Source organism: Streptomyces sp. NPDC001717, assembly GCF_042892775.1.
GTDB lineage: Bacteria > Actinomycetota > Actinomycetes > Streptomycetales > Streptomycetaceae > Streptomyces.
The window spans coordinates 1-55,047 of sequence record NZ_JBIAUK010000020.1 but is presented as its reverse complement, the minus strand read 5'-3'; the positions used below and the strand labels follow the sequence as shown (position 1 = coordinate 55,047).

The 55,047-nt window shown below is 72.8% G+C and carries 54 protein-coding genes and 1 pseudogene (1 of these 55 only partly in view); 25 read left to right on the top strand and 30 right to left on the bottom strand.

What is annotated here, in order from left to right:
• From ACFYZL_RS27065 to ACFYZL_RS27030, 8 genes are all read right to left on the bottom strand, one after another.
• Positions 1-559, bottom strand: partial view of a GMC oxidoreductase gene (locus ACFYZL_RS27065; RefSeq protein WP_388682510.1) — the 5' portion only. Its footprint begins 1,022 nt before the window's first position; only the first 559 of its 1,581 coding nucleotides appear in the window; its start codon is at positions 557-559; its stop codon lies beyond the left edge, outside the window.
• Positions 560-706: 147 nt separating this feature from the next.
• Positions 707-1,630: a cyclase family protein gene (locus ACFYZL_RS27060; RefSeq protein WP_388682580.1), complete on the bottom strand. Its 924-nt coding sequence runs from the start codon at positions 1,628-1,630 to the stop codon at positions 707-709.
• Positions 1,631-1,662: 32 nt separating this feature from the next.
• A complete protein-coding gene (locus tag ACFYZL_RS27055; protein ID WP_388682508.1) occupies positions 1,663-2,589 on the bottom strand; it encodes an aldose 1-epimerase family protein in 927 nt (308 codons plus the stop codon).
• A gap of 51 nt (positions 2,590-2,640) precedes the next feature.
• Positions 2,641-4,050 (bottom strand): chloride channel protein, encoded by a 1,410-nt coding sequence (locus ACFYZL_RS27050; protein ID WP_388682506.1) that lies wholly within the window; start codon positions 4,048-4,050, stop codon positions 2,641-2,643.
• Positions 4,051-4,168: 118 nt separating this feature from the next.
• Entirely contained in the window at positions 4,169-4,522 is a 354-nt protein-coding gene (locus ACFYZL_RS27045; RefSeq protein ID WP_384752045.1) for a VOC family protein, read from the bottom strand.
• A gap of 123 nt (positions 4,523-4,645) precedes the next feature.
• Positions 4,646-5,515: a xanthine dehydrogenase accessory protein XdhC gene (xdhC, locus tag ACFYZL_RS27040; RefSeq protein ID WP_388682502.1), complete on the bottom strand. Its 870-nt coding sequence runs from the start codon at positions 5,513-5,515 to the stop codon at positions 4,646-4,648.
• Between the two features lies 1 nt (position 5,516).
• On the bottom strand, positions 5,517-7,907 hold the full coding sequence (gene xdhB, locus ACFYZL_RS27035) for a xanthine dehydrogenase molybdopterin binding subunit (RefSeq protein ID WP_384749319.1): 2,391 nt from the start codon (positions 7,905-7,907) through the stop codon (positions 5,517-5,519).
• A complete protein-coding gene (locus ACFYZL_RS27030; RefSeq protein ID WP_384749322.1) occupies positions 7,904-9,382 on the bottom strand; it encodes a xanthine dehydrogenase small subunit in 1,479 nt (492 codons plus the stop codon). Before ACFYZL_RS27030 ends, xdhB begins: the two co-directional genes overlap by 4 nt.
• 839 nt (positions 9,383-10,221) lie before the next feature.
• Here ACFYZL_RS27030 and ACFYZL_RS27025 point away from each other — a divergent pair.
• The 4 genes from ACFYZL_RS27025 (at position 10,222) to ACFYZL_RS27010 (ending at position 15,206) form a co-directional block, all read left to right on the top strand.
• Positions 10,222-11,406 (top strand): PP2C family protein-serine/threonine phosphatase, encoded by a 1,185-nt coding sequence (locus ACFYZL_RS27025; RefSeq protein ID WP_384749326.1) that lies wholly within the window; start codon positions 10,222-10,224, stop codon positions 11,404-11,406.
• Between the two features lie 233 nt (positions 11,407-11,639).
• The gene (locus ACFYZL_RS27020) at positions 11,640-13,022 is read left to right on the top strand and encodes a uracil-xanthine permease family protein (RefSeq protein WP_384749329.1); all 1,383 of its coding nucleotides are present in this window, start codon (positions 11,640-11,642) and stop codon (positions 13,020-13,022) included.
• A 19-nt stretch (positions 13,023-13,041) separates the two neighbouring features.
• Entirely contained in the window at positions 13,042-14,499 is a 1,458-nt protein-coding gene (locus ACFYZL_RS27015) for an amidohydrolase family protein (protein WP_388682499.1), read from the top strand.
• The gene (locus ACFYZL_RS27010; RefSeq protein WP_384749336.1) at positions 14,496-15,206 is read left to right on the top strand and encodes a sulfite exporter TauE/SafE family protein; all 711 of its coding nucleotides are present in this window, start codon (positions 14,496-14,498) and stop codon (positions 15,204-15,206) included. Before ACFYZL_RS27015 ends, ACFYZL_RS27010 begins: the two co-directional genes overlap by 4 nt.
• On the opposite strand, the gene ACFYZL_RS27005 is transcribed toward ACFYZL_RS27010, so the two are convergent.
• The 3 genes from ACFYZL_RS27005 to ACFYZL_RS26995 all read right to left on the bottom strand — a co-directional run bounded on the left by ACFYZL_RS27005 (position 15,190) and on the right by ACFYZL_RS26995 (position 17,845).
• Positions 15,190-16,278: a LacI family DNA-binding transcriptional regulator gene (locus ACFYZL_RS27005; RefSeq protein WP_384749339.1), complete on the bottom strand. Its 1,089-nt coding sequence runs from the start codon at positions 16,276-16,278 to the stop codon at positions 15,190-15,192. The genes ACFYZL_RS27010 and ACFYZL_RS27005 overlap by 17 nt on opposite strands.
• Before the next feature lie 228 nt (positions 16,279-16,506).
• Positions 16,507-16,905 (bottom strand): hypothetical protein, encoded by a 399-nt coding sequence (locus ACFYZL_RS27000; RefSeq protein WP_388682495.1) that lies wholly within the window; start codon positions 16,903-16,905, stop codon positions 16,507-16,509.
• Positions 16,906-16,912: 7 nt separating this feature from the next.
• Positions 16,913-17,845, bottom strand: a complete 933-nt coding sequence (locus ACFYZL_RS26995; RefSeq protein WP_384749345.1) for a nucleoside hydrolase — start codon at positions 17,843-17,845, stop codon at positions 16,913-16,915.
• A gap of 108 nt (positions 17,846-17,953) precedes the next feature.
• On the opposite strand from ACFYZL_RS26995, the gene ACFYZL_RS26990 reads away from it, so the two are divergent.
• Positions 17,954-18,250, top strand: a complete 297-nt coding sequence (locus ACFYZL_RS26990) for an acylphosphatase (RefSeq protein WP_384749347.1) — start codon at positions 17,954-17,956, stop codon at positions 18,248-18,250.
• Positions 18,251-18,339: 89 nt separating this feature from the next.
• Positions 18,340-19,623 (top strand): cytochrome P450, encoded by a 1,284-nt coding sequence (locus ACFYZL_RS26985; RefSeq protein ID WP_388682492.1) that lies wholly within the window; start codon positions 18,340-18,342, stop codon positions 19,621-19,623.
• Positions 19,624-19,629: 6 nt separating this feature from the next.
• Here the strand turns inward: ACFYZL_RS26985 and ACFYZL_RS26980 are convergent, their stop codons facing one another.
• Both ACFYZL_RS26980 and ACFYZL_RS26975 read right to left on the bottom strand, forming a co-directional pair.
• Positions 19,630-20,475: a VOC family protein gene (locus ACFYZL_RS26980; RefSeq protein ID WP_384749361.1), complete on the bottom strand. Its 846-nt coding sequence runs from the start codon at positions 20,473-20,475 to the stop codon at positions 19,630-19,632.
• Between the two features lie 118 nt (positions 20,476-20,593).
• On the bottom strand, positions 20,594-25,417 hold the full coding sequence (locus ACFYZL_RS26975; RefSeq protein WP_388682488.1) for a hypothetical protein: 4,824 nt from the start codon (positions 25,415-25,417) through the stop codon (positions 20,594-20,596).
• Between the two features lie 65 nt (positions 25,418-25,482).
• Between ACFYZL_RS26975 and ACFYZL_RS26970 the strand changes: the two genes are divergently transcribed.
• The 5 genes and pseudogenes from ACFYZL_RS26970 (at position 25,483) to ACFYZL_RS26950 (ending at position 30,644) form a co-directional block, all read left to right on the top strand.
• Positions 25,483-26,112: a nucleoside/nucleotide kinase family protein gene (locus ACFYZL_RS26970; protein WP_388682486.1), complete on the top strand. Its 630-nt coding sequence runs from the start codon at positions 25,483-25,485 to the stop codon at positions 26,110-26,112.
• Positions 26,113-26,486: 374 nt separating this feature from the next.
• On the top strand, positions 26,487-27,899 hold the full coding sequence (locus tag ACFYZL_RS26965) for a family 2B encapsulin nanocompartment shell protein (RefSeq protein WP_388682483.1): 1,413 nt from the start codon (positions 26,487-26,489) through the stop codon (positions 27,897-27,899).
• 269 nt (positions 27,900-28,168) lie between these two features.
• Positions 28,169-29,371 (top strand): annotated as a pseudogene (locus tag ACFYZL_RS26960) (family 2 encapsulin nanocompartment cargo protein terpene cyclase); the annotation flags it as partial.
• 15 nt (positions 29,372-29,386) lie between these two features.
• A complete protein-coding gene (locus ACFYZL_RS26955; RefSeq protein WP_384749372.1) occupies positions 29,387-30,253 on the top strand; it encodes a geranyl diphosphate 2-C-methyltransferase in 867 nt (288 codons plus the stop codon).
• Positions 30,254-30,341: 88 nt separating this feature from the next.
• Positions 30,342-30,644 carry a putative quinol monooxygenase gene (locus tag ACFYZL_RS26950; RefSeq protein ID WP_388682480.1) on the top strand — a complete coding sequence of 101 codons (303 nt, stop codon included), beginning with the start codon at positions 30,342-30,344 and terminating at the stop codon, positions 30,642-30,644.
• A 6-nt stretch (positions 30,645-30,650) separates the two neighbouring features.
• Here ACFYZL_RS26950 and ACFYZL_RS26945 read toward each other — a convergent pair whose 3' ends face one another.
• The 7 genes from ACFYZL_RS26945 to ACFYZL_RS26915 all read right to left on the bottom strand — a co-directional run bounded on the left by ACFYZL_RS26945 (position 30,651) and on the right by ACFYZL_RS26915 (position 36,490).
• Positions 30,651-30,986 (bottom strand): DUF3040 domain-containing protein, encoded by a 336-nt coding sequence (locus ACFYZL_RS26945; RefSeq protein WP_384749377.1) that lies wholly within the window; start codon positions 30,984-30,986, stop codon positions 30,651-30,653.
• A 122-nt stretch (positions 30,987-31,108) separates the two neighbouring features.
• Positions 31,109-32,299, bottom strand: coding sequence for an MFS transporter (locus tag ACFYZL_RS26940; protein WP_384749379.1), 1,191 nt, complete (start codon positions 32,297-32,299; stop codon positions 31,109-31,111).
• Between the two features lie 220 nt (positions 32,300-32,519).
• The gene (locus tag ACFYZL_RS26935) at positions 32,520-33,830 is read right to left on the bottom strand and encodes an MFS transporter (protein WP_388682477.1); all 1,311 of its coding nucleotides are present in this window, start codon (positions 33,828-33,830) and stop codon (positions 32,520-32,522) included.
• Positions 33,830-34,948, bottom strand: coding sequence for a PLP-dependent cysteine synthase family protein (locus ACFYZL_RS26930; RefSeq protein ID WP_388682475.1), 1,119 nt, complete (start codon positions 34,946-34,948; stop codon positions 33,830-33,832). Before ACFYZL_RS26930 ends, ACFYZL_RS26935 begins: the two co-directional genes overlap by 1 nt.
• Positions 34,949-34,999: 51 nt before the next feature.
• Entirely contained in the window at positions 35,000-35,380 is a 381-nt protein-coding gene (locus tag ACFYZL_RS26925) for a hypothetical protein (RefSeq protein ID WP_388682472.1), read from the bottom strand.
• Positions 35,381-35,433: 53 nt separating this feature from the next.
• On the bottom strand, positions 35,434-35,634 hold the full coding sequence (locus tag ACFYZL_RS26920) for a DUF5988 family protein (protein WP_384749389.1): 201 nt from the start codon (positions 35,632-35,634) through the stop codon (positions 35,434-35,436).
• 13 nt (positions 35,635-35,647) lie between these two features.
• Positions 35,648-36,490 carry a DUF2182 domain-containing protein gene (locus ACFYZL_RS26915; protein ID WP_388682470.1) on the bottom strand — a complete coding sequence of 281 codons (843 nt, stop codon included), beginning with the start codon at positions 36,488-36,490 and terminating at the stop codon, positions 35,648-35,650.
• A 128-nt stretch (positions 36,491-36,618) separates the two neighbouring features.
• Between ACFYZL_RS26915 and ACFYZL_RS26910 the strand changes: the two genes are divergently transcribed.
• Positions 36,619-37,278, top strand: coding sequence for a DUF1326 domain-containing protein (locus ACFYZL_RS26910; protein WP_384749395.1), 660 nt, complete (start codon positions 36,619-36,621; stop codon positions 37,276-37,278).
• On the opposite strand, the gene ACFYZL_RS26905 is transcribed toward ACFYZL_RS26910, so the two are convergent.
• On the bottom strand, positions 37,275-38,711 hold the full coding sequence (locus ACFYZL_RS26905; protein ID WP_388682467.1) for an MFS transporter: 1,437 nt from the start codon (positions 38,709-38,711) through the stop codon (positions 37,275-37,277). The two genes, ACFYZL_RS26910 and ACFYZL_RS26905, sit on opposite strands and share 4 nt — an antisense overlap.
• Positions 38,712-38,829: 118 nt before the next feature.
• A complete protein-coding gene (locus ACFYZL_RS26900; RefSeq protein WP_376658645.1) occupies positions 38,830-39,180 on the bottom strand; it encodes an ArsR/SmtB family transcription factor in 351 nt (116 codons plus the stop codon).
• Between the two features lie 199 nt (positions 39,181-39,379).
• Between ACFYZL_RS26900 and ACFYZL_RS26895 the strand changes: the two genes are divergently transcribed.
• Positions 39,380-39,619, top strand: coding sequence for a chaplin (locus ACFYZL_RS26895; RefSeq protein ID WP_388682465.1), 240 nt, complete (start codon positions 39,380-39,382; stop codon positions 39,617-39,619).
• A gap of 67 nt (positions 39,620-39,686) precedes the next feature.
• On the opposite strand, the gene ACFYZL_RS26890 is transcribed toward ACFYZL_RS26895, so the two are convergent.
• Together ACFYZL_RS26890 and ACFYZL_RS26885 are read right to left on the bottom strand one after the other, a co-directional pair.
• Positions 39,687-40,475 carry a carbonic anhydrase gene (locus ACFYZL_RS26890; RefSeq protein ID WP_388682462.1) on the bottom strand — a complete coding sequence of 263 codons (789 nt, stop codon included), beginning with the start codon at positions 40,473-40,475 and terminating at the stop codon, positions 39,687-39,689.
• Between the two features lie 134 nt (positions 40,476-40,609).
• The gene (locus ACFYZL_RS26885) at positions 40,610-41,023 is read right to left on the bottom strand and encodes an ATP-binding protein (protein ID WP_384753925.1); all 414 of its coding nucleotides are present in this window, start codon (positions 41,021-41,023) and stop codon (positions 40,610-40,612) included.
• Between the two features lie 178 nt (positions 41,024-41,201).
• Here ACFYZL_RS26885 and ACFYZL_RS26880 point away from each other — a divergent pair, with 178 nt between their 5' ends.
• Positions 41,202-41,873, top strand: coding sequence for an HAD family hydrolase (locus tag ACFYZL_RS26880; RefSeq protein WP_384753928.1), 672 nt, complete (start codon positions 41,202-41,204; stop codon positions 41,871-41,873).
• 42 nt (positions 41,874-41,915) lie between these two features.
• A complete protein-coding gene (locus tag ACFYZL_RS26875) occupies positions 41,916-42,050 on the top strand; it encodes a hypothetical protein (protein WP_388682459.1) in 135 nt (44 codons plus the stop codon).
• 218 nt (positions 42,051-42,268) lie between these two features.
• Here ACFYZL_RS26875 and ACFYZL_RS26870 read toward each other — a convergent pair whose 3' ends face one another.
• Entirely contained in the window at positions 42,269-43,756 is a 1,488-nt protein-coding gene (locus ACFYZL_RS26870) for a cellulose binding domain-containing protein (protein WP_388682457.1), read from the bottom strand.
• 227 nt (positions 43,757-43,983) lie between these two features.
• On the opposite strand from ACFYZL_RS26870, the gene ACFYZL_RS26865 reads away from it, so the two are divergent.
• Positions 43,984-44,616: a hypothetical protein gene (locus tag ACFYZL_RS26865; protein WP_388682455.1), complete on the top strand. Its 633-nt coding sequence runs from the start codon at positions 43,984-43,986 to the stop codon at positions 44,614-44,616.
• Between the two features lie 85 nt (positions 44,617-44,701).
• Positions 44,702-44,890, top strand: coding sequence for a hypothetical protein (locus ACFYZL_RS26860; protein WP_388682453.1), 189 nt, complete (start codon positions 44,702-44,704; stop codon positions 44,888-44,890).
• On the opposite strand, the gene ACFYZL_RS26855 is transcribed toward ACFYZL_RS26860, so the two are convergent.
• From ACFYZL_RS26855 to ACFYZL_RS26845, 3 genes are all read right to left on the bottom strand, one after another.
• On the bottom strand, positions 44,881-45,252 hold the full coding sequence (locus ACFYZL_RS26855; RefSeq protein WP_384753937.1) for a VOC family protein: 372 nt from the start codon (positions 45,250-45,252) through the stop codon (positions 44,881-44,883). The two genes, ACFYZL_RS26860 and ACFYZL_RS26855, sit on opposite strands and share 10 nt — an antisense overlap.
• 19 nt (positions 45,253-45,271) lie before the next feature.
• A complete protein-coding gene (locus tag ACFYZL_RS26850; protein ID WP_388682451.1) occupies positions 45,272-46,429 on the bottom strand; it encodes a PP2C family protein-serine/threonine phosphatase in 1,158 nt (385 codons plus the stop codon).
• Positions 46,430-46,534: 105 nt separating this feature from the next.
• Entirely contained in the window at positions 46,535-47,332 is a 798-nt protein-coding gene (locus tag ACFYZL_RS26845; RefSeq protein ID WP_388682449.1) for a LysR family substrate-binding domain-containing protein, read from the bottom strand.
• Positions 47,333-47,370: 38 nt separating this feature from the next.
• On the opposite strand from ACFYZL_RS26845, the gene ACFYZL_RS26840 reads away from it, so the two are divergent.
• Positions 47,371-47,817, top strand: coding sequence for a DUF5997 family protein (locus tag ACFYZL_RS26840; RefSeq protein ID WP_384753945.1), 447 nt, complete (start codon positions 47,371-47,373; stop codon positions 47,815-47,817).
• A 134-nt stretch (positions 47,818-47,951) separates the two neighbouring features.
• Here ACFYZL_RS26840 and ACFYZL_RS26835 read toward each other — a convergent pair whose 3' ends face one another.
• Complete coding sequence (locus ACFYZL_RS26835) at positions 47,952-48,530, bottom strand: YdeI family protein (RefSeq protein WP_384753948.1); 579 nt, start codon at positions 48,528-48,530, stop codon at positions 47,952-47,954.
• A gap of 358 nt (positions 48,531-48,888) precedes the next feature.
• Between ACFYZL_RS26835 and ACFYZL_RS26830 the strand changes: the two genes are divergently transcribed.
• Genes ACFYZL_RS26830 through ACFYZL_RS26805 form a run of 6 tightly spaced genes read left to right on the top strand, consistent with a single transcriptional unit; the run spans position 48,889 to position 53,645 of the window.
• Positions 48,889-49,845 carry a hypothetical protein gene (locus ACFYZL_RS26830; protein ID WP_384753950.1) on the top strand — a complete coding sequence of 319 codons (957 nt, stop codon included), beginning with the start codon at positions 48,889-48,891 and terminating at the stop codon, positions 49,843-49,845.
• A gap of 9 nt (positions 49,846-49,854) precedes the next feature.
• A complete protein-coding gene (locus ACFYZL_RS26825; protein WP_384753953.1) occupies positions 49,855-50,289 on the top strand; it encodes a VOC family protein in 435 nt (144 codons plus the stop codon).
• Positions 50,290-50,309: 20 nt separating this feature from the next.
• Positions 50,310-50,996 carry an epimerase gene (locus tag ACFYZL_RS26820; RefSeq protein WP_384753956.1) on the top strand — a complete coding sequence of 229 codons (687 nt, stop codon included), beginning with the start codon at positions 50,310-50,312 and terminating at the stop codon, positions 50,994-50,996.
• A gap of 57 nt (positions 50,997-51,053) precedes the next feature.
• Entirely contained in the window at positions 51,054-52,262 is a 1,209-nt protein-coding gene (locus tag ACFYZL_RS26815; RefSeq protein ID WP_388682445.1) for an RNA ligase, read from the top strand.
• 3 nt (positions 52,263-52,265) lie between these two features.
• On the top strand, positions 52,266-53,267 hold the full coding sequence (locus ACFYZL_RS26810) for an AAA family ATPase (protein WP_384753961.1): 1,002 nt from the start codon (positions 52,266-52,268) through the stop codon (positions 53,265-53,267).
• 24 nt (positions 53,268-53,291) lie between these two features.
• The gene (locus tag ACFYZL_RS26805) at positions 53,292-53,645 is read left to right on the top strand and encodes an NTP pyrophosphohydrolase (protein ID WP_384753964.1); all 354 of its coding nucleotides are present in this window, start codon (positions 53,292-53,294) and stop codon (positions 53,643-53,645) included.
• Between the two features lie 15 nt (positions 53,646-53,660).
• On the opposite strand, the gene ACFYZL_RS26800 is transcribed toward ACFYZL_RS26805, so the two are convergent.
• A complete protein-coding gene (locus ACFYZL_RS26800; protein WP_384753967.1) occupies positions 53,661-54,176 on the bottom strand; it encodes a hypothetical protein in 516 nt (171 codons plus the stop codon).
• Positions 54,177-54,481: 305 nt separating this feature from the next.
• Between ACFYZL_RS26800 and ACFYZL_RS26795 the strand changes: the two genes are divergently transcribed.
• The gene (locus ACFYZL_RS26795; protein ID WP_384581506.1) at positions 54,482-54,856 is read left to right on the top strand and encodes a YbjQ family protein; all 375 of its coding nucleotides are present in this window, start codon (positions 54,482-54,484) and stop codon (positions 54,854-54,856) included.
• The last annotated feature ends 191 nt before the right edge of the window (positions 54,857-55,047 follow it).

Genomic DNA, 55,047 nt, shown 5'->3' with positions numbered 1-55,047 from the left:
CCTGCACCAGGTTCACGCCGATGGGCAGGTGGAAGGGGTGCAGCCCGCGCTTCTCCAGGTCATCGCTCAACTGCTGGATGCGCGGCTCGTGTTCGACCGGGGGATGGGCGTACTGGGCGCTGCACGGCCCCTCCCACGGGTCCTCCCCGTGACGGCCGTGGACCAGGTAGAGGTGCTCCGCCTGCGTGTAGTACGGCTCCAGGTCCTCGTACCGGATCGGCCAGGCGGGGGAGACCCCGTCGTGGTGGCGGAGCTCCCCGAAGTCCTCGGGCCGCAGCCGGAAGAGGGCGGCGCCGTAGAACTTCGTGTTCCCGCCGACGTAGTAGTTGACCTCGGGCGGGAACTCGTCGCCGTGCTTGTCCAACCAGAACTCCGGGGCACGGTACTTGCCCTTCACGAACACGGCGGTGGAATCCCAGTTGTCCCGCTCGCGCGGGAGGTAGTCGCCGCGTTCGAGGATGAGCACCCGTTTCCCGGACGGGGCGAGCCGGTGGGCGAGCGTACCGCCCCCGGCGCCCGAACCGATGACGACGACGTCGTAGTGCGGGGAGTCGCCCACGGCGACCACCGTCCTTGCGCTCGTGGGCCCGCCCTGTCACCGGCCCTCTCGCTGCGCGCTGCCGGGACACGGCAGCCACCCCCACCTCTTCGAACCTAACCCCCCACCGGGGGAACGGCGACCGGACGCGGAACCGGCGCCCCGCCGTCAGAGGACCGCGATCGGATTCACGGGCGAACCGGTGCCCGACGGCAGCCTGAGCGGCGCCACCACGGACAGGAAGGACCACCGGCCCGCTTCCGCGCAGGCCGGCGCCAGCTCCTCGAACTGCAGGTAGTCCATCAGGTGCACCCCCATGGCGTGCACCGCCAGCACGTGCACCGGAAAATCCACCCCGACCACCGCACTGGGGGCGGTGTCGTTGTTGCCGTCCGAACCCAGTGCGGAGATCTGCCGCTCGGCCAGGAACCGTACGGCCGTGGGATGGAGACCGGCCCGGGCCCGCGCGGCGTCCCACGGCCCGAGCTCCCGGCGCCGCGGCCGATGTCCCACCCGTACGAACAGCACGTCACCCGGCCCGGCCCGCACCCCCTGGGCCGCCTCGGCCGCGGTCAGGTCGGCGGCGGTCACGTGCTCCCCGGGCTCCAGCCACGGAACGCCCCGCAGCCGCGGCACGTCCAGGAGCACACCGCGGCCGACGATGCCGTCCCGGACGACCTCGACGGAGAGCGCGCCGGCGCCCTCGGAGGTGACGCTGTCGGCCGGCACGCCGTTGTAGAGCGTCCCGTCGAACAGCACGTGGCACAGCGCGTCGAGATGACTGTCCGCGTCCCCGTGCACGTTCATCGCGAACCGGTCGAGCGCGAAGTGCAGCCCGTCGCCGCCCGCCGCACCGGTCCGGCCCTCGGCGGGCTCGATCATCCGGTGCCGCGCGGGGTCGGGATCGTCGGGGCCGGCCTCGGTCTCGATGGGCGCGGCGAGGGACACCGTACGTCCGGAACGGACCTCGGCGGCGGCGGCCACGACCCGCTCGGGCGTCAGGTGCCGCAGCGCACCTCGCCGGTCGTCGGGTGCGCGCCGGTCGAACCCGCGCACCTCCTCGTACAGCGCGCGGAACGCCCCACCGGTCATCCGCCCCGGCGCCGACGGCCCGGACTGCGCCGTCACCAGGACCCCCACGGGGACAGACCCCACCGCAGGACGTGGCTCTCGCCCGGCCGCAGGACCGCGAGCGCCGTGCCGCTGCGGAAGGCGTCCGCCGGGCAGGACATCGGCTCGACCGCGACACCGCGCCGGCGCCGCCCGGGCTCCGACAGCGTGTCCCCGGTGTACACCTGCACGTACTCGACGCCCTGAAGGAGCCGTACGTCGACGCCGCGGTCCCCCGAAGGGTGCGCCAGCCGCACCGCGCAGTCGCCGGCGGAGTCCCGGTCGAGCCCCGTGAACGCGGTGTCCAGGTGCTGCCCGCCGATGGGCCGGGCCGTCCGGAAGTCGTACGCCGAGCCCTCGACCGGCTCCTCGCCGACCGGCACGCCGTGCTCGTCGGCGTCGAGCCGGAGCAGGGCCGGGACGGTCAGCAGCGCGTCGTCCACCAGGTCCGTGCCCACGGTGAGGTACGGGTGCTGTCCCACCCCGTAGGGCGCGGCGGTGTCCCCCGGGTTGGTGGCGGTGACGGTGGTCTCCAGCCCGTCCGGGCCCAGCCGGTACTCGGCGGTGACCTGCAGCCGGAACGGGTAGCCGGGCTGCGGGAAAAGGGTGGTGCCCACCGTGACCGCGTCCTGCTCGCGCGCCAGCAGCCGCCACGGGACCCACCTCAGCAGGCCGTGGATCGCATTGCCGTTCTCCGGCTCGGTCAGCGGCAACCGCAGCTCCCCGCCGCCGAACCGGTAGCGGCCGCCGGCCACCCGGTTCGGCCACGGTACGAGGAGCTGCCCGCGGCCACCGGTGATCGGCTCGTCGGCGGCGAATCCGTCCAGGACCGGCCGCCCGCCCACCGCGTACTCGCGCAGGGCGCCGCCCAGCTCGACGACCACCGCGGCCTGCTCGCCGCGGCGCAGCGGCCATTGTTCTCCCGATGCCGTGGGGGGCATGCGCGGCTCCTCGGTGTGCGACGGAGGTACGGCGGAGGGCCCAGGGAGGGCTCAGGCGGGACCGGCCGCGCCCGCCGCGCCGGGGCCGGGGGGCGGGGGAGGGCCGGCCTGCGGCTGCGCGGGGGCTCCGGGGGTCCGCTGCGCGGAGCGGCGCATCAGCAGCTGGCTGGTCACGAAGGACACGACGGCCGCCAGGACGATCACCGGGGTCATGGCGGCGCTGTCGAGCACCAGGACGACGAGCACGATGCTGCTGACGGGCAGCCGCAGGGCGCTGACGGTCGCGGCCGCCATCCCCGCGGCCATGGCCGGTACGACCCCCAGACCCGGCAGCGGCGAGAGCAGCACGCCCGCCGCGCCGCCCAGGAACAGCGAGGGGAACACGGGGCCGCCGCGCAGGCTGCCGAGGCACAGGGCGTAGGCGGCGCCGGCGCACAGCAGCACGGCGATCAGGTCCCCGACGCTCCAGCTGTGCGGATCGGCGGCCAGCCGGCCCAGCGTGGCCTGGCCGGAGGAGGCCACGTCGGCGGGCGTCCGGCCGGTGGCGAGCGCGTACACGGCACCGCAGACACCCGCCGCCAGGGCGCACGACGTGGTGTGGAGGACGGTGCGCTTCGCGACGAACCGCGCGGTCAGCTGCCCGCCCCGCATGATCAGATGGATGGCGGCGCCGATGGCCACGGCCATCAGGACCGCCCAGATCACGTCCCCGGCGTCGAGGCGTGCGGCGGGCACGCCGACCTTCATGGAAAGGCTGGGCGCGTCGAGACCGGTCCAGCGGCCGAAGCCGGTGAAGACGAGTGCGCCCACGCCGCTCGACAGCAGCGCGGGCAGCATGACCGCGAACAGTTGGGGCCCGCCGACCCCGGCCACTTCGATGAGCAGCACCGCGGCGACCAACGGACTCCCGAAGATCACCGCGATCGCCGAAGCCGCTCCCGCCGCGCCCAGCAGGGCCGCGCTCTGGGGGTTCGCGGGGATCCGCGCCAGATCCCTGAACAGGAGGGCCAGGCCGCCACCGAGGGCGATCAACGGGGCCTCGGGGCCGAGGGTGGCACCGAGGGGGAGGCTGAGCACGGCGGCGAGCACCACGCCGGGCAGGGCTCTGGGGGAGGCGCCGCCGGTGTGCAGTCCCCCGGCGGGGATGTGGCCGCCCCCGCCGGGCATTCGGGTGACCACGAGCCCGACGGTCACACCGGCAACGAGCAGCAGTGGCAACGGCCACCACCACGGTGGGACGTTCCAGCCCAGGGACTCCGGCAAGCCGGCCCACATCAGCTTCTCCAGCTCGTGGAGCCCGACCAGGAACCAGAACGCCACCAGGGACACCGGGATGCCGATGAGGGCGCAGAACACGAGGGTCTTCAAATAGCCCGGACTGCGCAGCAGTTCACCCAGCAGGTTCGCCTCTTCGGGCTGTTTCGCTTCGGAAGGCCCAGTCTTGGTTCCGGACAACCGCAACCACTCCTCACGAGCAACGGCACACGGCGGGGGGCAGCCCGCCAGGCCATTCCAACATCAGGTCGTGGAGTTCGCATGTCAGGAGGTGTCAGGAGGTGTCGGGACGTGGCGGAACAGGTCAGGCGGGCTGCCACAGCTCGACGCGGTTGCCCTCGGGATCGGTGACCCATCCGAACCGGCCGACGCCCTCCATGTCCTGGGTCTCCGCGTCCACGTCCGCGCCCTTGGCACGCAGCTGCGCGAGCATCGCGTCCAGGTCGCGGACCCGGAAGGCGAGCATGGTCCGCTGGGAGCGGGCCCCGAAGTAGTCGGTTCCGGACTCGAACGTCGCGAACACCGTCGGCCCGGCTTCCTGACGCCACAGGCCGTGCTCGTCGGCGTCCAGGCCCAGGCAGTCCCGGTACCAGGCGGCCAGGGTCGCCGGGTCGCCCGCCCGCATGAAGTACCCGCCGATTCCCAGAACGCGTTCCATGGCCGCCATCCTGCCAGGAACGCGCGACGGCCCGCCCGCGCGAGATCGCGCGGGCGGGCCGTCGTCACCCAGGGGGTGGAGGAGGCGTGCCGGGCCGGACGACCGTGCCCGGCCCGTGTCACCTCACACGCTGTTGGCGACCGGAGTCTGCGGCACCACGGAGGGAACCGCGTTCGAAACCGCCCACTGCCGGTCCTGTTCGAAGGTCCGGAGCAGGTCCGCCGCGACGCTGACCGCGATCACGGCGGGTTCCTTGCCGGTGATCTCGGTGAGACCGATCGGGGTCTTGATCCGATCGATGGTGGCCGCGTCGTGGCCGCCCTCGTTGGCCAGGCGCTGCCGGAACCGCGCCCATTTGGCCGAGGATCCGATCAGGCCGACCGAGCCGAGACCGTCGGTCCGCAGAGCGGCGTCGCACAGCGCGGCGTCCTCCGCGTGATCATGCGTCATGATCAGGACGTGCGTGCCGGGCGGCAGCTCCGAGAGCACCTCCTCGGGAAGCAGCAGCGTGTGGTGCACGTTGACTTCCGCCACCGCGTCCGACAGCACGCCGAGCCGTTCGTCGGAGAGCATCTCGGGACGGGTGTCGATCAAGTGCAGATCGAGGTTGTGGCGGGCCAGGATACGGGCCAGCTCCAACCCCACATGCCCCACGCCGAAGATCGCCACCGCTTCGACCACCGGGAGCGGCTCCACGAGCACGCTCACGGCTCCACCGCAGCACTGGACGCCGTGCCGGCTGGTGACCTTGTCGTTGAGGGCGAACTCCATGAGTTCCGCTTCCGGATCGGGGGTGCCGATCAGTTCGCGGGCCCGGTCGATGGCAACGGCCTCGATGTTGCCGCCGCCGATCGAACCCCAGGTCTCGGTCCGGCCCACGACGAGCTTGGCACCGGCCTTGCGGGGCGCGTGGCCGCGCACGGTCGCGACGGTCACGAGCGCACCGGGTTCCCGGTTCGCCCGCAACCGCGCGACCGCGGCTACCCACGTCATGTCAGGCATTGCTCAAGGCGGCCGTGTCAGCGGAGACCTCGCTGACGTCCAGCTTCGCGTCGGCCGCGCGCGCGTTCTGGATCGCCCAGAACACCGCCTCGGGCGTCGCGGGGGCACCGAGCTCCAGGCTGAGACCGCTCGGCCCGAACGCCGCGGCGGCCTGCCGCAGTGCCTCGCGGACCGAGAACGCCAGCATCAGCGGGGGCTCGCCGACCGCCTTGGAGCCGTAGACCGCACCCTCTTCGGAGGCGTTCTGCAGCAGCGAGACGTTGAACTCCTCGGGCATCTCCGAGAAGCTCGGCAGCTTGTACGTGCTCGCCGCCTGCGTCAGCAGACGACCGCGGTTCGGACCCTCGGTGGTGTCCCACCGCATGTCCTCCAGCGTCAGCCAGCCCGCGCCCTGGACGAAGCCGCCCTCGACCTGACCGATGTCGATCAGCGGGGAGAGGCTGTCGCCCACGTCGTGGATGATGTCCACGCGACGGAGCTTGTACTTGCCGGTGAAGCCGTCCACCTCGACCTCGGCCGCCGCGGCGCCGTAGGAGAAGTACTTGAACGGGGAGCCCCGGAACGTCTGCGCGTTCCAGTGCAGACCCTCGGTGCGGTAGAAACCGGCCGCCGAGAGCTGGACCCGCTGGAAGTACGCGGTGTGGACCAGGTCGTCCCAGGCCAGTTCCTTGTCGCTGCCGAGGACGCGGGCGACACCGTCGACGATGCGCACGTCCGAGGCGTTCCCGCCCAGCTGGCCCGCGGCCACCTGCTGCAGCCGCGCGCGCAGCTGCTCACAGGCGTTCTTGATCGCCCCACCGTTGAGGTCCGCGCCGGAGCTGGCCGCGGTGGCGGAGGTGTTGGGCACCTTGTCGGTACGCGTCGGGGCGAGGCGCACCTTGTGCAGCGGGATGCCCAGCGAGGTCGCGGCCACCTGCATCATCTTGGTGTGCAGGCCCTGGCCCATCTCGGTGCCGCCGTGCGTGATCAGGACGGAACCGTCCTTGTAGATCAGCACGAGAGCGCCGCCCTGGTTGAAGGCGGTGAGGTTGAACGAGATGCCGAACTTGATGTTCGTGATCGCGAGCGCCCGCTTGGTGTGCGGGTGCGCGGCATTGAACGCCGCGATCTCGCGCTTGCGGTCGGCGATGCCGGCGTTCTGCTGGATCTGGTCCCAGATGAGGGAGATCCGCTCGGCCTGCGTGACCGGCTGGCCGTACGGCGTCGTCTGACCCAGGTTCGGCTGGTAGAAGTTGCGCTCGCGCAGCTCCATGGGGTCCAGGCCGAGCTGGGGCGCGACGCGGCCGAGGATGTCCTCCATCACCAGCATGCCCTGGGGGCCGCCGAAGCCGCGGAAGGCGGTGTTGGAGACCTTGTTGGTCTTGGCGATGCGACCGGCGACACGCGCGTTGGGGATCCAGTACGTGTTGTCGATGTGGCACAGCGCGCGAGCCGTGACGGGCTCGGACAGGTCCAGGCTCCAGCCGCCGTCGGAGGTCAGCGTGGCGTCCAGGGCCTGGATGCGGCCCTGGGCGTCGAAGCCGATCTTCCACTTGGCGTGGAAGCCGTGGCGCTTGCCGGACATGGTCAGGTCCTGGGTGCGGTTGAGCCGCAGGCGGACCGGACGGCCGGTGAGCTTGGCGCCGAGCGCGGCGATGGCCGCGAACCCGTGCGGCTGCATCTCCTTGCCACCGAAGCCGCCACCCATGCGCAGGCACTGCACAGTCACTTCGTGGCTGTGGATGCCGAGCACGTGCGCGACGATTTCCTGCGTCTCCGAGGGGTGCTGCGTGCTGCTCTGGATGAACAGCTGCCCGTTCTCGTCGATCAGGGCGAGCGCCGCGTGCGTCTCGAGGTAGAAGTGCTCCTGGTCCTGGAACTGGAACTCGCCCTCGAAGACGTGGGCGGACTCCTCGAAGCCGGCGTCGATGTCGCCGGTGACCATCAGGGGACGGGCGCCGTGGAAGGCCTCCGCCGCGATGGCCTCCTTGACCGTCATGATCGACGGCAGCTCTTCGAGCTCCACCTCGACGGCGGCGGCACCGAGGCGCGCGGCCTCCAGGGTCTCGCCGAGCACCCAGGCCACCGAGTGGCCGTAGTACTGGACCTCGTCCGGGAAGAGCGGCTCGTCGTGCTTCATGCCGGCGTCGTTGACACCGGGCACGTCGGCGATGGTGAGCACGCGGACCACACCGGGCACCGCGAGGGCGGCCTCGGTGCGCAGCGCCGTGACCTTGGCGCGGGCCTTCATGACCTGGACCGGGTAGGCGTGCAGGACGTCCTTGGTGCGGTACACGAGGTCGTCCGTGTAGAGCGCGGCACCGGTGACGTGCAGGGTCGCGCTCTCGTGCGGCATGGATACGCCGACTACGGGCTTCTCGGGGATCTCGGACAGATGGCTCATGACGACACCGCCTCAGGGGTCTCTGCGAACAGCTTCAACAGGCTCTGGCCGAGCATCGCGGAGCGGTATTCGGCGCTGGCGCGGTGGTCGTTCATCGGGGTGCCTTCGGCCTGCAGCAGCTGGGCCGCGGCCTCCACGGTCTCGGACGTCCACGGCTTGCCCTCGAGGGCGGCCTCGGTGGTGAGAGCGCGGATCGGGGTGGCCGCCACGCCGCCGAGGCCGATGCGGGCCTTGGTGACGATGCCGTCCTGGATCTCGAGCGCGAAACCGACGGCCACGCTGGAGATGTCGTCGAAGCGGCGCTTGGCGATCTTGTGGAAGGCCGTGACGGGCGACAGCGGGAGCGGGATGCGCACCGCGCGGATCAGCTCGTCGGGACGGCGCACGGTCTGGCGGTAACCGGTGAAGTACTCGGCCAGCGGGACCACGCGCTCGCCGTCGGCGTCGGCGAGGACCAGCGACGCCTCCAGGGCGAGGAGGACCGGCGGGCTGTCACCGATCGGGGAGCCGGTACCGAGGTTGCCGCCGAGGGTGCCGCTGTTGCGGATGAGGCGGGAAGCGAACTGCGGGAACAGCTCGGCCAGCAGCGGGACGCTGCCGTCGAGGCGGCGCTCGATCTCGGTGAGCGTGACCGCCGCGCCGATCTCGAGGTAGTCGTCCTCGAACTTCAGCTCGCGCAGCTCGGGCAGGCGGTCGATCGCGACCACGAGGTCGTCCCGGCGGGAGCGGATGTTGATCTCGACGCCGTAGTCGGTGCTGCCGGCGACGAGGACCGCCTTCGGCTGCTCGCGGAGCAGCTGCGTCACCTCGGCCAGGGAGGCAGGGCGCACGAAGGTGCGGCCGTCCTGGGTGTACTCGGTGACGGCGGGCGCGGGAGCGGGCTGCTCGCGGCGCTGGGCCAGCGGGTCGTCCTCGGTGGGCTCACCGACGGCGTACGCGGCGTCGCGGATCGGGCGGTAACCCGTACAGCGACACAGGTTTCCGCTCAGCGAGTGCAGGTCGAAGCCGTTCGGGCCGTGCTCGGCGTCGCCCTCGGCGTGCGAGTCCTCGCCCGGAGCGCACGTCTGGGCGCAGCGGCCCGGACGGTAGTACTCGGAGGCCATGCTGCAGATGAAGCCCGGGGTGCAGTAACCGCACTGCGAGCCACCGCGGACGGCCATCTCCTGCTGCACCGGGTGCAGCGTGGGGGCCTCGCCGGCCTCGCCGGGGGTGGCGAGACCCTCGGAGGTGATGACCTCCTGGCCGTCGAGTGCCGCAGCCGGGACCAGGCACGCGTTGACCGCGACCCAGTCGGTGGGCTTGTCCACTCCGGGACGGGCGACCAGGATGGAACAGGCGCCGCATTCACCCTCGGCGCATCCCTCCTTGGTACCGGTCAGGCCGCGCTCGCGCAGGAAATCGAGCACCGTGGTGTGGGGTGCGGAAGGGGAAAGGGGTGTTTCTTTCCCGTTTACCGTGATGCGCGCCTCTACCATGGCACGTCCTCATTTCGGGGCGCGGTCGATCGGACTACCCTAGTCGCCATTTTAGGAGCTTTCTTTTTCGTTGGCGCAGCTCTGGAACCGGGAGAGCGCCAAATCGGCGCGCAGCACGCGCCGCAGGTGGTGACAGAGATGGAAAACGTCCCGGGGCCCTGGAACGGGCACGCCGGACAGCGGCTGCTAAGCGCCGTGTGCTACTCGACCCGGAGCCCAGGCGATCTGGTGAGCGAGACGAAGAAGTTCGGAGATGGTCGACATCCGGCTTCGCCTCCTTCCAGCAGCTCACGAGTAGGTACGTCACGAGTAGGTACGGTCGAAAGTACGTGCAGGCGGGTCCATCGGTCAAGCCGCTGTCGGTTGATTCCCTGAAGACAAACGGCCCTGTGCCGTGCGTTTTTGTACGACCGACCAACCCGATTAGTCGCGTTCCGTCGATTCGCTGACTTGCGTCTGGCGACGGATACCGGATTCTCCGGTTCCGCGTCCTCGCCCCCGGGCCTCGCCGAAGGTTCCCTGGTGCCTGCTCGACCCGCTTGACCAGGTGTTTTGTCGCGCTGGGGGGAGGCGGGGGCCACCGGTGACCGCCGTGTCGACGCCGCGGGGCTTGCGCGGTGGGCGAGCGCGGCGCAAGAGGCGGATTCAGGCCACCCGAGAGCGCCCTCTGTAAGAAGTGGAGCAATGGACATCCCCGGGACACCTCCCGGTGGCCCCGCGGGTCCCGTGACGTGCCGGCCGCCGCACCCGCCCGGGCGGGGGAGGGGCGCTCTCCTCCTCCCTTCGGGGCGGTGGGCGAGGAGTGGCGGCGGCAGGGCCGGGCGGGGCAGGCTGTAGGCATGAGAGCGCCCCCGCGCTCGCCCCCGGAACCGGGAGCCGGCGGCCACCAGATCCTCTTCGCCTTCGCGGAGTGCGTGCCCTTCGCGATCGCGTTGGTGGTGCTCGTCATCGAGCTCACGCCCCTCCACTTCGTCTACACGGGCCCCCTGCTCGTCGCGACGCCCGCGCTGGCCGCCGTGACGATGGGCCCGATGGGCACCCTCGCGGCGGCCGGGGTGGCGCTGGTGGTCAGCATCATCACCGTCACCCACAACCAGGCCTGGGGCGGCCAGCAGGTCTACACGAACCTGGTCGCGCTGTCCCTGGTGACGGTGGCGAGCTTCATGACGAGCAGTGCCGTGCGCACGCGTCGGGAGAACGAGCTCAACCAGGTCCGCCGGATCGCGGAGGCCGCACAGGAGGTCCTGCTCAGACCCGTACCGGACAGGCTGGGGCCCGTACGGGCGGCCAGCATGTACCTGGCGGCCGAGACGGGCGCCCAGATCGGCGGCGACCTCTACGACGCGGTGCAGACCCGGTACGGGGTCCGGCTGATCGTCGGGGACGTACGGGGCAAGGGGCTGCCCGCCGTACGGGCCGCCGCCGTCGTGCTCGGCGCGTTCCGGGAGTCCGTGCACTACGAGGACGACCTGGTCGAGGTCGTCGACCACTGCGGCGCGGCCCTGCGGCGGGACGCCGCCCTGGCGGGAGCGGGCGTCGGTGCGGCGGTGGCGGACGACGAGGAAGCGCTTCTGGAGGGGTTCGTCACCGCGATCGTGGCCCAGATCCCGGACGGGCCCGTCATCGAGGTGGTCAACCGGGGCCATCCGGCCCCGCTGCTGCTGAGCGACGGCAAGGTCCGGCCCCTGGTGCCCACGACCTCCCTGCCGCCGCTCGGCCTGGAGGAGTTCATCACCGGCCCGCCCGGACGGACGGAGGGCTATCCGTTCGAGCCGGGGGACCGGTTGTTGCTGCACACCGACGGTGTCCTCGAAGCCCGTGACGGCTCCGACAAGTTCTTCGACCTGCCCGTGGCCCTGGCCTCGATGCGCGACCACACCAGGCCCGAGTTCCTGGAGGGCCTGCGCCAGGCGCTGATCAGGCACACGCAGGGCGCTCTGGCGGACGACGTGGCGGTCGTGGTCGTCGACAGGATCGACCCCGATCGGCTCCGGGACGACACGGCCCCGCAGTCCCGGTGGTGACCGGGCCGGGTCGCCCCTTTTGAGCCCAAACGCGGCCGGTTTTCATGGTGTTGTCGGCGGCCGACCGGTCGGGATCCCGTCGGGAACTCGGTGGAAGCAGTGCGTCCGCAACCCTTGACGGGTCTCCGGAGCCCTCACATACTGGCGGCCAAATCGATTTGGCCAAATCGATTTGGCCCCTGCCGGGAGCCGGATCGTGGCCGAAACCGGAGCGAGCCGAACGGAGCTCGAACGTGTCCAGTCCCAGCACTCTCCCCCACCCCGTGGACCAGTCCCGACCGCTGAGCAGGATCATCCTGTTCGGCATCCAGCACGTCCTCGTCATGGCGGCGACCCCCGTCTCGGCGATCTTCCTGATGAGCGCCACCCTCCATCTCGACCCCGGCCTCACCGTGAACCTGCTCTCGGCGGCCTTCGTGCTCTCCGGGGTCGGCTCCCTGATCCAGTCCCTGGGACCCTGGAAGTTCGGGCCCCGGCTGCCGTTCGTCATGCTGCCCGGCGGAGCACCGCTGATCCTGTTCCTGGCCATCGCCGAACAGCACGGCGTACGCACCGCCACCGGCGCGGTGATCATCAGCGCCGCCTTCTACTTCGTCGTACTGCCCGTCTTCTCACGCCTGTTGAAGTTCTTCCCCACCCTCGTCATCGGCACGATGATCGTGATCGTCGGGGTCAACCTGGTGAAGGTCGGCGCGCTGCTCGTCACCGGACGCCCGGGCACCCCCGGCTTCGCGAACACCACGAACCTCGCACTCGGCATGGCCACGATCGGCTTCACCGTCGCCCTGTACTGGCTGTTCGACGGCATCGTGCGGCAACTCGCCGTGATGCTCGGCTTGATCGCCGGGGCCGCACTGGCCTTCGCACTCGGCCGGTTCGACTTCGGTGGAGTCGCCGACGGCGGGATCCTGAGCGCACCGCATCTCATGCCCTTCGGCTCGCCCGAGTTCAACCTCGTCGCCGCGCTGCCGCTGATGCTGTACGGCCTGGCCTCCATGGCGGAGGCCACCGGTCAGACCGTGATCAACGCCGAGACGGTCGGCAAGGAGATCGACACGCGGACGGTCGTCCCCCGGACCATCCGGGGCGACGCGCTCGTCTCCCTCTTCGGCGGATTCCTGGGACTCCCGCTGATGGTGACCAGCGGCGAGAACATCGGAATCGTCCGCGTCACGGGCGTGCGCAGCCGGTTCGTGACCGCGGCCGCGGGCGTCGTGCTCATCGCCATCGGCTTCCTCGCCCCCGTCATCCGCGCCATCAGCGTCATCCCCTCCGCCGTCGTCGGCGGCACCGCGATGGTGGTGTTCGCGGTGATCACGGTGCTCGGCGTCCAGATGCTGGGGAAGGCGGACCTGGAACGGCACTCCAACGGGTTCATCTGCGCCGTCGCCCTCGCACTGGGCCTGCTGCCCATCCTCGTCCCCGGCGTCTACGCGGGCCTGCCGTCCGGTGCGCGGATCCTCCTCGAAAGCGGCGTCGCCGTCGGCGCCTTCACCGCCGCCATCCTCAACGTCCTCTTCAACCACGTACGGCCCCGGCTCGTCCGTGGGCGAGCCGGCGACCCCCTCACCGCCCTCGTCGACGCGGGCGAGACCCGCGCCGTACCCCACGCGTGACCCGTACCGAAAGAGCGAGATGACCGACCTGACGCAGTACGACGCGCACCCGGACGCGGGCCCGGGCCCGGAGGGCCTGCGCCCCGACCACCTCACCGGCGAGGACCGACTCCTGCTCCCCGCCGTCGTGATGACCCCCGACGGACCGAAGGAGCAGTACGCGGTCGTCGTGGCCGACGGCTCCTTCCTCGCGGTCGGACCGGCACCGCGGCTGGAACGCGACCACCCCCACCTCACCCCCCTCAGACTGCCCGGACACGTGCTCATGCCGGGATTCGTCGACGCGCACCACCACCTGACGCAGAGCTTCGGCTCCGCACTCGCCTTCGGCGAGCCCTCCGAGATCTTCCGCCGGGTGTGGGTCCCGCTGGAGGGCGCCCTGGACGAGGAATCCGCCTACGTGGCCGCCAAACTGGCGGCGCTCGAATCGCTGCGGGGAGGGTTCACCACCGTCGCGGACGCCGGCACCCGGGCCTGCGTGGACGTCGACGTGGTGGCCTCGGCCACCCGCGACGCCGGAATCCGCTGCGTGCTGGGACTCGTCTGCCACGACACCGAGGACGCCGGCGATCCCTCGGGCCCCACCCGTACGGCCGATGTCCTGACCCGCGCCGAGAAGCACCTCGCCCGCTACGAGGGGGAGGAACTGGTCCACCCGTCGCTCGCGGTCGCCGTCCCGGAGGCCGCGACGGCGCACACGCTGCGGGCCACCGCCCGGCTCGCCGCCGAAGCGGGCGCCGTCGTCCAGATCCACGTCAACGAGCACCTCGCCGGCGTGGAGCGCTCCCTCGTCCGGCACGGCCTGCGGCCCCTGGAGTACCTGAGGGAAGTCGGCGCCCTGGGACCGCAGTTGCTGGCGGCGCACGCCACCCTGGTCACCCCCGCCGAGCTGACCCTGCTCGCCGACACGGGCGCCGCGGTGAGCTACAACCCCGTCGCCAGTGCCTGGAAGGGCAACGCCGTGGCGCCCGCGACCACCATGGCCGAACGCGGGATCCGCTTCGGACTGGGCACGGACGGCACCCGGGGCGACGGTTTCCGCCTGGTGGAGGCCGCGGAGTTCGCCCAGCGCCTCACCTACGGCCTGGCCACCGGGGACTCCTCCTGCGGCGCCGGCTGGACCTGGCTCGAACACGCCGGTCCGGGCGGAGCGGACGCGGTGGGCCTCGGAGCGCTCACCGGCCGGATCGCGGTGGGGGCGGCGGCGGACTTCCTGCTCGTCGACGCGAGCGGCCCGGAGATGCGCCCCTCCTGGGACCTGCCCTGGGAACTGGTGCGGCGCGGCAACCGCGACCAGATCACCGCCGTGGTCGTCGCCGGACGGCTGCGCATGTTCCGGGGCCGCCCCGTCGACTGGGACGGCGCGGCACTGGTACGGCGGGCCGCCGAGCTGGCCGGGGAGGTGGTCGGACGGGCCGGGGTCGAACGCGTGCACCGCACGTCCACGGACGCACGGGAGAGGAGCGCCGCGCGGTGAGCGCCACGACCCTGGCGGTCCTCGCCCTGGTGGTGGCCGCCGCCGCGTTCGTCCAGGGGACCAGCGGCCTCGGCTTCGCGCTGGTCGTGGCCCCGGTCGCCGGACTGCTCGCACCCGCCCTGCTCCCGGTGTTCGTCCTCGCGTCGATGATCCCGCTGAACGTGTACGTGGCCTGGCGCGAGCGGCACTCCCTGGACCTGAGGGGTGCAGGCTGGATCACGGCGGCCCGGCTCGCGGCGACCCCGGGCGGACTCGTACTGCTCTGGGCGGTGCCGGAGCAGCGCCTCGGCCTGGTCGTCGGCGTGGCGACCGTGCTGGCGGCGGTGGTGAGCCTGGCCGCACCCGCCTTCGTGCCCGGCCGCGCCGCCTACCTCGGCGCGGGGCTCGTCACGGGGCTCACCGAGACCGCGACCGGGGTGGGCGGCCCGCCGCTGGCGCTCGTCTACCAGCACCGGCCGCCGGCGGAGCTGCGGTCCACGGTCGCGGTGTGCTTCCTCGTCGGCGAGGTCGTCTCCCTCGCCCTGCTGCTCGCGACGGGTCAGGGCAGCCCGGCGCAACTGGGCTGGGCCGCGCTGCTGCTGCCCGCCCTGGCCGTCGGGGCGTGGCTGAGCAGGCTGGCGCACCACCGTGTCGACGCCGCGAAGATGCGACCGCTCGTCCTCGCCTTCGCCCTCGTCTCCGGGGCGGTGCTCATTCTGGCGCCGTGACCCGCAGGGACGAGGCCCGCGCGATGACGCGGGGCTCGGGCGCCGACACCGCCGCCGCGGGAGCCGCCCCGGCGGCGGTGGCCTCCGTACCGGCGCCGGCCTCGTCCCGCAGGCGGGCGAGGAGCAGTTCCACCGCCTCGGAGGCCGCCCGGTCCAGTTGGAGGTCGACCGCGGTGAGCGGCGGCTCGCAGGTGCGGGCCCGCGGGCCGTCGTACCGGGTGACCACCATGACGTCCTCGGGGACCCGCCGGCCGCTGTCCCGGATCGCGCGGACGGCGCCGACCGCGAAGGCGTCCACGAGTGCGCAGACGGCGTCGGTCTCGGGATGCTCGGCCAGCAGGGCCGCGCAGCGCTCGTACCCGGCTTCCTCCCCGCCCTCCTCCGGAGCGGTGGCCACGACCGGGGTCCAACCCTGCTCGGCGGCGGCCCGTTCGTACGCGGCGCGGGCATCGACGGCGGAGTGGCGGGTGCCGGCGCCGATGATCAGGGCCGGGTGGCGGGCGCCCTGGGCGCGCAGGTGCTCCAGGAGCAGCTCCGCGACCAGGCCGCCGCGCAGGTCCACGTACGGGGCGTCCGTGATCGAGGGCATCTCGCGGCCCAGAGCCACGTACGGCAGGCCCCGCTCGCGCAACTGCGCCACGGCCGCGTCGTCCTCACCGGGCTCGACGACGATCGCGCCGTCGATGTCGAGGGAGTGCAGCGCCGATCCGGACTGGACGGGAGGCACCAGGACGAGCGCGTACCCGTGGAGCAGGGCGCGCTCGGCCGCCGCCGCGGCGACTTCCATGTAGAAGCCGAGCCGGGAGGGGCCGCCGGCCACCGCGAAGGGCATCGAGGAGGCCAGCGCGATGGCCTTGGCCTGCCCCTGGCGAAGCCGCTGCGCGCGCAGGTTCGGCCGGTACCCGAGCTCGGCGGCCACCTGCTTGATGCGTTCGCGGGTCCGGGGGTCGACCTTGCCCAGCCCGTTGAGGGCGTGGGACACGGTCGTCCGCGACACCGAGGCGGCCAGGGCGACATCGGCGATCGTCGGCGGCCGCCTGCGGGAACCGGATCCGGATCCGGGGCTGGACATCGGCAGGACGCTCCTCGATCGGTCGACGGCTCTTGCGCCGATTGGCGGTTGACGGGTGACGGTGGCGGTTGACGGGTGTCGGGTGACGCTGCCATCTTCGCCGACTCGGCCCCCGTCCGCCGGCCCCGTCCGCCTCACCCGCCCCCGGGGCCCGTGCTCGGAGGAACCGGCGGCGCGCAGCGGTACGACGGCGTTCCCCACTCGCTCCGCACGAAGACCGGTTCGTCGTCACGCACGGGCGAAGAGGTCCTGCCGTGCCTCGTCCAGGACGAAGCCGTTGTCGAGCCGCACCCGTACCGTCACACCGAGTCCCCGCGCCTGGTGTGCGGTCCACTCGGCCTCCAACGAGGCCAGGTTCTCCTCGAGTTGCCGCTTGCTCGCCGGGGGCATCTGGTGGCCGAAGTCGTCCATGAGCGACTTGAGGCGCACGTACTCGCGGACCTCGGGGCCCTGCTGCTCCGGCCGGTCGCCGTAGACCCGCTCGACGGTTCCGCCGGTGCCCGCGGCGAGGGACAGGGAGCCGGCGACGGGACCCGTCCGCGTCGGGTCGTCCCCGGCCGCCGTGACCGATCCGGTCAGCACGACCTCCGCCGCCAGCTCCACCCGCTGGCCTTCCTTGAGTGTCATCGCCCCATTATCCGAGGGCCGCGACGGCGGCGACCATCCGGTCCCAGAAGCCGTCGACGTCCAGGCGCACGGCGACGCGGGCGTTGACGGGACGGTCCACGTAACGGTGGGGGTCCACCACGGTGGCACCACGCGTGTACCGGCCGTGCAACTCCACGACCACATTGGCGTCCACGACGTCCACGAGGGCGGGATCGATGACGCGGGCCACCGCGACCGGGTCGTGCAGCGGCGGGTGCGGGAACCCCCACAGCGTGCGGTACGTGGACCCGAAGAAGGTCAGCAGCTCGGCGCAGACGTGCCCGAGGGGAGTGCCGAGCCCTTCGAAGCGGGCCACCACCTCGGGCGTGGCCAGCGCCTGGTGCGTCACGTTCAGACCGCACATCGTGACGGGCACGCCGCTGCGGAAGACGATGTCCGCGGCCTCCGGATCCGTGAGGACGTTGAACTCGGCCGCGGGCGTGCGGTTGCCGCGCTCCGTCGAGCCGCCCATCAGGACGATCTCGCGGATGAGGGCGGCGTCCTGCGGATAGCGGGTGAGCAGGAGCGCGATATTGGTCAGCGGGGCGGTGGGGACGAGGGTGACGGGCTCGGGATGTCCGTTCAACGTCCGGTGGATGAGCTCCACGGCGTGCTCCGGGACGACGTCCACGGTGGGTTCCGGGAACCTCGGCCCGTCCAGGCCGGACGCCCCGTGCACGTCGGCGGCGACGCCGAGGGGCTGGACGAGCGGACGGTCGCAGCCGGCGGCGATGGGGACCCCGGTGATCCCGGCGACCGTGAAGACGCGCCGCGCGTTGAGGGTGGTCTTCTCCAGCGTCTGATTGCCCGCGACCGTGGTGACGGCCAGCAGGTCGACCCCCGGGTCGCCGGCCGCCAGCATGATCGCGAGGGCGTCGTCGTGTCCGGGATCGCAGTCGATGATGATCGGAACGGGCACGCTGCTGCTCCATCCGTTCGGCTCGTGGCCCCTCCAGTCTGCCGCCGCGCCGGTCCGGTGAACCGCAGGCGCCCGGAGAACGGCTCGATCCGGTCGTATGGTCGGAAGATGGTACGCAAACGCGTGATCGTGTCGGGGACCGTGCAGGGAGTGTTCTTCCGGGACACCTGTCGCAGCCAGGCGCTGGCCCACGGGGTGTCCGGGTGGGTGCGGAACCTGCCCGACGGGGACGTGGAGGCGCTGTTCGAGGGGGACGAGGCGACGGTCGCGGCCATGGTGCAATGGGCACGCACGGGGCCGCCGGCGGCGGTGGTCCGCGCGGTCGAGGTCCACGAGGCCCCGCCGACCCCTCCCGGACCCACGGGCTTCGAGGTACGCCCCACACCACGTACCGGCACGGCCTGACCCGGCCGTAGACGTCCCCCCTCCTCCCCCTCGGCGGCGCGCGGACCGACAGGGGGAATGCATGGCCGCCGACCGGGTAGGCGCGGGGTATGTCCGGTCACGGCCACCTCATCGACAGCACGCTCTCCCTGCTCGCCCACGGCTACGCGTGGGCGCCGGACCTGCGCCGGGCCCACGGCGGGGCGCCGCTGGTGCACACCCGGCTGATGGGGCGGCACGCAGTGCTCCTGCACGGCCCCGATGCCGTCGACCTCTTCTACGACAAGAGCCGGATCCGGCGGCACGACGCCCTGCCCGCGCAAGTGGTGGACACCCTCTTCGGCAGGGGAGCGGTGCACACCCTGGACGGAGCCCGGCATCGGGAGCGCAAGGAGATGCTGGTCTCGCTGCTCATGGCACCGGAGGGAATCGCCGGCCTCACCGCCCGGGTCGAGCGCGGCTGGCACGAGGCCCTCGCGGGCTGGGAGGACCGCAGCGTGGTGCTCTTCGACGAGGTGGCCGCCCTGCTCGCGGGGGCGACGTGCGACTGGGCGGGCCTGCCGGTCCCGGACGACGCGGCCCGAGAGATCGCCGAGGACTGCGTGGCCATGGTGGACGGCTTCGCCACAGCGGGCCCCCGCCACGCCCGGGCCCGCCGCGCCCGGCAGCGCCAGGAACAGGGGCTGATGGCCGCCGTCGACCGCATGCGCGCGGAGAAGGAGAACCGCCACCCGGAGACGGTGGCGGAGACCGTCGCCCTGCACCGGGAGTCGGACGGCACCCTGCTCGATCCCCGCACGGCGGCCGTGGAGCTCCTCAACATCATCCGCCCGACCGTCGCCGTGACCTGGTACGTCACCTTCGCCGCACACGCGCTCCACCGCCACCCCGGCCGCCGTGACCACCTGCGCACGGACGGCCCCGGCTACGCGCTCGCCTTCGCGCAGGAGGTACGCCGCTTCTACCCCTTCGTGCCCTTCATCGGCGGTGTGGCCGCCGAGGACCTCTCCTACGCCGGTGAGCAGATCCCGGCCGGCACCCTCGTCCTCCTCGACGTGTACGGACAGCACCACGACCCCGAGCTGTGGGAACGGCCGTACCACTTCGACCCCGCGCGGTTCCTGGGCCACGAACCCCGCCGCGGCGAACTCGTCCCACAGGGCGGTGGTGACGCCCGGACCGGCCATCGGTGCCCCGGTGAGGACATCACCCTCGCCCTGCTCGGCACGCTCGCGCCGGCGCTGGCCCGCCTGGACCTCGCCGTACCGCAGCAGGACCTGTCCATTCCGCTGAGCCGGATCCCCACCCGGCCCCGCAGCGGATTCGTCATGGGCGTGGAATCCCGGTCGGACCGTCACCGGGGGCGGCAGATGGTCGGCGGCGGTCGCCGCTGACCGAGGTCAGCCCGATGTGGAGCGGGAGCCCGCGGCGGCGGGCGACTCGTCGAGCGTGAAGAGGCCGCCGTCCGGATCGCACACCGTCACGCGCTCACCCCCGGCCCACCCGGCGGCGTCCGGGACGATGGTGCCGCCGTTCTCGACGACCGCCCGCTGCGCCTCCTTCAGGTCCGGGACCTTGAAGTGGACCAGCCAGCGGGGCCGCAGCAGCGGCTTGTCGGCGGACGCCTCGACCGGGCCGCTGTTCAGACGGGTGACCACCTGGCCCGAGCGCCGCAGGACCACTTGGTCCTCCTCGTACGAGACCTCGCAGCAGTCGGCGTGCTCGTTCTCCTCGTCGCCCTCGTCCCCTTCCTCGTGCGCGACCCACTCCAGGATCTCGCCGTAGAAGACGGCCGCGTCGAACGCGTTGCGGGTGTGCAGCTCCACCCATGCGGGTGCCCCGCCCTCACCCACGCGCCACTCGGACAGCGCCTCGCCCTCCCAGACCCCGAAGGCCGCGCCCTCGGGGTCGGTGGCGAGGGCCGCCCTGCCGCGCGGCGGATAGGACACGGGCCCCACCCCGACCGTGCCCCCGCGTTCGCGGATCCCGGCCACGGCCGCGTCGGCGTCGTTGACCGCGAAGTACACCGTCCAGGCCACGGGCGCGGCCAGCTCCCCGGCCATCGCCCCGATGCCCGCCACGGCCACACCGTCCCGCTCTGCCACCGAGGACGCCCGCCCGAAGACACCTCGGCGGAAGGTCCAGCCCAGGACGGCGCCGTAGAAGCGCTCCGCAGCCTGAAGGTCGCGTGCCATCAGGCTCAGCCAGCACGGCGCACCCGGCACATCCGCTGCCACCAGCACCATGGCAGCCTCCTCTCGTCCCGCTCGTACCGCGCTTCCGGAATTGCTCTTGGTCGTATTGTGACCGTACATGCGGTTCGGTGGGTTACGAGTGGATTGTCCGGGGCGTGCCCGGGGGACGTCACCCCCCGCAGCCGCCGGTCCTCCGGGCCCAGGCCTCCGCGAACATCTCGTGCAGCGGCGCGGTCGGCAGCACGCGGTCGAACGGGGCCTCGATCGGGTCCCGCGACGTCCGGCCCACCAGGTGGCTCTCCAGCTTCACCGTCTCCAACGGCAGGTGCGGCGCCTTCAGCTCGGTCCACTCGCCGGGCAGGAACAGGCTCCGGCCCGCCCGTGCCCGCTTGGCCTCCAGCACCGCGCCGGTGGCCAGCAGCTCCGCCCGGACCTCGGCGTGCCGCTTGGCCGACCAGCCGTTCCAGCGGCGTACGTTCCGGTCGGTCGGTGCCGCCAGGGTCGCCAGCTGGAGGTACAGCGCCGCCGCGTCCGTCCCCGTGCCGAGACCTGCCGCCACCCGGGCGACCAGCTCCGGGCAGGACTGCCGCGGATCCGCCTCGTACGCGCCGGCCGGCACCGCCCCCGAAGCGGCCCGGAGCATCATCCGCTCCAGTGCGCCGCCGGGCAGCAGCGGCGCCACCCGGTCCAGGGCCCGCGCGAGGCCGGTGATCCCGCGCAGCCGCCGCCACTCCTCGGGCCCGGCGACCGCCGAGGGCCGCAGGACGGCGACACCTCCCGGCGCGCACACCACCAGCGGGCCGGAGTCGTACGCCGTCATCGGAGTCGGATCGTCCTCCTTGCGGCGGTCCATGGCCACGGGCAGGCGCTCGGGCCCGAACTGTTCGGAGATCGGTGTGGAGGAGTCGGCGACCAGCCCGCCGGGCAGGTCCAGGAGCAGTTCCGGACGCGCCAGCTCGGCCCGGAGCCGCTCGTACAGCGCCGGCGCGCCGGCCACCGCGGGATCTCCGACGGGCCGGTCCGTCCACGCCCACACGAGCGCACTCGCGATCCGCCCGAGCTGTACCCCCACCGGAGTGCCGTACCGCGGCACGGGTCCGGCCGGGGGTACGGCCCTGACCTCCACCCCGGTGCCGTACCAGGTCGCCGCCAGCTCCCAGCCCACCGCCGGCACCGTCGCGTCCTCGGCCGCGTCGTAGCCGCCCGCCAGCCGCCGCGCCCACACCTCCGACAGGCCCAGAGCGGTCTCCAGGGCGTCGGCCGCCTCGTCGTGCACGCCCGGGAGAGTCCCCAGCAGGTCCCGCCACACCCCGGCCATGCGTTCCGCGGCCGCCGTGACACCGCCCGGCCGCCACAGCTCCGTCGGGTCCTCGGGCAGGGCCGCGGCCAGCAGGGCGCGCCGGCCGGCGGCTCCGAGTCGGGCGCGCAGCTTCTCGTACGACTCCGCCGTCATCGGGGTCGCCTTGTACGGGGCCTTGCACGCCAGGGAGCGGGCCTCGTCCCGACCGGGCCGCCCGATCAGACCGGCCACCACGAGCCGCGCCACGGCCCTTCGTACGCCGGTCAGTTCGGCGAAGCGCTCGGCCGCGGACTCCGGCACCGGCACCGGCCCGTGCTCCTCGACCGCCGCGACCAGGGCCAGGAGCCGGGCGCTGTCGTCCCGTTCCACGCGCACCAGCCGGGCCTGCAGGGCAGCGGCCGGCACCGGATCGCCGTCGCGGTCCTCGGCGGCGGGGGCCACGAACCACTCCCGCGAACCCCCCTCCCGTACCGCGGCGGACGCCACGGCGGTCCCGCCGGCCCGCAGCGCGTCCAGGACCGCGGAGTCGTCGGTGAGCCCCACCCACCAGGCGCTGCCCGCACGGGCGAACGGCTGGTCGGCCCAGGTGGTCAGGAGCGCCAGCAGCGCCGCCCGTTCGGCATCCGGGGTCGGTGCCACGGCCGCCCGCCAGGCCGCGGCGTCGATCGAGCCGAGCAGCTGCGACCAGTCCTGCGGCGGCGCGGGCGGCGAGAGCCGCCGCACCTCCTCCGGCACGGCACCCGCCAGAGCCGCGCCGTCGACGGCCAGCGCGACCAGCGTCGCGGGCAGGGGCACCTCAAGGGCCCGCCGCCACGGATCGCGCTCCCCGTCCGGGAGCAGCCCGAACAGCGCGGGGATCAGCTCGGTGTCCGGAGCCGACCGGCGCGGCAGGGCGGGCGGGGCCTCGGACAGCAGCTCGACGCGCCGGTGCAGGGCCCGCCGACGCTCCTCCACCCGAGCGGCCCGCTCGGCCACCGCCACCACGGCCTCGACCAGGACCGGGTCGGTGACCTGCGGCAACTCCCGTGCCACGGTGGCGCGAAGGGCCGCCGTGCCGCCGGAGGCCGCCGCGTCGTCGAGGGCGGCCGTCAGCAAGACGTCCGCGGTCTCCCGCCGCACGGTCCGCAGCGCCCGCGATCCGGCCGTGTCCCGCGTCCGCAGCAGGTACCAGAAGGCCGGCGGCAGGGCCACGCCGCCCGAGGCGGTGACCCGTCGGACCGGCCTCACCCGCGGGTGGCGGGGCGAGTGGTGACCGTCCAGTTCCCACAGCAGGACGCCGTCGGCGGTGTAGGCGCGCACGCCGGTACGGGTCTGCGCCTCGGCGAGGACCACGTCCTCCACGGCGCCCTCCGGCGGGGACCACAGCCCCCAGGGCTCCTGTCCCGGCCGGTCGATGTCGAAGCGGGCGGTGCGCCCGTCGACGCTCTCCACCAGGTAGTGGTTGGGTGCCGGGTCGCGGTGCCCGGTGCGGAACAGCACCCGGGTCCCGACCAGGCCGTCCCGGCTGCCCAGCGGGGAGCCGTCCAGCCCGGCGGGCAGCGGAGCCAGTTGCAGGGCGTCCCTGGCCAGGGCCATGCCGGCCTCGGACGGTTCCGCGGCCGGATCGGCGTTCGCGGCGCGGCCGGGGAAGTCCGGCAGCGGCGTCGGGCCCCGCCGCTCGCCGGTGACCCGGTCCACCTGCTCCCACGGCCCGCCGAAGACCTGGCCGGTCCAGATCCGCGCGCCGTCGCCGAGCTGCAGCTCTCGACCGTCGATGCCCTGGGTGCCGCCCGGCCTCAACACCCGCCCGCCGTCGTGCCGACCGCCACCGTCGGCGGACTCGAACTGGAAGCCGTACGCCCCGTCCAGGCTGCCGCCGAACGGCACCAGACCGCTCTGCTCGTCCGGGGTGAAGGGCTCGTCCGGACGGTCGGCCCAGACGGCGGTGTCGCAGGACCAGGGGCTCGCCCCGAGGCTCCAACTCACCAGGAAGGAGCCACCGACGTAGTGGACGGCGTACATGGTCGCCCCCTCGGGCACCGTGAACCGGCAGGAGCCGCGGACCCCGTCGGGGGCGACGGCGACCGCCCGGTCCCGCCCGAACACCGTCAGCACGGGCCAGGTGGAGGTCACCCCGGCCACGCCCGGAAGACCCCGGTCCGCCTTCCCGAGCCCGGTGTCGACGTCGGTGCCGGTGCCGTCGGTGCCGGCACCTGCGTCCGAGTCCGAGTCCGCGTCCGCCGCGAACTCCGCGTACACCGACTCCATTGCGGGCCAAGCCAGTTCCTCCGGCAGACCCGCCGCGAGCGAGCGCCGCAGCGCGCCCGCCGCGCAGGCTTCGGCGAGGGCGTCGGTGATCCCGCCGAGCGCCGACACCGTCGGCCGGTCCAGCAGGGTCTCCAGTTCGGCCACGGCCTCCTCGGCCCCGGCCATGCCGCCACCCGCGACGGTGTCGACGAGCCTGCCGACCCGCCCGGCCACCTCGTTCGCGACGCCCTCGTTGCCCGGCAGCAGCGTCACCGCCGAACCGGCCCGTCGCCCGAAGGCGGCGGGCCGGTTCGGGAGCAGACCCGCGTGCACGGTTCCTTCCAGCCGGGGGCCGAACACCGGGTCGGCGGCCAGCGCGGCCAGGTCCCGCCGGGAGCGTTCCTCCCAGAAACGCATGCCGACCTCGGGGCCCGGGTCGACGACCGGGACCCCGGCCGCCAGACAGGCGTCCAGGACGTCCGCGTCGAAGCCCTGCCAGTGGTGGCGTGTGACGTGCACCGTCACCGGGGCGCCCGCCGCCTTCAGCCGGGGTCCCAACCGGCCGATGAGGTCGAGGAATTCCTCCGGCAGCGGCCGGCGCGCGACCCCACCGCCGGGCTGGACCGCGTACTGGTACATCCGCACGAACTCCCCGACCCACTGGTGCAGCCCGCCCTCCGGCACCACCCGGCCCGACTCCATGGCCCGCGTCGCGCCGCAGCCGATGAGCATGCGCAGCCACGCCCCGCCGTCGACCGCCCCGTCCGGGAAGACCTCCACCAGCCCGGCCGCCACCGCCTCCGCGGGCGGATGGGCCGTCAGGACCGGTCCCGCCGCGATCAACAGCGCGTCCGGCACCGACTTCTTCCGGGTGACCGACAGGATCGTGCCCACCAGCCGGGCGACTTCCTCGTCCCCGTGCCCGGCCGCCTTGGCGGAGGCCCGCACCCGGCGCACCAGGTCCGCCGGCAGATCCGCGGACGAGCCCGCCCACGCGGTCAGGAACGCGTCCAGCGCCGTGTGCGCCGCGGCCGGTTCCAACGTCTCGCCGAGGAACCGCTGATGGGCCCCGAACTCCTTGGCCGGCATCGCCCCGCCCTTGGCGAACAGCAGCCCGTTGGCCTGCCGGTAGCCGGGATCCACGGGAAGCCCGTGTTCGGCCTCCGCCGCCCGGGCCGCCGCGTAGGCGCGCCCGCCCGGCCGGCTCCCGTAACCGATCAGCCGGTGGCCCACGGTGTCCCAGAACCACGGCAGATGGGCCGGCGGAAGCCGCCTGGCCCGCACGGCCATCGCGTCCACGAACCCGCCGGGCTTGGTCCACAGCCGCCCCAGTTCGGCGTGCATGTCGTCGACCAGCTCGCGTGCGACCCGCTCGGCGCCCGGATCGTGCGCGGCGACCCAATCGGCGTACGTCGTCGAGGTGTGCGGACCGGCGGTGGGCAACAGGGCGGCGAGTGGAGCGATCATGCTGTGGATCGTCGCACGCCCCTCCGACAGTGCCCCGCCCGGTCCGGGTGCGGCAGGATGTGCGGGTGGGGACGACGAGCGAACTGGTGGCCCGGGCGGCCGCCCTGGCCGCCAGGGGTGGCCGGGGCAGCCGGTGCGTCCTCGGCATCGCCGGGCCGCCGGGCGCCGGGAAGTCGACGCTGGCCGCCCGGCTCGCCGAGGCACTCGGACCGGACACGGCCGTGGTGGTCCCGATGGACGGGTTCCACCTCGCCCAGGCCGAACTGGCCCGGCTCGGACGGGCGGACCGCAAGGGCGCACCGGACACCTTCGATGCCGCCGGATACGTGGCCCTGCTGCGCCGGCTGCGCGGATCGGACGGGGCCACGGTCTACGCGCCCGCCTTCGACCGCTCCATCGAGGAGCCGATCGCGGGCAGCGTCCCCGTCGGTCCGGACGTACCGCTGGTGATCACCGAGGGCAACTACCTGCTGCACGACGCGGGGGAGTGGGCCGAGGTCCGGCCGCTGCTCGACGAGGCCTGGTACCTCGAACCGCAGGAGGACCTGCGCGTCCGGCGCCTGGTCGACCGGCACGTGCGCCACGGCAAGGACCCGGAGTACGCGCGCGCCTGGGTGGCCCGCTCGGACGAGCCGAACGCCCGGCTCGTCGCCCGGGGCCGCCACCGCGCCGACCTCGTCGTCGACCACGGCTGATCCACCGACCTTCACCACCCCTTCACCGAAACCCACTTGGCGGGATCCGGCTCCCGGCGGGCCGGGACGGTCACCGGCGCGATCGCCCGAACCCACTGGTCGGCACCGGCATCCGCGTGCCCGCCCGCCGGGACGGGCTCGGGCGGTCCCTCAAAGCCTGTCCGAAAACGTTTGAAACACGTACCAAACCTCGCGCCGGACAAGATCACCGCTTTGAGGTAATGCAGACGGCTCTTCAAGGTCATCCGGCCGTGCCTCCCGCTAATGTTCCCAGCGGATCTGGACGGATTCCCAGATATTCACCCCCATTTTTCCTCTTTAACCGGTGATGTGCCATGTGCCGATCGCCGCCCTTGAGAAGGAGAGCTCGTCCGATGACCGTTGACGCCAGCCCGGAAGCGCAGCTGGACCAACCCCCGCAGTCCAGCCTGAGCACGGCTGCCGCCCGCAACCTTGCCACCACGACCAAGTCCGCCCCGCAGATGCAGGAGATCACCTCCCGCTGGCTGCTGAAGATGCTCCCGTGGGTGGAAACCAAGGGCGGCGCCTACCGGGTCAACCGCCGGCTCAGCTACACCGTCGGCGATGGGCGCATCGACTTCGTCCAGGACGGCGCGAACGTCCGCGTGATCCCCCGGGAACTCGGCGAACTCGCCCTGCTGCGCGGCTTCGACGACGTGGACGTGCTGACCGAGCTCGCCGGCCGGTGCGTCCAGCGCGAGTTCCGGGCCGGTGAGGTGCTCGTCCAACGCGGCGCCCCCGCCGAGCACATCCACCTGATCGCCCACGGCCGGATCAGCCAGACCACCATCGGCAAGTACGGCGACGAGGTGTCCGTCGCCGTCCTCGCCGACGGCGACCGGTTCGGTGAGAACGCCCTGCTGGACGGCGACGCCGGCTGGGACTACACGGCCACCGCCGAGACCCCCGGCACCCTGCTCACGCTCTCCCGCGCCGACTTCGCCTCCGTGCTGTCCGCGGCGCCGAGCCTCCGGAGCCACATCCACCAGTTCAGCTCGCTGCCCCAGCAGCGGCAGAACAAGCACGGCGAGGCCGAGATCGCCATGTCGGCCGGCCACACGGGCGAGGCCGAACTGCCCGGCGCCTTCGTCGACTACGAGCTGAAGCCCCGCGAGTACGAGCTCTCCATCGCGCAGACCGTCCTGCGGGTCCACACCAGGGTCGCCGACCTCTACAACGGCCCGATGAACCAGACCGAGGAGCAGCTCCGGCTGACCATCGAGGCCCTGCGGGAGCGGCAGGAGCACGAACTCGTCAACAACAGGGAGTTCGGCCTGCTCCACAACGCCGACTTCAAGCAGCGGATCCAGACCCACTCCGGCCCGCCCACCCCCGACGACCTCGACGAGCTGCTCTGCCGCCGCCGCGGCACCAAGCTCTTCCTGGCCCACCCCAAGACGATCGCGGCGATCGGGCGCGAGCTCAACGCCCGCGGTCTCTACCCGGACCACGTCGACGTCGGCGGCCAGTCGGTACCGGCCTGGCGCGGGGTCCCGATCCTGCCCTGCAACAAGATCCCGATCAGCAGGGAGAACACCAGCTCGATCATCGCCATGCGAACCGGCGAGGACAACCAGGGCGTCATCGGTCTGCGCCAGACCGGTCTGCCGGAGGAGTACGAGCCGGGTCTGTCGGTGCGGTTCATGGGCATCAACGAGCAGGCGATCATCTCGTACCTGGTCACCACCTACTACTCCGCCGCGATCCTGGTGCCCGACGCGCTCGGCGTGCTGGAGAACGTACAGATCGCCCGCAGGCGCGACTGACTCCGAAACGGTCCGACGGTCCCGACGGCCGTCGACACGGCCACGGCGGCCCGGGACCTCCCGGGCCCGCCGCCGAGCACGCCCGGGATCCGGGACAGCCCTTTCACTTCACCGAGGAGCCACGGATGCCCGATCCCGGGCCTTCCCCCCTGCAGTCGAGCCTGCCCGCCGCCGCGGCCCGCTTCGGGGCCCACGTCCTGGCCGAGGCCCTGGCCCACGGCCGGGGCGAGGCGGAGACCGCAGGCGCCCACGCCCCTGCCTCCGCAGCCCTGCCGTCCCCGCCGACCCTGCCCTTCGGCCGAGCCCCCGGCGCGGAGGCGGTACCCGGCGACGCCCCCGTCCCCGACGGGGGGCCGACCCCGGCCATGGAACGCATCCTGCGCGGCCCCAGTGGCCTCGGAACGGCGGCGCTGAGCCTGGCCCGGCGCGCGGAGTCGGCGGCGCCGCAAGCCCTCGACGCACCGGAGCCGCACCAGCCGCCGGAGCCGGCGGTCGGCCGGCCCATCCCGGGCCTCTACCACCACCCGGTGCCCGAGCCCGACCCGCTCCGGGTGGAGGAGGTCAGCCGCAGGATCAAGGCCTGGGCGCTGGACGAGGTCGAGCTGTACCCCGAGGACTGGGAGGACCAGTTCGACGGCTTCTCGGTCGGGCGCTACATGGTCGCCTGCCACCCGGACGCCCCGAGCATCGAGCACCTGATGATCGCCACCCGGCTGATGGTCGCCGAGAACGCGGTCGACGACTGCTACTGCGAGGACCACGGGGGCTCGCCCATCGGCCTCGGCGGACGCCTCCTGCTGGCCCACACCGCCCTCGACCACCTGCACACGACGAAGGAGTACCACCCGCAGTGGGAGGAGTCGCTCCACGCGGACGCCCCGCGGCGCGCCTACCGCTCGGCCATGGAGTACTTCGTCCGGCAGTCCACCCCGTCGCAGGCCGACCGGTACCGGCACGACATGGCCCGACTGCACATGGGGTACCTCGCCGAGGCCGCCTGGGCCCAGACGGACCACGTGCCCGAGGTGTGGGAGTACCTGGCGATGCGCCAGTTCAACAACTTCCGCCCCTGCCCCACCATCACGGACACCGTCGGCGGCTACGAACTGCCGGCGGACCTGCACGCCCAGCCCGCCATGCAGCGGGTCCTGGCGCTCGCCGGGAACGCCACGACGATCGTGAACGACCTGTACTCCTACACCAAGGAACTCGCCTCTCCCGGCAAGCACTTGAACCTGCCGGTGGTGATCGCCGAGCGTGAGGACCTCTCCGACCGGGAGGCCTACCTGAAGGCGGTCGAGGTCCACAACGACCTCATGCACGACTTCGAATCCGAAGCTGCCGCCCTGGCCGCCGCCTGCCCCGCCCCCAGCGTGCTGCGCTTCCTGCGGGGAGTGGCCGTGTGGGTCGACGGCAACCACTACTGGCACCAGACGAACACCTACCGATACAGCCTGCCCGACTTCTGGTAAGGATGGGACCTTTTCATGACCAGCACTGATCTCTCCGCCTTCATCCCCGCCCCGGCGACGGCCTACCAGGGGGACATCGCCCGTTATTGGAACAACGAGGCCCGACCCGTCAATCTGCGCCTGGGCGACGTGGACGGCCTTTACCACCACCACTACGGAATCGGTGACGTCGACCACGCCGCCCTCGGTGACACGGCGGACAGCGAATACGAGAAGAAGCTGATCGCCGAGCTGCACCGGCTGGAGTCGGCCCAGGCCGAAGTGCTCTTGGACCACCTCGGCCCCATCGGCCGTGACGACACCCTCGTGGACGCCGGCTGCGGCCGCGGCGGTTCGATGGTCATGGCCCACCAGCGCTTCGGATGCAAGGTCGAGGGCGTCACCCTGTCGGCGAAGCAGGCGGACTTCGCCAACAACCGCGCCCGTGAACTCGGCATCGAGGACTCCGTCCGCGCCCGCGTCTGCAACATGCTGAACACGCCCTTCGAGACCGGCCAGGCCGCGGGCTCGTGGAACAACGAGTCGAGCATGTACGTCGACCTCCACGACCTCTTCGCCGAGCACTCCCGGGTCCTCGCGGTCGGCGGCCGCTACGTGACCATCACCGGCTGCTGGAACCCGCGCTACGGCCAGCCCTCGAAGTGGGTCTCCCAGATCAACGCGCACTTCGAGTGCAACATCCACTCCCGCCGCGAGTACCTGCGGGCCATGGCCGACAACCGCCTCGTACCGCAGGCCGTCATCGACCTCACCCCGGAAACCCTGCCCTACTGGGAGCTCCGGGCCACGTCCTCCCTGGTCACCGGCATCGAGGAGGCCTTCATCAACTCCTACAAGGACGGCTCCTTCCAGTACGTCCTGATCGCGGCCGACCGGGTCTGATCCCGGGCACCGTCGGGGGCCGGGCCCGTCAGCGGACGGACCCGGCCCCCTTGATCATGTGCGGAGGGCGCCGGCTAGGATGCGGATCATGTCGCAGCCGGTGAAACTCGTCATCCTCATCACGACCCTTCCGGGTCGGGGCCCCGAACAGATCGCCGCGTTCGAGCGCCTCGCCCCACTCGTGCGGGCCGAAGAGGGATGCCTGCAGTACGACATGCACCAGGTCGCCGGCGAGCCCGAGCGCTTCGTGCTCATCGAGCGCTGGGCCTCGCAGGAGGCGCTGGCCGCGCACGACGTCACCCCGCACATGATCGAAGCCGACGCCGCGAGCCCGGCGTTCCGCGCGGGCCCCGCCGAGGTCATCGCGTTGGCCGCGGCCCCGCTGGCCTGAGATCCGCTAGCCCTTCCTGCGGCCGGTCCGTTTCGCCAGGGTGGTGCGGCTCCAGCGGCACAGCAGTCCGAGCAGGCAGGCCGCGGTGGGCACCCACAGGACGGCGAAGGTCACGATCCCGGCCGGCGAGGTAGAGGTCGCGGCCCTGAGGAACGCCGCCACGGAGGCCATCGAGAGCAGGCACGCGCACAGCACGAGCCCGTCGCTCAGCGAACCCGTCCATGGCCTGATGCCGCGGCGCAGCGTGCGGAGTCTGCGGTCGAGGACCGGATCGGTTCGAAGCCGGGCCTCCATGTCTTCGAGGATCATCCGCTCCTGCCGGGAGAGCTCGGGGCCGTCCATGGCCACCTCCCGAGACTCGGTGCCTGCCTGCTCTGCGAGTACCCCATTGTGAACCGCTTACACGTGTCATCGGCAACCCGGGCGCGAGGGCCGGGCAAACGCGCCGATCGGGGCGTCGGGCATCACGTGCCCACCTTGACCGGATGCCGCAGCAGGTAGCCGAAGGCGGTGGTCACCAGGGCCGCCATACAGGCGATGAACACCAGGCCCGCGCCTTCCAGCCCGATCGGCCCGACCAGCAGCCCCACACCGATCACCGGTACGGAGATGCCCGCGTACGCCACCACGAACAGGGTGGAGATCACGGCGGCGCGCCGGTCCGCCGGCGAGGCCGCGGCCACCGCGGCGAGGGCCCCGCGGAACGCCAGGCCCTGTCCGACCCCACCCACCACCGCGCTCAGCACCACCAGCGCGAGCAGGTCCCACCGCAGGGCGCCCGCCAACAGCGCCAGCCCGGTGAAGAGTCCGACGCAGCCCAGGGGCAGGGACCGCCCCACCCCCACCGGGCCGACGGCGAGTTGCCCGGCGGTGGAGGAGAAGAAGGCGAGCGCGACGACCAGTCCGGTCACGGCGCGGTTGTGCACGTCCAGGGACTCCGAGAGGAACGCGGGGCTGACCGAGGTGAACACCCCGAACAGTGCGAATCCGGCGAACGAGGCGATCGCGGCGGGCGCGAACACCACCCGCACCTGCGGGGGCAGGCCGGGCCGCTGCGGGCGTACGGCGCTCCACGGCCGCCGGTCCCGGACCGTCTCCGGGAGCAGCAGCAGGACGGCCGTGGAGCAGGCCACCAGTGCGAGGTGCACGACGAACGGCAGGTAGAGCGGCCACGGCGCGTACTGGGAGAGCACCCCCGCGAGCAGCGGGCCGCACCCCAGCCCGCCCATGTTGGCGGCCGTCGCCACGAACGTGGCCCGGGAGCCGCCGTGTTCCGGGGCCAGCTCCATCACGTACGCGGTCGCGGCGCCGGTGAACAGGCCGGCGGACAGTCCCGAGAGCAGCCGGCCCGTGTACAGCCACCCGAGCCCGGTGGCGCAGAGGAAGCAGACCGCGCTCGCCGCCGCGAAGCCCAGGCCCGCCAGCAGCACCGGACGCCGGCCCACGGTGTCCGAGGCGTTGCCCGCCAGCAGCAGTGCGCCGATGACCCCGAAGGCGTACACGGCGTACACCACGGTCACCGTCAGCTCGGAGAACCCGAACTTCTCCTGGTAGAGGCCGTACAGAGGGGTCGGCAGCGTGGTGCCGGCCATGCACACGGCGAACACCGCCCCCATGAGCACGCACGGGCGCCACCCTCGGCGATCAGCTTCCATGGCGCAGACGGTATCCCCGCGAACCGCCCGGTTCCGGACGGAAAGACTCCGGCGCGCCGCCGGCTTCCCGTCCGCCGAATCCGCCGACGGGGGTGACGGACGCTTCCGGCCGGGCGGCGGGTTCGGCGATACGGCGCCGCCCCACCGCCCCGGCGATCCGGGCCCAGCCCGCACCGGGCCGGCCCCCGCGCCGGGGCGGCAGGGGTGAGGCGCGCTCAGGTCAGACGGTCACCCCCCGCGCCCTCGCGCCGACGACGGGCGCCGCGAGCCGACCCGTCCGCTGCAACCCGTACAGGGCGGCGGCGCACCCCAGGCCCAGGGCGGACAGCGCGAGCCACGGCAGTGCGGACACGCCGGCGGCCCGGGCCGCGTCCAGCGCCGCGCCCGTGAGCAGATTGCCGACCGCGATGCCGGCCCCGCAGACGGTGTTGTAGAGGCCGTAGTGCGTCGCCACCAGACGGTCGCCCGAGAGCCGGACGATGGTGTCCATCTCGAAGGGGTACGCGATCATCGTGCCCAGCGCGAGCAGCAGGGCGGCCAGCGCCGGTGGCACCGCGGCGAGCAGCCACCGCCCCACCCCGCCGCCCGGCACCGGCAGCGCCGTCGCGGCGAGCAGCGGCAGGAAGGCGACCGCCATGGCCAGCAGCCCCAGGACCAGCGCCCGGCCCGGCTCCATCCGGGCCTTGCACCAGGCGGTCACCCGGGTCTGGAACAGGATCGTGCTCAGCCCGGACACGGCGAACAGCACGGCCACCGCCGCGGTGCCGCCCGTGCCCCCGCCGCCCAGGCGCCGGACCTCCAGCGGCAGCGCCAGGTAGACCTGGAAGGTCAGGACGTACGAGCCGATCATGGCCAGGGAGAAGAGCACGAACGGACGGTTGGCGAGGATGCCGCGCCACTGCCCGAGCACGCTCTCGCGCCGGGCGCCGCCCGGCGCCGCGGTCGCGGCGCCGTCCCCCCTGCGCGCGGGCAGGGCCCTGATCTGCACGAGGCCCAGCACGGCGAAGATCCCGGCGGCGACCAGGCAGGTGACGCGGAAGTCGACCCCCGTCAGCACCATGCCCACCAGCGGTCCCAGCAGGATGCCCGCCTGGTAGAAGACGTTGAACAGGGCGAAGGCCTCCACCCGACGCTCGCCCGCCTCCAGGGCCAGGTACGCGCGGGTGGCCGGGTTGAACAGTGCCCCGGCCAGCCCCGTCGCGGCGGAGGCGCCGATCAGGGCGGGAACGGAGTCGACCAGCCCGAGGGTCGCGAAGCCGGCGGTGCGCAGCACCAACCCGGCGATGATCATCGGCTTGTAGCCGAACCGGTCGGCGAGGGTCCCGCCGATCAGGAACATGCCCTGCTGGCTGAAGTTGCGTACGCCGAGGATCAGTCCGACGGTCCAGCCCGCGAGCCCCAGCGGGCCCGCGAGGTGGGCTGCCAGGTAGGGCATGAGCATGTAGAACCCGAGGTTGATGGTGAACTGGTTGACCATCAGCAGTCGGACGCTGCGCCCGTGGGAACGGACCTGTGCGATCGTGCCCGCCATCAGGCCCGCGCCTCCGCGCCGTCGGTGCCGAGCGTGAGCGGGTCGACCACGGCGCCGCAGCGGGTCCAGCGCGTGACCTCCTTCTCGTCCAGCCGCCCGATCGTGTCCGGTTCGGCGGCCGGGGGGCCGTCGAGCAGCCCGTGGGCCGCGCAGTAGTCGTCGTCGTACACGGTGCTCAGGTAGCGCTGCGGTCCGTCGGGGAAGACCGCGGCGATCCGGGTGTCCGCGGGCAGGGTGCGGGCCAGCCAGCCGGCCACGAGCGCGACCGCGCCGACGCTCCAGCCGCCCGTGGCGTAGTGCGAGGCCGCGAGCCGGCGGCAGGCCCACACGGCTTCCGCCGGGGCCACCCAGTGCACCTCGGAGAACTGCTCGTAGGCGACGTTGCGGGGGTGGATGCTCGACCCGAGGCCGCGCATCAGCCGGGTCCGGGCGGGTTGACCGAAGATCGTGGACCCCACGGTGTCCACGCCCACCAGCGTCAGGCCGGGGTAGAGCCGGCGCAGGATCCGGGAGACGCCCGCCGAGTGCCCGCCGGTGCCGACACTGCACACCAGCACGTCGATGTGGCCCATCCCGGTGGCCAGTTCCAGGGCCAGCGGGGTGTACGCGGTGGTGTTGTCGGGGTTGTTGTACTGGTCCGGGCACCACGACCCGGGATTCCGCTCCAGCAGCCGGGCGACGCGGTCGCGGCGCGCCTGCTGCCAGCCGCCGGTGGGGTGCGGTTCGGACACGACGTTGACCTGGGTCCCGTACGCGGTCAGCAGTCGGGTCATCGACGACTCCAGCCCCGGGTCGGTGACCAGGGTGACCGGATGGCCGTAGACCATGCCCGCCAGGGCGAGGCCCAGGCCGAGGGTGCCGCTCGTGGACTCGATGATCCGGGCCCCCGGCTCCAGATCCCCTCGGGCGCGGGCGCGTTCGACCATGTGCAGGCCGGGACGGTCCTTGATGCCGCCGGGGTTGAACCCCTCCAGCTTCGCCCAGAAGCCGCGCCCCGCCGGGGCGAGGGGCTCCGAGACGTGGAGCAGGGGGGTGTTGCCGACGAGCCCGGACAGCGCCGTGCGGGCAGGGGGCGTCACGGGGGTCACGGTGGACGGGTCGGTGATCGATGTATGCATTTTTCCGCTCTCAATCGAAGATGCGTCAGGTGCTCGCTCGTCGGGAGCGGCCTATACGCGCCATCGACACGCGGCGGTCAGCGTGGAGCGGCCCGATCGGTCTATCGGAGAGAGTGCGGCGCGGGGCGCCGCGGCGGGGCCCGCCGTCGTGGCCGGTGCGTCACCGGCGACGGGCAGCGCGAGGTCCTGCGCCACCGTGCTCCGGTCGCCGGCCTGGGCCTGCGGGGTCAGCGCGGGTGCGGCGCAGGCGGAACCGTGCTCGGTGTGGGCGGGTTCCTCGTGCCCGGCCGAGGCGGTGTAGGCGGTGTGTCCGGCGCCGTCGCCGTGCGGATAGGTGGAGCAGTGGAACGCCGCGAAGAGGAGCGCGGTCAGGACGGCCAGCAGAACGCCGCGCACCCAGGACGTGCCTGGGCGGGTGCGGGCTGTGACCATGCCGTGATCGTAGCGTCTCCCTCACGTGATGACCGTCTGCAAATCGGTCAACATCATTCGGCGATTTCGGTGCGCTCCCACCACTCGTAGACGGCCTGCTTGCCCTCGGGGCCGTCCTGGGTGCGCGAGGTGCCGCGGAAGTGCTCGTAGCCGCCGCGGTGCGGGATCTTCAGGTCTTCGCCGGGGGCGGGGGCGGGGACGGTCCGCTCGGGCAGGTCGTCCGGCCCACCCTCCAGCACTGCCTTGTTCGCCATGTCGCCACTCCTCTCACCAGTGTGTCCAGCCCAGCATCCGGTCCGTGTCCATGGACGGATCCGACGCCTGGAGGCCCGGGAGCACCCACTCCTGGAACGGCGCGAGCACCGCGAGGACCAGGAAGGCGGCGCCGACCGCCCAGGCGAGCCACGGACCCTGGCGCCACAGCTTCTCCAGGAAGATCACGGCGGCCAGTCCCGCCATGGCGGCCACGTTCATCACCCCGAGCGGAATCAGGACGATCATCAGCCCCCAGCAGCAGCCGACGCAGTACGCCCCGTGGTGCGCGCCCACGCGCAGGTCCTTGGCCCAGGGCCGGAAGCGGGAGTACCGCAGCAGCTGGAACATCGGGCTGCGGCAGTGCCGCAGGCACACCGACTTGAGCGGCCCGAACTGCTGGACCGCCGCCAGCAGGAAGGCGCCCGCGCCGATCCATCGACCCGCCCCAGGTGCGGCGCCGATCAGCCGGTCGGTCATGGCGAGCAGCCCGTACGCCACCAGTCCGAACGCCGTCCACGCGAGCAGGTAGCCGATGAGGAATCCGGCGGTCCGGACGGCCCGTACCGCCGGGTTCGCGGACGTACGGCCGATCGCCGCGACCCAGGTCAGGGCCACCGGTGCCACCGAGGGCAGCATCATCGCCGCCATCATGACCACCCACAGCACCAGGAACGGGACCGGTTCCATGCCCATCGTGCCCGTCCCCGCACCCATCTCGCGGGACTGCGCGATGGTCAGCGCCCAGGCCAGTGCGGCGAGCAGGGTCAGCAGGATCCAGGCGACCGCCAGCTCGCGCTTCGGCAGCAGGACGCCCGGCCCGGTGGGGGCCGGCGGCGCCAGTCGGACGTGCGGCATGGCACTCCTCCCGAACGCGCGAGGACACCTCCAGCACAGCACAGAACCGCGGTCGGTGCCCGCCCGGCCTGGTCTGCGCGCCGTAAGGGGCGGAGAATGGTTCCGGGGGCTCCCGAGGAGGCGGGACCATGTCCGAGACGACCACGGCGACCGTTCCGAGATGGCACGTTGCAGGGGACTGGTTCGATACGTGCAGGTGCAACATCCCCTGTCCCTGCAACTTCGCGCAGCCACCCACCTTCGACGCCTGCGACGGCGTGCTCGCCTGGCACGTCGACGAGGGCAGCTACGGCGACGTGGCGCTCGACGGGCTCAACGTGCTGTTGCTCGGCTCGTTCGAGGGCAACCTGTGGGGCGAGCACTCCGACGCGTACGCGGCCGTCTTCTTCGACGAGCGCGCGGACGAGGCACAGCGCACGGCCCTTCAGATGATCTTCGGCGGGCAGGCGGGCGGCTGGCCCGCGCAACTGGTGAGCACGCTCGGACCCGAGATGCGGGGCATGGACTTCGCCCCGATCGAGATCGAGGTCGACGCGGACCTCGGCAGCTGGCGGGCAGCGGTCCCGGGCCGGGTGGAGGCCCGGGCCGAGGCGCTCACGGGGCCGACGACACCGGAGGGCGCACGCGTCCAGTCGATGAACATGCCGGGTTCCGAGACCGGGCCGGGCCAGGTCGTGACCTGGGGCCGGGCGACGGCGGACCGGGTCGACGCGTTCGGCTTCCGCTGGCACCGCGAGGGGCAGTCCAGCAAGCACATCCCCTTCGACTGGAGCGGCCCGGACGCCTAGGCCGTCTCTTCCGGATCTTGCCTGGCCCGCGCCGCCCGGCACCGCACCTCGCCGCCTTGGCGGAGCGCCCGAGTACGTCCAGTACAAGGGCGCCCCGCCAAGGCACCGATGCACGGCACCGGACGACGCGGGCCTGACCGGCAAGATCCGAAAGAGACTACCCAGGCGGGCTGACGGACGGCGGCCGGCCAGGCGGACGCCGTCCGTCCGATGAGCAGTGCGGTGGTGGCCGCGCCCAGGGAGAGCACGGCGAGCACGGCCGCGGTGACGGGCAGTCCCGCGCCCGCGGCGAGCCATCCGGCGAGCGGGTAGGTGAGCAGCCAGCAGCCGTGGGACAGCGAGAACTGGGCGGCGAACGCGGCGGGCAGGTCGGCGTCCGCGGTGCAGTCGCGGATCACGCGCCCGCCCGGGGTCAGGACGGCCGAGCAGGCGGCGCCGACGGCGGCCCATGCGGCGAGCAGAGCGGGCCAGGACCAGGAGCCGGGGGCGACGGAGGTGAGCACGCCGACCCCCGCCAGCACCACGGGCAGGGTGAAGGCGGCCGGCAGCATCACGGCGCGGTCGGCGAAGCGGCGCAGCAGGCGGGGCAGGAGCAGCGCCGTGACCATGGAGCCCGCGCCGTACGCGCCCAAGGCCAGGGAGACGGCGCTCGCGGGCCGGCCGAGGTGGTCCCGGACCAGGACGACGGTGTCCACGAAGACGATCGCCCCGGCGGCGGCGACCGCGAGGTCCAGGGCGAGCAGGCCCCGCAGCCGGGGGACGGCCAGGAACAGGCGGACTCCGTACGAGGCCCGGCCGCGGACCGCGGCGGCCTGCCCGGCCGGACCGGCGTCCGAACCGGGCTCCGGGCCCGTGTCCGGGCCGGGACCGGGAACGGCGGTGGACAGGATGAGGGCGGCCGAGGCCAGGAAGCCGAGCACCGTGCCGGCGAACAGCCAGTCGTAGGAGACCAGGGTGAGCAGGGCCGCGGCCAGTGCGGGGCTGAACAGGCTCTCCAGGTCGTAGGCGAGCCGGATGGTCGACAGGGCCCGGGTGTAGTCGCGCTCGGCTGGGAAGAGGGCGGGGACGGTGGCCTGGAAGGCGGGCGTGAACGCCGCCGACGCCGACTGGAGGAGGAAGACCAGGACGTACACCTGCCAGATCTCGGTCACGAACGGCAGGGCGACCGCGACCGCCGCGCGCAGCACGTCGGTGGCCACCAGCAGGGTCCGGCGGGGGATCCGGCGGGCGGCGGCGCAGGCCACGGGGGCGATGGCGACGTACGCGATCATCTTGATCGCCAGCGCGGTCCCGAGCACCGCCGAGGCCCGGTCCCCGGCCAGGTCGTGGGCGAGCAGGCTCAGTGCGACGGTCGCGAGCCCGGTGCCGGTGAGGGCGACGGCGTGGGCGGTGAACAGGCGGCGGTAGGTGCGGTTGTGCCATACGGAGAGCATCGGCGGCCCCGTTCCCGGTCGGCGGGTCACTGGGAGGGACGACCATCGTAGCCAACGTGTGCGCACTCATGCACGTATTGAGGGGGGCTGGGCGGGGCCGGCCCGGAACGGCGGGCCCTCAGTCGTGCGGGGGCAGGGAGTCGAGTTGGTGGTCCGCCACGTTCAGGGCCTCGTCCACCAGCCGCCGCAGATGTCCGTGGCGCAGCGCGTACACGACGCGCCGCCCGTCCTTGCGGGCGGTGACCAGGCCGGCGAGCCGCAGCTTCGCGAGGTGCTGGCTGACGGAGGGCCGGGCCGCGCCGCACGCCTCCGTGAGGGTGGTGACGTCGGCCTCGCCCCGGCCGAGCTCGTCGAGGAGCGCCAGCCGGGTGCGGTCGGAGAGCAGGGCCAGCACGGACGCGGCCGTCTCCAGGCGGGCGCCCTGCCGCTGCGCATCCCGCGCACCTGCCAGGTGCATGCCCTCACTCATGCGCACATGGTACGGGCGCGGGCGGCGGTGTCTCATGCCTCCCATGCCTCCGAACGGAGGCGGGGCGGCCACCTCTTCGAGGGAACCGGGCGGCTCGGGCCGGGGTTCGGGGCCGCCGGCTGCCGAAGGAACGGGGGATGGCCCCGCTCGGGGCCGTGCGGTGCTCCGGCTCCGCCGTGTCGTTGCGAGGAGATGTCACATGTTGCGTATGTGGAAGAGCGCGGGTCTTGCCCTGGCGGCCGGTCTCGTGGTCATCGGCGGTGCCTCCGTGTCCTCGGCCGACGCCACCGCCGAGGGCCTCGCAGTGGGCTCGCCGGGCGTGCTGTCGGGCAACCTGGTCCAGGTTCCGATCCACATCCCGATCAACATCTGCGGCAACAGCGTGAACCTGGTCGGCGCCCTCAACCCGGCCGGTGCCAACACCTGCGTCAACGCCTGACGCACACCGTCACGACCCACGGCTCGCCCCGGCCCGCGCCACGGCCGGGGCGAGCCGTTCGTCCGGTTCAGGACAGGGTGCGGACGCGCTGGTCGCGCAGGTCGTAGCGGGCGGCGACCACGGCCAGTTGCCCCGAGGCCACCTTCGCGGCGATGTCGGGCTCGGTCGCCAGCCTGGTCCGCACGTTCCGTACGTTCGCGTTGATCGTGGCGTCGATGCGGGCGGGCCCGCTCTGGCCGTGATCGATGGACGGCCGTATCTGATCGGCCAGGTACTGGATGTGCGCCGGGAGCGGCTGACCGGTCTCGTCGGCGTGGACGGCGGCGGCCACGGCCCCGCAGGACTGGTGGGCCAGGACCACGATCAGGGGGATGTGCAGTTCCAGGACGCCGTACGCGACGCTGCCGAGCACCGCTTCGTCCAGAACCTCGCCGGCCGAGCGCACCGTCAGGAGGTCGCCGAGCCCCTGGTCGAAGACCAGCTCCGGCGGGACCCGGGAGTCGACGCAGCCCAGCACGATCGCGAACGGCTGCTGACCGTCGACCAGCCGGCGGCGCAAGTACGCGGACTCGTGGGGGTGTTCCTGGCGCAGCGTGCGCCAGCGCTCGTTGCCCGCCGCCAGCCGGCGCAGCGCCTGGGCGGGAGTGGTGATCCGCTGGGTGCTCTCGGCCTCCCGCGAGGCGGCGGACGCCGCGGAGGCGGGGGAGGCCGTACCGAAGGCCAGGCCCGCTCCGGCGAGCGCCGAGCCCGCAACGGCGCTGCGCAGCAGGGTGCGGCGACTGGGGGCGGATGCGGATGCGGGGCCGGGGCCGAGGGCTGGGTTGACGGCGGCGACAGTTCGTATGTTCGAAGACATGGCGGGACGGTAACCCGCCTTTTGCCGCGTTCAGTTGATCTACCGGCCACAATGGCGCAAACCGCTCGCTGTGGGCCGGATGAGGTCGGGATCCTCTCAGCATGTGGTCCCGCCGGCGGTGCGGCGCCCCCAAGTCACGCTGCGAGAAGGGGTGTTGAGGAAGCCGATTCGCCGTCCCGCGCGACCCCCGCGGCGGACCAGACCGCCTGCACGGACTTGCCGACGCCATGGAGCCGTACGGTGAGCGAGGAGGTCAGCTGTTCGGCGATGCCCCAGCCGAAGCCGCCGCCGTTGTCGGGGTCTCCGGCGCGCGGCACGGGCCGGACGCTGCTGTGGTCGTACACCTCGACGACCAGGGACTCGGACGGGCAGCTCATCCGCAGCCGCCACCGGCCGTCGTCGGTGTGCCGCACCGCGTTCCCGAGCAGTTCGCTGACCACGAGCAGTACGTCGTCCGCGTCGACCCACGGGCACCTGACCCGCAGGTACAGGGCGGCGGCGCGGCGGGCTCGTGCGGTGTCCGCACGTGAGGAGTCGAGGACGAGCACGGGTGCAGCTCCTGTCCGGCGAGGAATCGGTTGGTATCGGAACCGGCCCCCTCGACCAGCTTCCCAGCCCCCACCCCTCCCGCCCATCGGCATTTCGGCCGACCCGGACTCGCCCACCCGGCCGGCAGCCGACGGTGGCGCAGACGCCACCCCGGGTCACCGGCCCTATCCTTCGGGAATGATCACGCCCATTGAGCTGGTGATATTCGACTGCGACGGGGTGCTCGTCGACAGTGAACGCATAGCGGCACGCGTGCAGGTGGCCCTCGGGGCGGAGCTGGGGTGGCCGCTGACCGAGCAGGAGGTCGTCGACCGGTTCATCGGACGCTCCCACGCCTCCATCCGCGAACAGATAGCCGAGCGGCTCGGCGAGGACACGGCGGCGGTCTGGGCGCAGCGGTTCGAAGAACTGCACCGCGAGGCGGTGGACGAGGACCTGTCCCCGGTCGACGGACTGCCCGAGGCGCTCGACGCCCTCACCCTGCCGACCTGCGTCGCCTCCAGCGGCTCCCACGACAAGATGCGCCACACCCTGGGCCGCACCGGCCTCTACGAACGCTTCGCGGGCCGCATCCACAGCGCGACCGAAGTCGCCCGCGGCAAGCCGGCCCCGGACCTGTTCCTGTACGCCGCCCGGCGGATGGGCGTCGACCCGGCGGCCTGCGTGGTGGTCGAGGACAGCCGCCCGGGCGTAGAGGCCGCCCGGGCCGCGGGCATGCGCGCGTTCGGCTACGCGGGCGGCCTCACCCCGGCCGAACGACTCGAAGGCGAGGGCACGGTCGTGTTCCACGACATGCGCGAGCTGCCGCGTCTCGTCGCCCGGTCGGGGCAGCCCGTCCGCACTGCTTGACCTGGGCATCCGCCCGAACGCGCGGTGCTGCGGCATGTGCGGATGACGCCCGGAAGGAAGAAGTTCCCGGCCGCCGTCGGCGACTTCCCGGCCGCCGCCCGCGACTTCGAGGGAGCCGTGCGCGCGAAGGACGCGAAGGCGGCGGAGCGGGCTGTCGCGAGGCGTGCGCGCCCGTGATCCTCGCTTCGGCCCGCGGGGCCTTCGCGGCGGCGGGCGAGTGCGGGGCGGCCTGGTGCTGGGCCGGGTGCTCGACGCGGTGGAAACCGTGTCCAGGTGCACCAGGCTGGAGCCCGCCGAGGGGTGAGGCACGCACTCGCTCGCTCGCCCGCCGGGCCGAACCGGGAGGGGGGTCGGCTCGGCCCGGCGGAGGGCGGTCATTCGCGCATGGCCGCCGGCTACTTGAGGGCGGCGAAGGCCTTGGTGAAGGCCAGGGGCTGCTGGAGGATCGAGCTGCACGTGGCGTCCGCGTACGACACCGCGCCCGAGGCGCACTGCTTGTCGCGGGTCGCGGACCACATCGCCAGGCGACCGACGCCCTTCGACGCGGCGAAGTCCACCAGTTGCGTCGCGTCCGCGACGGTGAAGACCTCGCTCGCGACGTCGTTCACGCCGATCATCGGGGTGACGGCCAGCGCCTTCCACGCCGCCGCGTCCGACAGGCCCAGGACCCCCTTGATCTGCGCCTGCGTCGCGGTCGCGGCCTGTACGGCGTACTGGCCCATGTCCCCGCCGTACGCCGGCCCGTAGTCCATCGCCATGATGTTGACCCCGTCGACGCGCACGCCGTTCTTCTTCGCGTCGGCCAGCAGCGCGACACCCGGCTGGGTCAGGCCTTCGGGCATCACCGGGAGGGTGAACGCCACGTCCAGGCCCGGGTGGGACTTCTGCAGGCGCGCGATCGCCTGGGCGCGGCGGGCGTTGGCCGCCGTGTCCGGCAGGGCCGCGCCCTCGATGTCGAAGTCGACCTTCGTGAGCCGGTACTGGTCGACGACCTTCCCGTAGGCGGCGGCCAGTTCGTCGACGGTGCCGCAGTTCAGGGCCAGTTCGCGCCCGGCGGCTCCGCCGAAGGAGACCCGGACGTCCCCGCCCTTCGCGCGCAGCGCGCCGATCTGCGAGGCCACCCGGTCGCTCGCGAGGTCCGTGACCCCGCCCCACAGCGGCGCGCAGCCGCCGCCCGAGGTGATGAAGGCGAGGTGGAACTCCTTCACGCCCGTCTTCGCCGCCGTGTCCAGCAGGTCGTAGGCGGGGTAGAGCGAGGTGTCCACGTACGGCGCGAAGCGGGCTCCGGCGCCGCTGCCTCCACCGGTGGTGGGCGGAGGGGTGGTGGGAGCCGTGGTCTTCGTCGGCGTGGACGACGCGGTGGGCGCGGGCGCGGTGGGAGTCGAGGTCGCTGTCGCGGTGGGCCGGGTGGTGGGACGTCCGCTGGGCTGCGCCGTCGCGCCCTGGTCGACCGAGCACTTCAGCCCGTTGATCAGGCAGCGCGTCGGGTCCCCCGGGGCGCCGGCGCCGCTCGCGACGAAGCCGACGGTGACGGAGGCACCCGCCGCCAACTCCCGGTTCCAGCCCGCGGGCTTCACGGTGACGCGACGTCCCTCGACCGTGTGGGTGCCGTTCCAGAGCGAGTCGATCTTCGTGCCGTCGGGGAGGTCGAACTGGAGGGTCCAATCCGTCTGCGCCTGGCCGGTGTTGTTGGTGATGACGTACTGACCGGTGTAACCGCCGCTCCACGAGCTCGACTTCGTGTACACGGCGCCGACGGAACTGGCCTGCGCGGTCCCGGTGAACGCGAACACCGCCCCGCCGATCACCGCCGCCGTGAGCACCGCTCCCGTGACCTTCGCCGTACGACTCGTCCTGCGCCGGTGCCCGACTGTGCTGCCCATCGCGTGCCTGCCTTCGTGTTACCGGGGAGTTGGGGATGCGGCAGCACGCTAGCCGCCCCGAAACGGACATTCGTCCGTTTGGGGGCGACGCCTTCGAGGCTTAGGTTCCGCTTAAGGCAGGCATAGGGAGGGGCTCAGGTGGCGCACGTCGGACGGCAGGGCAAGGCCTGCGGCACCTGACACCCGGCCGAGCCCGGTGCGCGCCCCGGCGTGCGGCAACTCGGTTAATGGGCATCCGCTTTGAAATCTCGCCCGTCCCCGTCCCCGTCCCCGTCCCTGCCCCGCCCCCGCCGCTGGAGTATGACCGCAGCGTTGTGGGGGAATTCGGGCTCCTCCAGCTAGAACCTGGCGAGATCGGAGAGCGCCGGCGTCCGGCCGTCCTCATCCGTTCCAGCCCGTGGAAGGCAGGAACGGATGAGACTCCCTGGCACGACGTGTTCGACCTGGACAACGGTCGCGTGCGCTACTTCGGAGACCACAGGGGCGACCACACGGTGCGGCGGCAGGCCGCCCCTCGTGCCGACGGCAGGACCTGGGACCGTTCCATTGCCGAGAGCGACCGTAAGCCGCTGGTGCTCTTTCCTGCGCCCCGCAAGGCGGACGAGGCCGCCGCAGCCTCCATCGCGGTAACGGGGCCGTTGGAAGAACTGACGGCGAACACGCTCATGGCGAAGCTCCGGAGCCTCAAGGTCCACCAGAGAAATGGGCGTCAAAGCAGACACAAGCCGTTGGCTCTGCTGTGGGGTATCTCCAGGGTGGTCACCGGAAAGCCTCACGTTGCGCCCTGGCGGCAGTTTCGGGATGAGGCGGGTGGGCTAACTCGCCGAGTTCGGCCTTCCCGAGTCTTCCGTGACCCCTGAGTATCCGTTTTGGCACCTGCAGACGAGTCGCCTCTGGGATGTCCACGGCATCCCACCCGAGCAAGGCGACAAGCCTCATGCCGCAATGTTCGACAGGTTCAACCCCGAGGGCGGATTGACCGATCAGGTCGCACAATTGCTGAGCGACCCCAAGCGCAGGGTGGATGAGCAGGAGGCTTCCCTGCTCGTCACGGACAAGACCGGTTACGGAGGGCACGACCGAGTCGGCTGCCAGGGCGACCGTCCGGCCGGCCCGGAGTCCCCTCAGCCGTGAGTGGCGTCGATGACGCAGAAGCGGTTCCCCTCGGGGTCGGCCAGCACCACGAAATCGGGGTCCTGCGGATAGGAGTCCCAGTCGACGTGCGAGGCACCCAGCCCGACCAGCCGCTCCACCTCCGCCGCCTGCTCCGCCGCGTCCGCCGCGTACAGGTCGAGGTGGACGCGCGGCCGCTCCTGTACGGGCGTCACGCTCCGCCCGAGCGCCAGGTCCGGCCCGCCCCCGTCGGCGGGCACCAGGACGGTCCAGTCCTCGTCCACCTCGCCGTCGCGCGGTACGTACCCCAGCGCCCGGCCCCAGAATTCCGCGGCGCGCCGTACGTCCTCGGCGCCCATGACGATCGTTCCGATGGTCAGCATGATCCGATTCTGGCAAACGCTACGGACGCCGGGGACGGTCGAGCCGCTCGATCGCGACCATCGCGGCGTCGTCGCCGAGGGTGCTGCCGACCACGTGGGCGAGCAGGTCGGCGCAGAGGCGGTCCAGGACGGCCTGGGGCCGGAGGCCGCTCAAGGCGGCCACCCGCTCGGTGAGGGGGTAGAAGTCCCCCGCCCGGTCGCGGGCCTCCAGCACGCCGTCCGTGTACAGGAGCAGGACGTCACCCGGCTCGAAGGAGAAGGTCTGCGCGGCGACCGGGCCGTCCACGAGCCCGGCGAGGCCGAGTGGCGGGGAGGGCCGGGCGACTTCCAGGGGCACGGCCCGGCCGTCGCGCAGCAGGAGCAGCGGTGGCGGATGGCCACAGCTCACGAGGTGCAGCACCGGTTCGTCGTCCGGGACGTCCAGGACGGCCGCCGTCGTGAAGCCCTCGTCCTCGCCCGTTCTCGGACCCGCGCCCTCGTCCTCGTCGTCGTCCAGGGCCGTGCTGTCGTACAGGTCCGGGGCGACCGCCCCCTCCAGGTAGTCCACCAGCCGCCGCAGATCGGCCTCTTGGTGCGCGGCCGCCCGGAAGGCGCCGAGGACCAGAGCGGCCTCCCCGACCGCGTCCAGGCCCTTGCCGCGGACGTCACCGATGATCAGGCGCGTGCTCGTGGCCGTGCGGGCGGCGGCGTACAGGTCGCCGCCGATCCGGGCCTCGGCGGCGGCGGCGAGGTAGACGGAGGCGACGCGCAGCGGGCCGATCCGGTCGCGCAGCGGCCGCAGGACCACCTGCTGGGCGGTCTCGGCCACCGAGCGCAGCTGCATCAGTTCCTTCTCGTGCTCCTCGCGCAGGTAGGCGAAGAGGGTCACGAACACCGAGATCATGATCAGGGCGATGGTCTGGAACGTGTGGTTCAGGTCGGTGAGCGTGGTGCGGACCGCCGAGACCACCACCTGCGCGATCACGGCGACCAGGCCGACGAACGCCGTCATCCGGGGGCCGCGGAACGACGCCGTCAGGGCGGGGGCGGCGACCAGGAACGGGCCGAGGTGGACGTCGGGCGGGGCCAGGATGTCGACCACGGTCACGGCGGCGATCAGGAGGAACGGAACCGCGAGCTGTGCGTGCCGCACGCGCTCGGACCGTTGCCGAGGCGTGCCCGGCGGCCGAAGATCCATCCCACCTGCATACACCGCCGGGCCGCCCGGATCCGCCACGCGAGGCCGTCGGGACGCTGCTTGTCGCCCCAGGGGATCGCGGACGCGGCCCGCCCGGCGTTGCTGCTAGCGGCTGCGCGGCTTCCCGCGCTTGGGGGTCGCCTTGCCGCCCTTGGCGCCGCCGGAACCGCCGCGGGGGTTCTTGCCGCCCGTCTTGCCGCCGGCCGCGCTCCCCGACCTGCCGCCGGACTTCCCGCCCGCTGCCGCGGCCGGCTTCCGCTTCGCCTTCGGCTGGGGCGGCGTCGGCCCGCCGCGGCCGCGCGTGCTGTTGACCGTACGGCCGCGGACGATCCCGATGAACTCCTCGACCAGATCGGGCGTGGTGTCCTCCTGCTGCCACGACAGCGCGACCCTCGACTCGGGCGCGTCCGTGACGGGCCGGTACGTGAGGTCCTTGCGGTGGTGGAGGCGGGCCAGGGACTGCGGGACGACGAGCACGCCGATGCCCGCGGCGACCAGTTCGATGGCGTCCGCCGTCGTGGCGGGGCGCTCGAACGCGGGGCGGCCGGGCAGCTTCTCCCAGTCGAGGGTGTCGTCGAGCGGGTGCAGCACGATCTCGTCGGCGAGGTCCGCCGTGGTGATCTCCTCGACCGCCGCCACGAGGTGGTCCTTGGGGATCACGACCACGGTGGTCTCGGTGTAGAGCGGGATGGCACTGAGATCCGTACGGTCGACCGGCAGCCGGACGAGACCCGCGTCGGCGTCGCCGCCGCGCAGCGCGCCGAACGACTCGGCGGGGGACACCTGGACGAGGGTCAGCGGAACGTCGGGCAGCCGCTCGTTCCAGATCCGTACCCACTTGGTGGGGGTCACGCCCGGTACATAGGCGAGACGGAACGAATGGGGTACTTCCGAGCCTGTCACCCCGCCAGGTTAACCGGTCGTGGTCGGAGGTAGCGCACATGCTCGATACCCTTGACACCATGACGTCGCACCAGAACACCCAGACGATGAAGCCCGCGACCGCGGCGAAGAAGCTGGGCGTGTACCTCGAGGCCACCCCCGCAGAGTTCCGGGAGGGTGTCGTCTCGCGCAGTGAATTGAGTGCGCTGCAGGCCGACCCGCCCCAGTGGCTTCAGGATCTGCGGCGCAACGGCCCGCACCCGCGCCCCGTGGTCGCGGCCAAGCTCGGCGTGTCCATCGCCGGACTCGCCCGCGGCGGGGTCACCGAGGCCCTGACCACCGAGCAGATCGAAGAGCTGAAGCAGGAGTCTCCCGAGTGGCTGCAGCGCGAGCGCGCCACGCAGGCCGAGGTCCGCAAGGAGACGGTCCGCATCAAGGAGATGCACGCCGAGAAGGCGGCGAAGGCAGCCCAGAAGGGCGACCAGGCCGACGGTTCGCGCTCCTGATCCGCGGTCCTCGCCGACCCGTCCCGTCAGGCCCGGTTTCCCCTCGGGGAGGCCGGGCCTGACGGCTTTCCCCGACGGCTCCCCTCACGGCGTACGTCGAGCCGAGTCCGCGCCGTGCCGTTTCGTCCCGCGGATCATCCCGGGCCCTCGCCCGCAGTCAGCCGCCGCAGGGCACGGTCGAGCCGGGCCTGCCGGGTCTCCGCCGTGAGGGCCTGGAGCAGCGGCAGGATCACCTGGTAGCGCCCGCTCCTGTCGAGCGCCTCGAACGCCCGCTTCGCCTCGGGGCGCGCGTCGAGCCCCGCCGCGAGGTCGGGTGGCACGTCCGCCGTCCTCTGCGACTCGTAGGCTGCCGTCCACCGGCCGTCCGCCTGCGCCCTGCGCACCTCGGCCAGCCCGGGTTCGCGCATTCGCCCGGCCGCCGTCAGTGCCGCGACCTTGTCGACGTTGACCCGCGACCACAGGCTCCGGGGCCGGCGCGGCACGTACTTCTGCAGGTAGTACCGCTCGTCGAGCGAGCGGCGCTGCCCGGAGATCCAGCCGTAGCAGAGCCCGATGTCGACCAGTTCGTCGTCGGTGACCGTCGGGATGCCGGACTTCTTCTTCGCCACCTTGACCCATACGCCCTCACGCCGCCCGTGGTTCCCGGAGAGCCAGTTCTCGAACGCCGTGCCGTCCGGGAAAGCGATGATCTCCACTCCGTCAAGACCGTCCATCCGGTCAGGCTACGGCTGCGGGACCCGTCGTACGGAGGGAATGGCCGACCCCGGAAGACGGCGAGCGCGGCCGGGTGCCACGGTGACTGCGATCCCCGTGGCTGCTCGGCCGCGCTCGCGACGTGTGCGGATCTCGTGGCCGCCGCCGCGGCAGCGCTTCGATCCGCGGAACCGGCCGATCCGTACCCCTGTGACGGACCGGCGGCTCTCGTCCTGGAAGGAGCCTAGGGGCGGCCCGCGAGCGGGAGTGTGCATCGCGCGCACGGTCTGTTGATCTTCCGTGCAAAAAGGTTTGACGGGCCGTCCGTGCGGATTCGCCGGAGTGGCGACCCGGCCGCGGGTGGGGTCCGCTGGAGGGGTGAGCCCTTTTCCCGGCCGGGGCTGGTGGGCCGGGCTCCCGCCGGCGGCGGGAGCCGCCGTCATGGCCACCGGCATCCTCTCCGTCGGCCTGCACCTGACCGGCCACGAGGCGCTGTCGCTCGTGGCGCTGGTCGTCGCGGCCGTGCTGTGGCTCGTCCTGGCCGCCGACTTCACGACCCGGCTGCTGGGCGACCGCCGGCGGTTCCGCGCGGAGGCCGACACCCCGGCCGCCCTCACCGCCGTGGCCGCCACCACCGTGCTCGGCACCCGCCTCTCCCTGCTCGGTTGGCAGACCGCGGCCGCCGCTCTGCTCGTCCTGGCCGCCGCACTGTGGCCGGGGCTGCTGCTGCACGTCCTGCGGCACCGGCGCCGCCGCGTGCCGGGCGCGGGATTCCTCGTCTGCGTGGCCACCCAGGGCCTCGCCGTCCTCGCCGCGACGCTCGCCGCCGCGGGAGCCCCCGTATGGCTGGACCGGGCGGCGCTCGCCCTCTTCCTGCTCGGGCTGGTGCTCTACGTGGCGGCCCTGCTCCGCTTCGACCTGCGCGAGGTGGCGGGCGGCGCGGGAGACCACTGGGTGGCGGGCGGGGCGCTGTCGATCTCCGCCCTCGCCGGCTCCAAACTGACCGCGTCACCCGTGTGGACCGGCGCCGCTCACTCGACCCTGCGCACCGTCACCCTGATCCTGCTCGCGCTGTCCCTGGCCTGGTACGTGGTCCTCCTCGGCGCCGAACTGCGCCATCCCCGGCGCCGCTACGACATCCGGCGCTGGTCCACCGTCTTCCCCCTCGGCATGACGGCCACCGCCTGCCTTGCCGTGGCGGAACCCGCGGGCCTCGCATGGCTGCGCCCGCTGGGCGAGGTGCTCCTGTGGATCGCGGTGGGCGCTTGCGTGCTGACCTGCGCCGCCATGATCACCACACGTCGTCGACTCGAACACATGACCGATCGGAGGTAGGGTTCCGACATGGCGTACACGTTTCAAGTGACCATCGACTCGGCCGATCCGCACACCCTCGCAGACTGGTGGGCCGACGCCCTCGGTTGGGAGGTGGAGCAGAGCGACGAGGAGTTCATCCGCGGCCTGGTCGCCGCCGGCCACGCGAGCATGGAGGACACCACCACCCACCGCGGCATCCTCGTCTGGAAGGCCGGAGCCGGGATCCGGCACCCCGAAGGACTGGAGCGGGCGCCGCGGGTGCTCTTCCAGTACGTGCCCGAGCCCAAGACGGTCAAGAACCGGGTGCACCTCGACGTCCGTACCGGCGACGACGATCCGCGGACGGTCGTGGAACGCCTCGTCGCCAAGGGCGCCGAGCTCCTCCACGAAGGCCGCCAGGGGCCCTCCGCGTGGACGACACTCCTCGACCCCGAAGGCAACGAACTCTGCGTCTCCCACTGACACGGTCCTAACCTGGTCCCGTGAACGTCATCCTGTTCGGTGCGACCGGAATGATCGGCCGGAGCGTCCTGCGCGAGTGCCTTCGAGACGACTCCGTCGAGGAGGTGCTCGCCATCGGCCGCAGCCCGCTCGGTGTCAGTCACCCCAAGCTCCGCGAGCGCGTCCAGCAGGACCCCTCGGACCTCGCGGCCGCGGGCGTCGACCCGGCCGCGTACGACGCCTGCTTCTTCTGCCTCGGCGTCTCCTCCGTCGGCATGAAGGAAGAGGCGTACCGGCGCGTCACCTACGACCTGACGCTCGCCGTGGCCCGGCCGTTGGCCGCCGCCAACCCCGGGATGACCTTCGTCTACGTCTCCGGCGAGGGGACGGACAGCACCGAGCGGGGCCGGCTCATGTGGGCCCGGGTCAAGGGGCGCACCGAGAACGCCCTGCTGGAACTCCCCTTCCGTGCCTACATGTTCCGCCCCGGCATCGTCCAGCCGGTGCGCGGAGTGCCCTCCAAGACCCGGCTCTACCGCACCCTGTACGCCGTCACCGCCCCGCTGATCCGACTGCTCCGCCGGGTCGCGCCGAACCTCGTGACCAGCTCCGAGGAGATGGGCCGTGCGATGATCGCCGTCGCCACACCCGGTACCGAGGTCCCGGGGCACGTCCTGCGGCCCGCCGACATCAACCGGCTGGGCGCCGGCGTGACCAGGCATAATTAAGTACCGGGCAGAACCTCCCGCGCGTCAGAATGACGCATCTCAAACCGGGAGGAACCCATGAGCCAGGAGACCCTGACTCTGCACGACCTGCTGCCCGCCCAGGCCCTCGACCACGCGATCGAGGCCGGCCACGTGACCCGCAAGACGCACCCCGAACTGCCGCTGTCCATCTACACGTACACGCGGACGGCCCAGTACGAACACGTCTGGAACCAGGTCACCACGCGCTGCCGCGGACTCGTCGCCGACGACACCACCGGCGCGATCGTCGCGCTGCCGCTGCCGAAGTTCTTCAACGTCAGCGAGCACGAGTCGGGACGGCCCTACGCGTCCGCCCTGCCGGACGAGCCGTTCGAGGTGTACGACAAGGTCGACGGCAGCCTCGGCGTGGTCTTCCACTACGCGGGCCGCTGGCACGTCGCCTCCAAGGGTTCCTTCATCAGCGCCCAGGCCTCCTGGGCCCAGCGCCGGCTCGACACCAAGGACACCTCGGCACTGCGCCCGGGCGTCACCTACCTCGCCGAGATCCTCTACCCGGGCAACCGCATCGTCGTCGACTACGGCGACCGGCGCGACCTCGTCCTCCTCGCCGCCTTCGGCACCGACGGGGTCGAGGTCCCGCTCGCCGAGGCCGCGACGCACTGGGAGGGCATCGGCTCCGTCGTCACCGTGTGGCCCGCCATGCCCCTCGACGAGCTGATGGAGCTGACCGCCTCCAACACCCTGCCCGGCGGCGCCGCGGCGACCGGCATCGAAGCGGAGGGCTTCGTCCTGCGCTTCGCGTCCGGCGTACGGGCGAAGGCCAAGCTGTCCGAGTACGTACGGCTCCACCGGGTGCTCACCAAGGTCACCGAGCGGGACATCTGGCGCGCCCACGGCATCCAGCGGTTCGCCGGCCTGCCCGCCAAGCAGCTCGCGCAGGGCCTCGGTTGCACGGTCGCCGAGATCGAGGCCTCGGGCGGCAAGCCGCTCGACGCGCTGCTGGACCAGGTGCCCGACGAGTTCGACACCTGGGTGCGCGAGATGATCGCCCGCTTCGAGGACGAGGCCGGGCGACGCGAGCGCGCGGTGGACGAGGCGTACGCGGGACTCGCGCACCTGGCCGCGGACCGGGGCGCGTTCGCGCGCGCCGTGAAGCAGCTGCCCGACCGCGCGATCCGCGCCGCGATGTTCCTGCGACTGGACGGCAAGGCCACGGACCTCGTGGTCTGGCGGTTCGTCCGCCCCGAGGCCTCCGACCCCTTCACGAACGACGAGGAGAACTGACCCGTGTCCGAGGAGACACCCGCACCCGCCGACGACACCGCGACCGGGCTGCCCGCCGCCGAGGAGGACCGGCTGCCCGTCGTGCACGTCATGACCGGTCTCCCGGCCTCCGGCAAGACCACGGCCGCGCGCGCCCTCCAGGCCGAGGCCGGCGGACGCATGCGCCGCGTCAACCTCGACGACCTGCGCAGCATGCTCGACCTGCCGGACCCCGAACGCGGCCGCAGCTTCGCGCACGAGCAGACGGTCCTGGCGGTCCAGGACGCGGCCGTGCGCGCCGCGGTCGACGGCGGCTTCGACGTGGTCGTCGACAACACGCACCTGACCAAGCACATCCCCAAGCGGCTCAAGGCGGCCGTCGGCGGTCTCGCGACCTTCGTCGTGCACGACTTCACCGACGTCCCGCTGGAGGAGTGCCTGCGCCGGGACGCCGGCCGGGAGCGCCAGGTCGGTGAGGAGATCATCCGCATACTCGCCGAGAAGCACGAGAAGGCCCGCAAGGGCGGCTGGCGGCTCACCTCGGAGTGGATGAACGGCGGATCCGGCGGCGCCGCGGTGCCCCCGGTGACCGAGTACGTCCCCGACCCGGCGTTGCCCTCCGCCGTGATGTGCGACATCGACGGCACCCTCGCGCTGACCGGCGACCGCGGCCCGTACGACTTCACGCGCTGCGAGCTCGACCTGCTCAACGAGTCCGTCCGGCACGCCCTCGACGCCTTCCGGCGGGCCGACGGCGACACGATCGTGCTGCTGTCGGGGCGGAGCGAGGAGTTCAGGCCGCAGACCGAGCGCTGGCTCGCACGCCACGAAGTCCCGTACGACGAGCTGTGGATGCGCGCGTCGGGCGACCAGCGGCGCGACGACGTGGTGAAGTCGGAGCTGTTCGACGCGCACGTGCGCCACCGCTACGCGGTACGCGTGTCGCTCGACGACCGGGACCGGGTGGTCGCGGTCTGGCGCCGGATGGGCCTGCCCACCTGGCAGGTCAACTACGGCGACTTCTAGGAGCCGGGGCACGGAGCGCGGAGCGTGGAGAAGAGCGTGCTGATCGTGGACGCCGCCAACGTCGTCGGCTCGGTGCCGGACGGCTGGTGGCGGGACCGGCGGGGCGCCGCCGAGCGGCTGCGCGACCGGTTGGCCGCGCGCGACGCCGGCGAGGAGATCATCCTCGTCGTCGAAGGCGCGGCCCGGGGCGTCGAGTCCGTGCCCGGGGTACGGGTGGACCCGGCACCCGGCAGCGGCGACGACCGGATCGTCGAGCTGGCGGAGGCCTACGCGGACCGGGACTGCGTGGTGGTCACGGCCGACCGCGAACTGCGGTCCCGCGTGGGTGCGCACGGCGCGCGGTGCGTGGGGCCGCGCGCCGTACGCCCACCGGACTGACCGGGGCCGGGCGGCTCAGCGGCAGTACTGCACCCAGCCGTGGTTCTCGACGTAGCGGGCGGAGACCCAGCGCTCCTCGTCGTACGCCTTGCGGTCGTCCGGCCGGGTGCCGTGCTGCCAGTCGGTGTGGTCCTTGCGACCGTTCTCCGGCTTGGCGTGCTCGGGCCTGCCGTTCTCGGGCTTGGCGTGCTCGGGCTTGCCGATCTGCCAGTCCCCGTGCTCGGAGTCGCCGTTCTCCTTCTTGTCGTCGCGCTCCGCGAGGCGGTACCAGAGGCTGTTCCCGTCGACGCTCTCGCCGCGCTTCTTGCACCGGATCTCGACCTTGCTGTGCGGGTGCACCTCGCCCACGGCCCGCGAGTGGGTGGTCGGCTTGCTCCGGACCTTCAGCGGACCCTTCGAGACGACCTTGCCCGTGGTGTGGCCCGCGACGCGGAAACCGCCGTCCTCCGCGACCGCGGTGCCCGCACCCACCAGGCCGAGCACCAGGCTTCCGGCGGTGAGGGCGAGGATGGTCCTGGTGGACTTCAGCATGAGCCGGCTCCTCTACGAAGACTTCCGCCCGGCCGCAGAGCGCGGCAGGGGGCGGCAACCGGGCGGTTGCCACGGACGACTATGGCGAGGACGGCGCCGGGGCTTCCGGTGGCACACCGCCGGTTAGCCCGATATGCCCAATCCGGGACAGCGGAGTGCGTGGCCGTACCCGCCCCCTGACGGCCGGCCGCCTCCAGGGCGTGCTCCCGGCCCGCGAGTTCGGCACGGTCACCCGCACCGGCCGACCCGCAACCGCCCGGGGCTTCCGGATGCGGGTGGCGGGGGGCCGGGCGAGAGTGGGTCCCATGGGAATCGAAGACTACGGCGGCGGTCCCGGGGCGCACGAGACCGGCATCCTCGTCGTGACCACCAACGACGTCCCCGGATACCGGGTCGAGCAGGTCATCGGCGAGGTCTTCGGCCTCACCGTGCGCTCCCGCCACCTGGGCAGCCAGATCGGCGCCGGCCTGAAGTCGATGATCGGCGGCGAGCTGAAGGGCCTCACCAAGACCCTCGTGGAGACGCGCAACCAGGCCATGGCACGGCTCATCGAACAGGCGAAGGCGCGCGGCGCGAACGCCGTGCTGATGATGCGGTTCGACGTCACCGACGCGGCGGACGTCGGGACCGAGGTGTGCGCGTACGGGACGGCCGTGGTCCTGGTCCCCGCCTCCACCTGAGGCCGCCGCCATCCAGCCTCGCCGGCGTTTGAGGCGCGGGGTCCGAAGCCGGCGGGCGATTTCAGCCCGTCCGGTGTTTGAGGCGCGGGGTCCGAAGCCGGCGGGCGATTCCAGCCCGTCCGGCGTTTGAGGACCGGGGTCTGGGGCGGAGCCCCAGGACGGGTCCGGGCGGAGCCCGGGGAACGGTGGAA

What these genes read in the sequence shown, in the direction of transcription:
- ACFYZL_RS27060 (WP_388682580.1), bottom strand. Translation starts at nt 1,630, where the DNA reads ATGACCGGTGGGGCGTTCCGCGCGCTGTACGAGGAGGTGCGCGGGTTC.
- ACFYZL_RS27055 (WP_388682508.1), bottom strand. Translation starts at nt 2,589, where the DNA reads ATGCCCCCCACGGCATCGGGAGAACAATGGCCGCTGCGCCGCGGCGAG.
- ACFYZL_RS27045 (WP_384752045.1), bottom strand. Translation starts at nt 4,522, where the DNA reads ATGGAACGCGTTCTGGGAATCGGCGGGTACTTCATGCGGGCGGGCGAC.
- xdhC (WP_388682502.1), bottom strand. Translation starts at nt 5,515, where the DNA reads ATGACGTGGGTAGCCGCGGTCGCGCGGTTGCGGGCGAACCGGGAACCC.
- xdhB (WP_384749319.1), bottom strand. Translation starts at nt 7,907, where the DNA reads ATGAGCCATCTGTCCGAGATCCCCGAGAAGCCCGTAGTCGGCGTATCC.
- ACFYZL_RS27030 (WP_384749322.1), bottom strand. Translation starts at nt 9,382, where the DNA reads ATGGTAGAGGCGCGCATCACGGTAAACGGGAAAGAAACACCCCTTTCC.
- ACFYZL_RS27025 (WP_384749326.1), top strand. Translation starts at nt 10,222, where the DNA reads ATGAGAGCGCCCCCGCGCTCGCCCCCGGAACCGGGAGCCGGCGGCCAC.
- ACFYZL_RS27015 (WP_388682499.1), top strand. Translation starts at nt 13,042, where the DNA reads ATGACCGACCTGACGCAGTACGACGCGCACCCGGACGCGGGCCCGGGC.
- ACFYZL_RS27005 (WP_384749339.1), bottom strand. Translation starts at nt 16,278, where the DNA reads ATGTCCAGCCCCGGATCCGGATCCGGTTCCCGCAGGCGGCCGCCGACG.
- ACFYZL_RS27000 (WP_388682495.1), bottom strand. Translation starts at nt 16,905, where the DNA reads ATGACACTCAAGGAAGGCCAGCGGGTGGAGCTGGCGGCGGAGGTCGTG.
- ACFYZL_RS26990 (WP_384749347.1), top strand. Translation starts at nt 17,954, where the DNA reads ATGGTACGCAAACGCGTGATCGTGTCGGGGACCGTGCAGGGAGTGTTC.
- ACFYZL_RS26985 (WP_388682492.1), top strand. Translation starts at nt 18,340, where the DNA reads ATGTCCGGTCACGGCCACCTCATCGACAGCACGCTCTCCCTGCTCGCC.
- ACFYZL_RS26980 (WP_384749361.1), bottom strand. Translation starts at nt 20,475, where the DNA reads ATGGTGCTGGTGGCAGCGGATGTGCCGGGTGCGCCGTGCTGGCTGAGC.
- ACFYZL_RS26975 (WP_388682488.1), bottom strand. Translation starts at nt 25,417, where the DNA reads ATGATCGCTCCACTCGCCGCCCTGTTGCCCACCGCCGGTCCGCACACC.
- ACFYZL_RS26965 (WP_388682483.1), top strand. Translation starts at nt 26,487, where the DNA reads ATGACCGTTGACGCCAGCCCGGAAGCGCAGCTGGACCAACCCCCGCAG.
- ACFYZL_RS26955 (WP_384749372.1), top strand. Translation starts at nt 29,387, where the DNA reads ATGACCAGCACTGATCTCTCCGCCTTCATCCCCGCCCCGGCGACGGCC.
- ACFYZL_RS26950 (WP_388682480.1), top strand. Translation starts at nt 30,342, where the DNA reads ATGTCGCAGCCGGTGAAACTCGTCATCCTCATCACGACCCTTCCGGGT.
- ACFYZL_RS26945 (WP_384749377.1), bottom strand. Translation starts at nt 30,986, where the DNA reads ATGGACGGCCCCGAGCTCTCCCGGCAGGAGCGGATGATCCTCGAAGAC.
- ACFYZL_RS26940 (WP_384749379.1), bottom strand. Translation starts at nt 32,299, where the DNA reads ATGGAAGCTGATCGCCGAGGGTGGCGCCCGTGCGTGCTCATGGGGGCG.
- ACFYZL_RS26935 (WP_388682477.1), bottom strand. Translation starts at nt 33,830, where the DNA reads ATGGCGGGCACGATCGCACAGGTCCGTTCCCACGGGCGCAGCGTCCGA.
- ACFYZL_RS26930 (WP_388682475.1), bottom strand. Translation starts at nt 34,948, where the DNA reads ATGCATACATCGATCACCGACCCGTCCACCGTGACCCCCGTGACGCCC.
- ACFYZL_RS26925 (WP_388682472.1), bottom strand. Translation starts at nt 35,380, where the DNA reads ATGGTCACAGCCCGCACCCGCCCAGGCACGTCCTGGGTGCGCGGCGTT.
- ACFYZL_RS26920 (WP_384749389.1), bottom strand. Translation starts at nt 35,634, where the DNA reads ATGGCGAACAAGGCAGTGCTGGAGGGTGGGCCGGACGACCTGCCCGAG.
- ACFYZL_RS26915 (WP_388682470.1), bottom strand. Translation starts at nt 36,490, where the DNA reads ATGCCGCACGTCCGACTGGCGCCGCCGGCCCCCACCGGGCCGGGCGTC.
- ACFYZL_RS26910 (WP_384749395.1), top strand. Translation starts at nt 36,619, where the DNA reads ATGTCCGAGACGACCACGGCGACCGTTCCGAGATGGCACGTTGCAGGG.
- ACFYZL_RS26905 (WP_388682467.1), bottom strand. Translation starts at nt 38,711, where the DNA reads ATGCTCTCCGTATGGCACAACCGCACCTACCGCCGCCTGTTCACCGCC.
- ACFYZL_RS26900 (WP_376658645.1), bottom strand. Translation starts at nt 39,180, where the DNA reads ATGAGTGAGGGCATGCACCTGGCAGGTGCGCGGGATGCGCAGCGGCAG.
- ACFYZL_RS26895 (WP_388682465.1), top strand. Translation starts at nt 39,380, where the DNA reads ATGTTGCGTATGTGGAAGAGCGCGGGTCTTGCCCTGGCGGCCGGTCTC.
- ACFYZL_RS26890 (WP_388682462.1), bottom strand. Translation starts at nt 40,475, where the DNA reads ATGTCTTCGAACATACGAACTGTCGCCGCCGTCAACCCAGCCCTCGGC.
- ACFYZL_RS26880 (WP_384753928.1), top strand. Translation starts at nt 41,202, where the DNA reads ATGATCACGCCCATTGAGCTGGTGATATTCGACTGCGACGGGGTGCTC.
- ACFYZL_RS26875 (WP_388682459.1), top strand. Translation starts at nt 41,916, where the DNA reads ATGACGCCCGGAAGGAAGAAGTTCCCGGCCGCCGTCGGCGACTTCCCG.
- ACFYZL_RS26870 (WP_388682457.1), bottom strand. Translation starts at nt 43,756, where the DNA reads ATGGGCAGCACAGTCGGGCACCGGCGCAGGACGAGTCGTACGGCGAAG.
- ACFYZL_RS26865 (WP_388682455.1), top strand. Translation starts at nt 43,984, where the DNA reads ATGGGCATCCGCTTTGAAATCTCGCCCGTCCCCGTCCCCGTCCCCGTC.
- ACFYZL_RS26860 (WP_388682453.1), top strand. Translation starts at nt 44,702, where the DNA reads ATGTTCGACAGGTTCAACCCCGAGGGCGGATTGACCGATCAGGTCGCA.
- ACFYZL_RS26855 (WP_384753937.1), bottom strand. Translation starts at nt 45,252, where the DNA reads ATGCTGACCATCGGAACGATCGTCATGGGCGCCGAGGACGTACGGCGC.
- ACFYZL_RS26850 (WP_388682451.1), bottom strand. Translation starts at nt 46,429, where the DNA reads ATGGATCTTCGGCCGCCGGGCACGCCTCGGCAACGGTCCGAGCGCGTG.
- ACFYZL_RS26840 (WP_384753945.1), top strand. Translation starts at nt 47,371, where the DNA reads ATGCTCGATACCCTTGACACCATGACGTCGCACCAGAACACCCAGACG.
- ACFYZL_RS26835 (WP_384753948.1), bottom strand. Translation starts at nt 48,530, where the DNA reads ATGGACGGTCTTGACGGAGTGGAGATCATCGCTTTCCCGGACGGCACG.
- ACFYZL_RS26825 (WP_384753953.1), top strand. Translation starts at nt 49,855, where the DNA reads ATGGCGTACACGTTTCAAGTGACCATCGACTCGGCCGATCCGCACACC.
- ACFYZL_RS26815 (WP_388682445.1), top strand. Translation starts at nt 51,054, where the DNA reads ATGAGCCAGGAGACCCTGACTCTGCACGACCTGCTGCCCGCCCAGGCC.
- ACFYZL_RS26800 (WP_384753967.1), bottom strand. Translation starts at nt 54,176, where the DNA reads ATGCTGAAGTCCACCAGGACCATCCTCGCCCTCACCGCCGGAAGCCTG.
- ACFYZL_RS26795 (WP_384581506.1), top strand. Translation starts at nt 54,482, where the DNA reads ATGGGAATCGAAGACTACGGCGGCGGTCCCGGGGCGCACGAGACCGGC.